This window comes from Tessaracoccus terricola, assembly GCF_054776555.1.
This window is the reverse complement of sequence record NZ_BAAHBS010000007.1, coordinates 1-57,538: the sequence shown is the minus strand read 5'-3', so window position 1 is coordinate 57,538 and position 57,538 is coordinate 1. Positions and strand designations below refer to the sequence as shown.

Annotated in this window: 48 protein-coding genes and 1 tRNA gene; 19 read left to right on the top strand and 30 right to left on the bottom strand. The window is 70.4% G+C overall.

The features are described 5' to 3' along the window. Window positions 1–15: 15 nt before the first annotated feature. A complete protein-coding gene (locus tag ACYU7G_RS16175) occupies window positions 16–765 on the top strand; it encodes a class F sortase (RefSeq protein ID WP_461109735.1) in 750 nt (249 codons plus the stop codon). A 13-nt stretch (window positions 766–778) separates the two neighbouring features. Here the strand turns inward: ACYU7G_RS16175 and polA are convergent, their stop codons facing one another. Next, complete coding sequence (gene polA, locus ACYU7G_RS16170; RefSeq protein ID WP_461109733.1) at window positions 779–3,454, bottom strand: DNA polymerase I; 2,676 nt, start codon at window positions 3,452–3,454, stop codon at window positions 779–781. 23 nt (window positions 3,455–3,477) lie between these two features. On the opposite strand from polA, the gene ACYU7G_RS16165 reads away from it, so the two are divergent. Then, the gene (locus ACYU7G_RS16165) at window positions 3,478–3,882 is read left to right on the top strand and encodes a PaaI family thioesterase (protein WP_461109731.1); all 405 of its coding nucleotides are present in this window, start codon (window positions 3,478–3,480) and stop codon (window positions 3,880–3,882) included. Here ACYU7G_RS16165 and ACYU7G_RS16160 read toward each other — a convergent pair whose 3' ends face one another. The 3 genes from ACYU7G_RS16160 to ACYU7G_RS16150 all read right to left on the bottom strand — a co-directional run bounded on the left by ACYU7G_RS16160 (window position 3,883) and on the right by ACYU7G_RS16150 (window position 6,226). After that, window positions 3,883–4,305 (bottom strand): hypothetical protein, encoded by a 423-nt coding sequence (locus ACYU7G_RS16160; RefSeq protein ID WP_461109729.1) that lies wholly within the window; start codon window positions 4,303–4,305, stop codon window positions 3,883–3,885. It lies immediately after the preceding gene. Window positions 4,306–4,307: 2 nt separating this feature from the next. Further along, window positions 4,308–5,492 carry a C39 family peptidase gene (locus tag ACYU7G_RS16155; protein WP_461109727.1) on the bottom strand — a complete coding sequence of 395 codons (1,185 nt, stop codon included), beginning with the start codon at window positions 5,490–5,492 and terminating at the stop codon, window positions 4,308–4,310. Window positions 5,493–5,638: 146 nt separating this feature from the next. After that, window positions 5,639–6,226, bottom strand: a complete 588-nt coding sequence (locus tag ACYU7G_RS16150; RefSeq protein WP_461109725.1) for an ANTAR domain-containing response regulator — start codon at window positions 6,224–6,226, stop codon at window positions 5,639–5,641. Between the two features lie 125 nt (window positions 6,227–6,351). Between ACYU7G_RS16150 and ACYU7G_RS16145 the strand changes: the two genes are divergently transcribed. Next, a tRNA-Leu gene (locus tag ACYU7G_RS16145) sits at window positions 6,352–6,434 on the top strand. A 74-nt stretch (window positions 6,435–6,508) separates the two neighbouring features. Here ACYU7G_RS16145 and pyk read toward each other — a convergent pair. The 19 genes from pyk to mraZ all read right to left on the bottom strand — a co-directional run bounded on the left by pyk (window position 6,509) and on the right by mraZ (window position 27,093). Further along, window positions 6,509–7,942 (bottom strand): pyruvate kinase, encoded by a 1,434-nt coding sequence (pyk, locus tag ACYU7G_RS16140; protein WP_461109723.1) that lies wholly within the window; start codon window positions 7,940–7,942, stop codon window positions 6,509–6,511. A gap of 54 nt (window positions 7,943–7,996) precedes the next feature. Continuing rightward, window positions 7,997–8,920 (bottom strand): RluA family pseudouridine synthase, encoded by a 924-nt coding sequence (locus ACYU7G_RS16135; RefSeq protein WP_461109721.1) that lies wholly within the window; start codon window positions 8,918–8,920, stop codon window positions 7,997–7,999. Next, window positions 8,917–9,480 (bottom strand): signal peptidase II, encoded by a 564-nt coding sequence (gene lspA / locus ACYU7G_RS16130; RefSeq protein ID WP_461109719.1) that lies wholly within the window; start codon window positions 9,478–9,480, stop codon window positions 8,917–8,919. Before lspA ends, ACYU7G_RS16135 begins: the two co-directional genes overlap by 4 nt. After that, window positions 9,453–9,872, bottom strand: coding sequence for a TraR/DksA family transcriptional regulator (locus ACYU7G_RS16125; protein ID WP_461109717.1), 420 nt, complete (start codon window positions 9,870–9,872; stop codon window positions 9,453–9,455). Before ACYU7G_RS16125 ends, lspA begins: the two co-directional genes overlap by 28 nt. 116 nt (window positions 9,873–9,988) lie before the next feature. Beyond that, on the bottom strand, window positions 9,989–10,909 hold the full coding sequence (locus ACYU7G_RS16120; protein ID WP_461109715.1) for a DivIVA domain-containing protein: 921 nt from the start codon (window positions 10,907–10,909) through the stop codon (window positions 9,989–9,991). A 121-nt stretch (window positions 10,910–11,030) separates the two neighbouring features. Next, the gene (locus ACYU7G_RS16115) at window positions 11,031–11,489 is read right to left on the bottom strand and encodes a cell division protein SepF (RefSeq protein ID WP_461110043.1); all 459 of its coding nucleotides are present in this window, start codon (window positions 11,487–11,489) and stop codon (window positions 11,031–11,033) included. 147 nt (window positions 11,490–11,636) lie between these two features. Next, window positions 11,637–12,797: a cell division protein FtsZ gene (gene ftsZ, locus ACYU7G_RS16110; RefSeq protein WP_461109713.1), complete on the bottom strand. Its 1,161-nt coding sequence runs from the start codon at window positions 12,795–12,797 to the stop codon at window positions 11,637–11,639. A 154-nt stretch (window positions 12,798–12,951) separates the two neighbouring features. Continuing rightward, window positions 12,952–13,677: a cell division protein FtsQ/DivIB gene (locus ACYU7G_RS16105; RefSeq protein ID WP_461109711.1), complete on the bottom strand. Its 726-nt coding sequence runs from the start codon at window positions 13,675–13,677 to the stop codon at window positions 12,952–12,954. Beyond that, a complete protein-coding gene (gene murC / locus ACYU7G_RS16100; RefSeq protein ID WP_461109709.1) occupies window positions 13,674–15,125 on the bottom strand; it encodes a UDP-N-acetylmuramate--L-alanine ligase in 1,452 nt (483 codons plus the stop codon). The genes ACYU7G_RS16105 and murC overlap by 4 nt, the downstream gene beginning before the upstream one ends. After that, window positions 15,122–16,219, bottom strand: a complete 1,098-nt coding sequence (gene murG / locus ACYU7G_RS16095; RefSeq protein WP_461109707.1) for an undecaprenyldiphospho-muramoylpentapeptide beta-N-acetylglucosaminyltransferase — start codon at window positions 16,217–16,219, stop codon at window positions 15,122–15,124. The genes murC and murG overlap by 4 nt, the downstream gene beginning before the upstream one ends. Continuing rightward, window positions 16,216–17,463 (bottom strand): putative lipid II flippase FtsW, encoded by a 1,248-nt coding sequence (gene ftsW / locus ACYU7G_RS16090; RefSeq protein WP_461109705.1) that lies wholly within the window; start codon window positions 17,461–17,463, stop codon window positions 16,216–16,218. Before ftsW ends, murG begins: the two co-directional genes overlap by 4 nt. Window positions 17,464–17,466: 3 nt before the next feature. Then, window positions 17,467–18,948 carry a UDP-N-acetylmuramoyl-L-alanine--D-glutamate ligase gene (murD, locus tag ACYU7G_RS16085; RefSeq protein ID WP_461109703.1) on the bottom strand — a complete coding sequence of 494 codons (1,482 nt, stop codon included), beginning with the start codon at window positions 18,946–18,948 and terminating at the stop codon, window positions 17,467–17,469. Further along, window positions 18,930–20,000, bottom strand: a complete 1,071-nt coding sequence (mraY, locus tag ACYU7G_RS16080; protein ID WP_461109701.1) for a phospho-N-acetylmuramoyl-pentapeptide-transferase — start codon at window positions 19,998–20,000, stop codon at window positions 18,930–18,932. The genes murD and mraY overlap by 19 nt, the downstream gene beginning before the upstream one ends. Further along, a complete protein-coding gene (locus ACYU7G_RS16075; RefSeq protein ID WP_461109699.1) occupies window positions 19,997–21,427 on the bottom strand; it encodes a UDP-N-acetylmuramoyl-tripeptide--D-alanyl-D-alanine ligase in 1,431 nt (476 codons plus the stop codon). The genes mraY and ACYU7G_RS16075 overlap by 4 nt, the downstream gene beginning before the upstream one ends. Further along, window positions 21,424–22,962: a UDP-N-acetylmuramoyl-L-alanyl-D-glutamate--2,6-diaminopimelate ligase gene (locus ACYU7G_RS16070; protein ID WP_461109697.1), complete on the bottom strand. Its 1,539-nt coding sequence runs from the start codon at window positions 22,960–22,962 to the stop codon at window positions 21,424–21,426. Before ACYU7G_RS16070 ends, ACYU7G_RS16075 begins: the two co-directional genes overlap by 4 nt. After that, window positions 22,955–24,718 carry a peptidoglycan D,D-transpeptidase FtsI family protein gene (locus tag ACYU7G_RS16065; protein WP_461110042.1) on the bottom strand — a complete coding sequence of 588 codons (1,764 nt, stop codon included), beginning with the start codon at window positions 24,716–24,718 and terminating at the stop codon, window positions 22,955–22,957. The genes ACYU7G_RS16070 and ACYU7G_RS16065 overlap by 8 nt, the downstream gene beginning before the upstream one ends. Before the next feature lie 329 nt (window positions 24,719–25,047). Beyond that, window positions 25,048–25,563 carry a hypothetical protein gene (locus ACYU7G_RS16060; protein WP_461109695.1) on the bottom strand — a complete coding sequence of 172 codons (516 nt, stop codon included), beginning with the start codon at window positions 25,561–25,563 and terminating at the stop codon, window positions 25,048–25,050. Further along, window positions 25,560–26,522: a 16S rRNA (cytosine(1402)-N(4))-methyltransferase RsmH gene (gene rsmH, locus ACYU7G_RS16055; RefSeq protein WP_461109693.1), complete on the bottom strand. Its 963-nt coding sequence runs from the start codon at window positions 26,520–26,522 to the stop codon at window positions 25,560–25,562. The genes ACYU7G_RS16060 and rsmH overlap by 4 nt, the downstream gene beginning before the upstream one ends. Window positions 26,523–26,658: 136 nt before the next feature. After that, window positions 26,659–27,093, bottom strand: a complete 435-nt coding sequence (mraZ, locus tag ACYU7G_RS16050; RefSeq protein WP_461110041.1) for a division/cell wall cluster transcriptional repressor MraZ — start codon at window positions 27,091–27,093, stop codon at window positions 26,659–26,661. A gap of 204 nt (window positions 27,094–27,297) precedes the next feature. On the opposite strand from mraZ, the gene ACYU7G_RS16045 reads away from it, so the two are divergent. The 4 genes from ACYU7G_RS16045 to ACYU7G_RS16030 all read left to right on the top strand — a co-directional run bounded on the left by ACYU7G_RS16045 (window position 27,298) and on the right by ACYU7G_RS16030 (window position 32,160). Beyond that, window positions 27,298–28,266, top strand: a complete 969-nt coding sequence (locus ACYU7G_RS16045) for an AAA family ATPase (protein WP_461109691.1) — start codon at window positions 27,298–27,300, stop codon at window positions 28,264–28,266. 2 nt (window positions 28,267–28,268) lie between these two features. Further along, window positions 28,269–29,519 carry a DUF58 domain-containing protein gene (locus ACYU7G_RS16040; protein ID WP_461109690.1) on the top strand — a complete coding sequence of 417 codons (1,251 nt, stop codon included), beginning with the start codon at window positions 28,269–28,271 and terminating at the stop codon, window positions 29,517–29,519. After that, a complete protein-coding gene (locus ACYU7G_RS16035) occupies window positions 29,516–31,693 on the top strand; it encodes a transglutaminase family protein (protein WP_461109688.1) in 2,178 nt (725 codons plus the stop codon). The genes ACYU7G_RS16040 and ACYU7G_RS16035 overlap by 4 nt, the downstream gene beginning before the upstream one ends. Before the next feature lie 77 nt (window positions 31,694–31,770). Continuing rightward, window positions 31,771–32,160 carry a DUF3040 domain-containing protein gene (locus tag ACYU7G_RS16030; RefSeq protein WP_461109686.1) on the top strand — a complete coding sequence of 130 codons (390 nt, stop codon included), beginning with the start codon at window positions 31,771–31,773 and terminating at the stop codon, window positions 32,158–32,160. Window positions 32,161–32,164: 4 nt separating this feature from the next. Here the strand turns inward: ACYU7G_RS16030 and dinB are convergent, their stop codons facing one another. Genes dinB through ACYU7G_RS16010 form a run of 4 tightly spaced genes read right to left on the bottom strand, consistent with a single transcriptional unit; the run spans window position 32,165 to window position 37,720 of the window. Further along, window positions 32,165–33,340, bottom strand: a complete 1,176-nt coding sequence (gene dinB / locus ACYU7G_RS16025) for a DNA polymerase IV (RefSeq protein WP_461109684.1) — start codon at window positions 33,338–33,340, stop codon at window positions 32,165–32,167. Continuing rightward, window positions 33,337–37,125: a DNA polymerase III subunit alpha gene (locus ACYU7G_RS16020; RefSeq protein WP_461109682.1), complete on the bottom strand. Its 3,789-nt coding sequence runs from the start codon at window positions 37,123–37,125 to the stop codon at window positions 33,337–33,339. Before ACYU7G_RS16020 ends, dinB begins: the two co-directional genes overlap by 4 nt. After that, window positions 37,122–37,448 (bottom strand): SAV_6107 family HEPN domain-containing protein, encoded by a 327-nt coding sequence (locus ACYU7G_RS16015; protein ID WP_461109680.1) that lies wholly within the window; start codon window positions 37,446–37,448, stop codon window positions 37,122–37,124. Before ACYU7G_RS16015 ends, ACYU7G_RS16020 begins: the two co-directional genes overlap by 4 nt. Next, window positions 37,448–37,720, bottom strand: a complete 273-nt coding sequence (locus ACYU7G_RS16010) for a DUF6504 family protein (RefSeq protein ID WP_461109678.1) — start codon at window positions 37,718–37,720, stop codon at window positions 37,448–37,450. The genes ACYU7G_RS16015 and ACYU7G_RS16010 overlap by 1 nt, the downstream gene beginning before the upstream one ends. Before the next feature lie 250 nt (window positions 37,721–37,970). Here ACYU7G_RS16010 and ACYU7G_RS16005 point away from each other — a divergent pair, with 250 nt between their 5' ends. The 4 genes from ACYU7G_RS16005 to ACYU7G_RS15990 all read left to right on the top strand — a co-directional run bounded on the left by ACYU7G_RS16005 (window position 37,971) and on the right by ACYU7G_RS15990 (window position 42,392). Further along, window positions 37,971–38,240: an acylphosphatase gene (locus ACYU7G_RS16005; RefSeq protein ID WP_461109676.1), complete on the top strand. Its 270-nt coding sequence runs from the start codon at window positions 37,971–37,973 to the stop codon at window positions 38,238–38,240. A 38-nt stretch (window positions 38,241–38,278) separates the two neighbouring features. Then, the gene (locus ACYU7G_RS16000; protein ID WP_461109674.1) at window positions 38,279–39,460 is read left to right on the top strand and encodes a hypothetical protein; all 1,182 of its coding nucleotides are present in this window, start codon (window positions 38,279–38,281) and stop codon (window positions 39,458–39,460) included. Continuing rightward, the gene (locus ACYU7G_RS15995; protein WP_461109672.1) at window positions 39,457–40,005 is read left to right on the top strand and encodes a DUF1707 SHOCT-like domain-containing protein; all 549 of its coding nucleotides are present in this window, start codon (window positions 39,457–39,459) and stop codon (window positions 40,003–40,005) included. The genes ACYU7G_RS16000 and ACYU7G_RS15995 overlap by 4 nt, the downstream gene beginning before the upstream one ends. Window positions 40,006–40,175: 170 nt before the next feature. Further along, the gene (locus ACYU7G_RS15990; RefSeq protein ID WP_461109670.1) at window positions 40,176–42,392 is read left to right on the top strand and encodes a HelD family protein; all 2,217 of its coding nucleotides are present in this window, start codon (window positions 40,176–40,178) and stop codon (window positions 42,390–42,392) included. On the opposite strand, the gene ACYU7G_RS15985 is transcribed toward ACYU7G_RS15990, so the two are convergent. After that, window positions 42,346–43,245: a methylenetetrahydrofolate reductase gene (locus tag ACYU7G_RS15985; RefSeq protein ID WP_461109668.1), complete on the bottom strand. Its 900-nt coding sequence runs from the start codon at window positions 43,243–43,245 to the stop codon at window positions 42,346–42,348. The two genes, ACYU7G_RS15990 and ACYU7G_RS15985, sit on opposite strands and share 47 nt — an antisense overlap. Window positions 43,246–43,319: 74 nt before the next feature. Between ACYU7G_RS15985 and ACYU7G_RS15980 the strand changes: the two genes are divergently transcribed. Further along, window positions 43,320–44,489: a pyridoxal phosphate-dependent aminotransferase gene (locus ACYU7G_RS15980; RefSeq protein WP_461109666.1), complete on the top strand. Its 1,170-nt coding sequence runs from the start codon at window positions 43,320–43,322 to the stop codon at window positions 44,487–44,489. Here ACYU7G_RS15980 and ACYU7G_RS15975 read toward each other — a convergent pair. Beyond that, window positions 44,476–45,267 (bottom strand): nitrilase-related carbon-nitrogen hydrolase, encoded by a 792-nt coding sequence (locus ACYU7G_RS15975; protein WP_461109664.1) that lies wholly within the window; start codon window positions 45,265–45,267, stop codon window positions 44,476–44,478. The genes ACYU7G_RS15980 and ACYU7G_RS15975 overlap by 14 nt on opposite strands. A 29-nt stretch (window positions 45,268–45,296) precedes the next feature. Between ACYU7G_RS15975 and ACYU7G_RS15970 the strand changes: the two genes are divergently transcribed. Next, on the top strand, window positions 45,297–46,424 hold the full coding sequence (locus ACYU7G_RS15970; RefSeq protein ID WP_461109662.1) for a polyprenyl synthetase family protein: 1,128 nt from the start codon (window positions 45,297–45,299) through the stop codon (window positions 46,422–46,424). After that, a complete protein-coding gene (locus tag ACYU7G_RS15965) occupies window positions 46,414–48,792 on the top strand; it encodes an HAD-IC family P-type ATPase (RefSeq protein WP_461109661.1) in 2,379 nt (792 codons plus the stop codon). The genes ACYU7G_RS15970 and ACYU7G_RS15965 overlap by 11 nt, the downstream gene beginning before the upstream one ends. Here ACYU7G_RS15965 and ACYU7G_RS15960 read toward each other — a convergent pair. Then, complete coding sequence (locus ACYU7G_RS15960) at window positions 48,765–49,442, bottom strand: beta/alpha barrel domain-containing protein (RefSeq protein WP_461109659.1); 678 nt, start codon at window positions 49,440–49,442, stop codon at window positions 48,765–48,767. The genes ACYU7G_RS15965 and ACYU7G_RS15960 overlap by 28 nt on opposite strands. Window positions 49,443–49,625: 183 nt before the next feature. Between ACYU7G_RS15960 and ACYU7G_RS15955 the strand changes: the two genes are divergently transcribed. From ACYU7G_RS15955 to ACYU7G_RS15935, 5 genes are all read left to right on the top strand, one after another. Further along, window positions 49,626–51,764 carry a protein kinase domain-containing protein gene (locus ACYU7G_RS15955; RefSeq protein WP_461109657.1) on the top strand — a complete coding sequence of 713 codons (2,139 nt, stop codon included), beginning with the start codon at window positions 49,626–49,628 and terminating at the stop codon, window positions 51,762–51,764. Between the two features lie 88 nt (window positions 51,765–51,852). Continuing rightward, entirely contained in the window at window positions 51,853–53,061 is a 1,209-nt protein-coding gene (locus ACYU7G_RS15950) for a hypothetical protein (RefSeq protein ID WP_461109655.1), read from the top strand. 114 nt (window positions 53,062–53,175) lie between these two features. Continuing rightward, window positions 53,176–55,092 (top strand): fibronectin type III domain-containing protein, encoded by a 1,917-nt coding sequence (locus ACYU7G_RS15945; protein ID WP_461109653.1) that lies wholly within the window; start codon window positions 53,176–53,178, stop codon window positions 55,090–55,092. An 88-nt stretch (window positions 55,093–55,180) separates the two neighbouring features. Then, window positions 55,181–56,665, top strand: coding sequence for a PQQ-dependent sugar dehydrogenase (locus ACYU7G_RS15940; protein ID WP_461109651.1), 1,485 nt, complete (start codon window positions 55,181–55,183; stop codon window positions 56,663–56,665). A 22-nt stretch (window positions 56,666–56,687) separates the two neighbouring features. Continuing rightward, window positions 56,688–57,538, top strand: an 851-nt coding sequence (locus tag ACYU7G_RS15935; RefSeq protein WP_461109649.1) for a hypothetical protein, incomplete at its 3' end; no start/stop codon positions are given.

Genomic DNA, 57,538 nt, shown 5'->3' with positions numbered 1-57,538 from the left:
GGTACCCTTGGGCGTGTGACTGATTCCATTGTGGCAGAGGATTCCGGAACCTCCCCCCGTCGGCGGTGGATTGCGATCGCACTGGTGGTGGCGCTCGTCGTCGCGGTGACCGCTTGGCTGGTGACCCGCCCCTCGGAACCGACCGTGGGTCCACCGCCCTCCCCCACTCCCGTCAGCCAGTCGCCCTCGGAACCCGTCGACGCCTCGCCGAGCGGCAGCCCCTCGGCGACCCCGGCGCCGTCGACCACCCCGGCGGCCGATGCGTACGCGACCTGCGACCCGATCGACTCCGAGGGCTTCGTGCCCGACACCTTCCAGATGGAGAACCCGGAGGCCGACGAGCAGATCCTGAGTCTCGGGCTCGACGCCCAGGGCAACATCGCTGCCCCTCCGAAGGACCTGCCGCGCACCGCATCGTGGTGGAACCAGGGTCCCCGCCCGGGATCGGACGTCGGCAAGGTGGTCATGTCCATCCACACCTATCGCAGCGGTGGCGCACTCGGCAACGAGATGTACAGCGACGCCGGGCCCAACCTGGTGCCGGGCGACCTGATCAAACTGCAGGGCGCCGACGGCCGCACCGCCTGCTACGAGTTCGTCGAGGCCACCAAGATCTGGGTGGACGAGTACGACGTGAACTCGGACGTGATGGTGGACTTCACGGGTGACCCGCTGCTCACGATCGTCATCTGCTGGGACTTCAACCGGGACACCGAGGACTGGGACTCCCGCGTCCTGTTCTACGCGGCGCCGGTCAACCTCTGAGCCGGCACCGGCGTCAGTGAGCCGCCTCGAACCAGGACTGGCCCACCCCGACCGAGACCTCCAGCGGGACGCTGAGGTCCATGGCCCCGGCCATGTTGGCGCTCACCAGTTCCGCGACGGTCTCCTGCTCGCCCGGCGCCACCTCCAGCACCAGTTCGTCGTGCACCTGGAGCAGCATCCGGCTGTTCAGCCGGGCCTCGTCGAGGGCGCGGCCGACGTTGATCATGGCCACCTTGATGATGTCCGCCGCGGTGCCCTGGATGGGTGAGTTGAGGGCCGCACGCTCCGCCATCTCGCGGCGCTGCCGGTTGCTGGAGGTCAGGTCCGGCAGGTAGCGGCGACGCCCCAGCATCGTCGCGGTGTAGCCCCGGGTGCGGGCCTCGGAAACCACGTCGGCGAGGTAGTCCTGGACGCCGCCGACACGGGCGAAGTAGTCATCCATCAGCTCCTTCGCCTCACCCACAGAGATCTTGAGCTGCTTCGACAGCCCGAACGCGCTCAGCCCGTAGGCGAGGCCGTAGTTCATGGCCTTGATCTTCGCGCGCATCTCCACGTCCACCTCGTCACCGGCGACGTTGAAGACCTTGGCCGCCATCTCGTTGTGGAAGTCCCGACCGGAGCGGAAGGCGTCCCCGAGCCCCTCGTCCTCGCTGAGGTGGGCCATGATCCGCATCTCGATCTGGGAGTAGTCGGCCGTCATGAGGGACTCGTAACCGCTGCCGGGGACGAAGGCGCTGCGGATCTTGCGTCCGAGCGCGGTGCGGATGGGGATGTTCTGCAGGTTGGGGTCCGTCGAGGACAGGCGTCCGGTGGCGGCGATGGTCTGAACGTAGTTGGTGTGGATCCGGCCGTCGGGCTGCACCGCGGCCAGGAGTCCGTCCACGGTCTGGCGCAGCCGGATGCGGTCCCGGTGCTCCAGCAGGTGCCCCAGGAACGGGTGCTCGGTCTTCGCGAACAGCCCTTCCAACGCGTCGGCGTCGGTGGTGTAGCCGGACTTGGTCTTGCGGGTCTTCGGCATCCCGAGCTCTTCGAACAGCACGGTCTGGAGTTGCTTCGGGGAGCCGAGGTTCACCTCGTGGCCCAGGACGTCGAAGGCCGCGGCCTGCGCCTGGGCCACGGCGGAGTCGAACTCCGCGCGCAGGCTCTCCAGCCGCTCCACGTCCACCGCCACGCCGGTGCGTTCCGCGACGGCCAGGGTGCGCTGCAGGGGCAGTTCCACGTCGGTGAGCAGGTCCTCGGCATCCCGCTCGGCCAGTTGCGCCTGCAGCGCGTCGGCCAGGTCCAGCACGACTCGGGCCCGCAGCATGGCATCCCCTGCGGCCTCGTCCGCGTCGTCCTCGAATTCGAAGCTCAACTGCGCGTCGTCGGAGCCGGACTTCTCGGCGGCCAGCTCGCGCTTTAGGTGGCGCAGGACCAGGTCCGCCAGGTCGAAGGTGCGCTGGTCGGGGCGCAGCAGGTAGGCGGCGAGCAGGGTGTCGAACCCGACCCCGCGGAGGTCCCAGCCCCGGGCCCACACCGCCAGGGTCGGCCCCTTGGCCTCGTGGATGACCTTCCGGGGCGTCTCGTCGGCCAGCCACTGCGCGAGGGCGTCGTCGTCCTCGGGGGTCAGGGCCGCGACGTCGAGGTACGCGCCGGCGCCATCGGCACCCGCGAGCGCGATGCCGCCCAGGTCACCGGTGCCGGCCCCCCAGTGCCCGACGAAGTGGACGCCGGTGCGCTCCTGTGCGTGCGCGGCGAGCCAGGCCGAGACCTCCCCGGCGGCGAGGACCTCGCCCTCGACCTCGAAGCCCTCTTCCGAGACGGGCTCGCTCGGCGCGAGTTCGAGCAGCCGCTCGCGCAGCACCCGGAACTCGAGTGCGTCGAAGAGCTCGTGGACGCGTTCGCGGTCCCAGTCGACGCGCTCGGTGTCCTTGGGAGCCAGGGGCAGTTCCAGGTCCCGCACCAGCGCGTTGAGGCGACGGTTGCGGCGGACGTCCTCGATGTGGGCGCGGAAGGACTCCCCGGCCTTGCCCTTGATCTGTTCGGCGCGCACGAAGATGTTCTCGAGCCCGTCGAACTCGCGGATCCACTTGGCGGCGGTCTTGGGCCCCACCCCGGGCACCCCCGGCAGGTTGTCGCTGGTCTCCCCCACCAGGGCCGCGAGCTCGGGGTAGCTGGCCGGCGGTACGAGGTACTTCTCCTCCACGGCCTCGGGCGTCATCCGGGCGAGGTCCGAGACTCCCTTGCGGGGGTACAGGACGGTGACGTTCTCGTTGACGAGCTGCATCGCGTCCCGGTCCCCGGTGCAGATGAACACGTCGAAGCCATCGGCAGCGGCCCGGGTGGACAGCGTGGCGATGATGTCGTCGGCCTCGAACCCCTCCTTCTCCAGGAAGGGGATGTTGAGGGCCCCCAGCACGTCCTTGATCAGGTTGACCTGGCCCTTGAACTCGTCGGGTGAGGCCGAGCGGTTCGCCTTGTACTCCGGGTAGCTCTCGGTGCGGAACGAGTGCCGGGAGACGTCGAAGGCCACGACGAGGTGGGTGGGCTGCTCGTCGCGCAGCACATTGATCAACATCGAGGTGAAGCCGAACACCGCATTGGTGTGCTGCCCCGTCTGGGTGGCGAAGTTGTCCACCGGGAGGGCGAAGAAGGCGCGGTAGGCCACGGAGTGGCCGTCGATCAGGAGCAGGCGGGGCTTGTCAGTCACGGCGTCGACTCTACAGTTGGCCCATGACAACTGCTGCCATCCCCGACTGGGCCCGTGCCCTCTCCTCGGAACTGCACGACGCCATGGGCATCGAGATCACGCACCTGGCCGCGGACCGGGTGGTGGGCACGATGCCCGTGGAGGGCAACCGCCAGCCGATGGGGCTCCTGCACGGCGGCGCCTCCGCGGTGCTGGTGGAGGGGCTCGCCTCGATGGGTGCGGTGGCGCACGCCCGCGAGTCCGGCAAGGGCGCCGTCGGGGTGGACCTGAACATCACCCACATCCGCTCGGCGCGCAGCGGGAGGGTCACGGGGGTGGCCACGCCGGTGCACCTCGGCTCCCGGATCGCGGTCTACGAGGTCGAGATCACCGACGACGAGGGCCGCCGCACCGCGCTGGGCAGGATCACCTGCCAGCTCGTCGACTGATCACCCCAGCCCCGTGCCGGCCGGCCCGGACCACGTGGCATCGCCCGCGACCCAGACGATCCTGGGACCGGTCGGCCCACCGACCGGGACCGCCCACGCGAGGCGCTCCGGGCTGCCGTCGAACGACAGGTAGGGCTCCCCCAACACCTCCGCGGGCCCGGTCTCCCGCATGGCACGATTGGCGACCACGCCGGGGTCCAGCCAGGCGGCGGCGCAGGTGGGCGTCCCGAACCCGGCGGTCCTGCGGTGTGCGAGGTCGGGCAGCAGTTCCACGAACCCGGTGATGCGGGCCCCGTCCACCAAGGGCACGAACCAACCCGTCTGCTCCCCCGCGGCGTCCCTGATCGGCAGCGGCTCGCCCAGCAGGGCCGGGGTGTCGGTGAACTCCCCGGCCCTGGCACGGGCCTCGGCTGCGGTGGCCATGACTAGATTGTGGCAACCCGGGCCGTGTAGGCGTACTGGTAGACCTGCGTTGCGAAGTTCTCCCAGCGGGTGATAACCCCGGCGTTCGGGGGCCAGGGGTCGTAGACCAGCAGCCCCTGGAACCGGCGGCGCGAGAGGATCGGGATCAGGTTCTCGGTGTAGCCCGCCACCGTGCGGGAGTGTCCGGGAACGAAGCTGATCAGCGGCCGGTTGGCGCGGATCTCGTTGCGGAAGGTCGCGAAGCCCGGGTTCACCACCATCGTGGTGTCCAGCGCGTCGCCGGTCAGCGCCTCGATCGCGGTCACGACGTCGCCCACCCTGGAGTAGGGCAACCCGTTCGGGTGCGCGTGCGTGCCGAGTCCCAGCTCCTCGGCGAGGCGGGCCTGGGTGTACTCGTAGCGGTAGAAGTCCAGCAGCATCTGGCTGCTGGCGGCCACGCACCAGACGTTGGTCTCCTGGCCGCGCAACTCGTAGCAGGGCGTGTGGTGGCTGGAGCGCAGTGAGTAGCGGAGCTCGCGGGTGTCCACGAGCCGGATGACGATGATCTCCCACCAACGCTCCGGTTCGATCCGCCACGGGATCAGCCCGAACTCGTGCATGTGGTCCCGGAGCTCCTTGATGGCGGCGAGACGCTCGTTGAACCGCTCGGAGCGGTTGCGCCGCTGCTCGTCGCCGAGCTCCCGGCGCAGGCTCCAGCGCTCGAAGTCCCCTGGTTCCAGGGGCTTGTGCTCGCCCTTGTCCGCAGGCGGCACGGGCTCCCACGTGAAGAGCTCCAGCATCGCCACCTCCTCCCCCTTGCGGAGGAACTGGACCGCGAGCTTCGGGTAGCTGTATGCGACGAAGCGGAGTTCGTCGAAGTCGTCGCAGCCGATGCCGCGCTCGATGCCGTGCTGCCGGGCCTCGCCCAGCAGGGCCTTCGGCTGCCACGTCTGGCCGTCCCCGTAGGCCAGTAGCAGGTCTCCGAGCACTTCGTCGGCGGCGATGTCCACGGCACCCACGTCGACGCGTCCGCGCACCATCGCGAACCGGTAGAACAGCACCTCGCCGTCGATGTCATGGATGGCCGTGGCCTCCTCGACGACTTCCGCCTCGGCCAGCTGCTCCTTCGGGAACACGCCGGTCAGCGCCAACGCATTCATCTCCACGCCCGCGACCATGCGGGCGGTCTTCGGATCGATCGGGGCCATGATGGCCACCTCCTGGATTTCGTGGGCGGGTCCCCCACCCGCCCCTCACCGGTGAAGAGGGCCCCGGCGGCACCCCGATACACCGGGAACGCGAACACCCCGCCGCAGCGGCTGCTGCGACGGGGTGTTTCCGGAAACTCTCCGGGCTACTTCTTGCGGTGGCTGATGACGCCCTCGGCGACCTCACGCATGGACTTGCGCAGGTCCATGGCCGTCTTCTGGATCCAGCGGAACGCCTCCGGCTCCGTCAGGTCCAGGCTCTCCTGGAGGATGCCCTTGGCCTGGTCGATGATCTTGCGGGACTCGAACCGGTCCTCGAGCGAGGCGAGCTCGTCCTCGATGGCCTTGATCTCGGCGAAGCGGCCCATGGCGATCTCGATGGCGGGCACGACGTCGGAGGCGTCGAACGGCTTCACCACGTAGGCCATGGCCCCGGCGTCGCGGGCGCGCTCCACGAGGTCACGCTGGCTGAACGCCGTGAGCATGACGATGGGGGCGATGCGCTCCTCCGCGATGATCTCGGCCGCGGTGATGCCGTCCATCTTGGGCATCTTCACGTCCATGATCACAAGGTCTGGTTCCAGTTCTCGGGCCAGCTTGACGGCCTCCTCGCCGTCGGCCGCCTGGCCGATGACCTCGAAACCCTCGTCGGTCAGCAGTTCCACGAGGTCCAGGCGGATCAGCGCCTCGTCCTCAGCAACGAGAACCTTCCTCGGGCTCTTCTCGTCCGGCATGAATCGCCTCATCCTTCAATTCGTTCAAGTGGGGGACGTGCACGTGAGTGCAACTTCACAATACTAGCGCGTCAGGCCCCGTGGGAGCACTCCGCTGCAGTTGTGGCACAATGTTCAGCGCACCGGCCCGGGTGGCGGAATGGTATACGCGGACGGCTCAAACCCGTCTGGCCGCAAGGCCTTGGGGGTTCGAATCCCCTCCTGGGTACGTGTTTCACGAGAAAAGGCTGGGGCTGCCCGAACGGGCGGCCCCAGCCTTCTCCGTGCTGGTCGCGGGTTGCGTCAGGAGTCGACGCCGGCGCCGGCTTCCTTGACCTTGTGGACACGCAGGTTGTTCGTCTTGCCCGGAACCCCCATCGGGGACCCGGAAAGGATCACGATGCGCTCACCGATCTCGATGAGGCCCTCCTCGCGCAGGTAGCGGTCGACGCGGGCCACCATGTCCTCCTGGTTGTCGAAGTCCTCGGTCACCAGGGTGTTGACGCCCCAGGAGAGGGTCATCTGCTGACGGGTGGTGGTCTCCGGGGAGAACACCAGCAGCGGGATGGACGGGCGCAGCCGCGAGAGCCGTCGAGCGGTGTCACCGGACTTGGTGAAGGCCACCAGGTAGCGGGCATCGACGCGCTCGGCCACCTCGACGGCCGCCTTGGCGAGGACGCCACCGGTGGTGTGCGGGTCCCACTCGATCTCGTGGATCTCCTCGTGGCCCTCGCTCTCGGCGTACTCGACGATCTTGGCCATGGTGGCCACGGTCTCGATCGGGTAGTCGCCGACGGAGGTCTCGCCCGAGAGCATGACCGCATCGGTGCCGTCGAGGATGGCGTTGGCGACGTCGGAGGCCTCGGCGCGCGTGGGGCGCGGCGAGGAGATCATCGACTCGAGCATCTGGGTGGCGACGATCACGGGCTTGGCCCACTTGCGGGCTGCGCGGATGATGCGCTTCTGCGCCAGCGGCACGTCCTCGAGGGGCAGTTCCACACCGAGGTCACCACGGGCGACCATGAACGCGTCGAAGGCGTCGATGATGGCCTGCAGGTTGGTGATGGCCTGTGGCTTCTCCAGCTTGGCGATCACCGGCAGGCGGCGACCCTCCTCGTCCATGATCTCGTGGACGCGCTTGATGTCCTCACCGGTGCGGACGAACGACAGGGCGATCATGTCGATGTCCTGGGCCAGCGCCCAGCGCAGGTCCGCCTCGTCCTTCTCGCTCAGCGCGGGGACGGAGACGGCGACTCCGGGCAGGTTGATGCCCTTGTTGTTGGAGACGGGACCGGGGACGGTGACCTCGCACACGACGTCGGTGGCAGTGACCTCGACGGCCTTCAGGCCGACCTTGCCGTCGTCGATGAGGATGTCGTCGCCCACCTGGACGTCGCCGGGCAGTCCCTTGTAGGTGGTGGAGCAGCGCTCCGCGTCACCGTCGATGTCATCGATGGTGATCGTGAAGCGGGAGCCACGCTCGAGGAAGTGCTTCTGGTCTCCGGCGAACCGGCCGAGGCGAATCTTGGGTCCCTGCAGGTCAGCGAGGACACCGACGGTCTTACCGGTGATCTGCGCCGCCTCGCGGACGGCCTTCAGCCGGGTGCCGTGTTCGTTGTAGTCGCCGTGGCTCATGTTCAGACGTGCCACGTTCATACCGGCGTTGACCAGGTCGACCAGACGCTCAGTAGTTTCGGATGAGGGGCCTAGGGTACATACGATCTTTGCTCTGCGCACGACCTCACACTACCGGAACCGAGCCACAACGAAAGTGCGGGGTCCCCTGGGTGATCAGCCCCGCCGGACTTGCGACAGCGCGTCGGCCAGGTCCCGCGGGTACTCGGAGCGGAACGTGACCCGTTCGCCGTTGCGCGGATGGTCGAATGACAGTTCCACCGCATGGAGCCATTGCCGCACCAGGCCGAGCCGTTGCGACAGGGCCGGGTCCGCGCCGTAGAGGGGGTCGCCGCAGCACGGGTGCCCGATGGCGGACATGTGGACGCGGATCTGGTGGGTCCGCCCGGTCTCGAGACCGATCTCCAGGAGGGTCGCCGCCCGGTGCGCCTCAATCGTGTCGTAGTGGGTGGTACTGGCCCGCCCGCCGTCCATCACGGCCATCTTCCACTCGTGGTTCGGGTGCCTCCCGATGGGGGCCTCGATGGTCCCCGTGAAGGGGTCGGGATGGCCCTGGACGAGGGCGTGGTAGGTCTTTTCCACCGTCTTGTCCCGGAACGCCTGCTTCAGCACCGTGTACGCGATCTCGGACTTGGCCAGCACCATCAGGCCACTGGTCCCGACGTCGAGCCGCTGCACCACGCCCTGCCTCTCCGAGGCCCCGGAGGTGGAGATCCGGATGCCGGAGGCCGCCAGGTGCTCCGTCACCGAGGGGCCCTCCCAGCCGAGGCTGGGGTGGGCGGCCACACCCGCGGGCTTGTCCACCACGACGACGTCCGCGTCCTCGTGCACCACGGCCATCCCCTGCGCCACCCTCGGACGCACGACCGGCTGGTCCGGCTTCAGGTCCTCCTCCACGAGCTCGAGGAGTTGGCCCGCCGCCACGCGGACCGAGGGTTTGGAGACGACCCGCCCGTCGAGGCTGACGCCGCCGTCGGCGATCAGGGCCTCGACGCGGCTGCGGCTGTACCCGGAGACCCGAGCGGCGACGGAGTCGATCCGCTCCCCAGCTAGGCCGTCGGGCACCAGGAACACGCTCACGCCGCGCTCTCCCCCGCCTCCGACGCACCGTCGGCATCGGCTTCGTACGGCTCCTCCCGGTGCCGGAAGCTGAGGACGATGATCAGCACGGCCGCGGCGGTGATGCAGATGTCGGCGATGTTGAAGATGGCGAAGTAGGGCAACTGGATGAAGTCGATCACGTGCCCGTACAGCGGCGAAGGCTCCCGCAGCAGCCTGTCGTGGAGGTTCCCGGTGATGCCGGCCAGGAGCAGTCCCAGCGCCACCGCGTGGGACATCCGGCCGATGCGCGGCAGCGCCACCACCAGCGCCGCGACGAACGCCAGGATCGCGAAGATCGAGAGCGCCAGCGTGGACCCGCTGCCCAGCCCGAAGGCGGCTCCGGGGTTGCTGATCAGCGTGAACCGGAGGACGGGTCCGAGGACCTCCACGGGCCGGCCCCACTCGAGGTTGGCCAGCGCTGCGTGCTTGGTCAGTTGGTCCAGGCCCAGACCGAGCAGCCCGATCCCGAGCGCGGTCAGGCGGATGCCGACCCGCGAGGGACCGCTGCGGCTCAGCGCCGCTCCTCGCGCTGCTTGCACGTGACGCAGAGCGTCGCGCGCGGGAACACCTGGAGGCGGCCCTTGCCGATGGGCTCGCCGCAGACCTCACAGAGACCGTACTGGCCCTCGTCGAAGAGGTTCAGCGCGAGCCTGGCCTGGTCCGCCATCTCGCGAGCGTTCTGGGCCAGCGAGAGCTCCTGGTCACGCTCGAAGTTGCTGGAGCCGACGTCACCCGGGTCGCGCCCGGCGCCGTCGGTGCCGCCGCGCAGCAGGTCCGCCAACTCCTCCTCGGTGGCCGCCACCTTGCGGTCCAGGCGGTCGACCTCGTCGACGAGCATCTGGCGCTGCTCGGCAACCTCCTCCTCGGTCCAGGGGTCCTCTCCGGGACGGACGGGGAGCTCTGCGGCAGGGCCTGCATTCTTCGTGGACATGTCTGCTTTCCTAGGTCTGATTGTCCGGTGATGCTACACCCCCGGACCACATTTTCAACCCGGACGCGAACGGGCCGACACCGAATTGGTGCCGGCCCCTTCGCGGTCCTTGTCAGTTACTGGTCGGACCCGTGCGCGAGGGCGTCCAGGCGCGGGGTCTCGGAGTCCTGGCGCTGTGCCAGCTCGGGGATGTCCGCGGGCTCCGGACGCTCCTGGTCCAGGGCACCCAGGTTGCGGGTCAGGAGGCTGCGCAGGTTCTCGCGGTAGCTGCCCTCGAACTCACGCAGGGACGCCACCTTGCCGGTGAGCTCGCCCTGCTCGCGCTCGAGGTCCGCGAAGAGCTCGACGCGACGGGCGTCGGCCTCGGTGTTGACCCGCGCGGCGTTCTCCTCGGCCTCCCGACGCAGCTGCTCCGCGTTGACGCGGGCCTCGGACTCGATGCGCTCCGCCTTGGTGCGGGCGTCGGTGGTGATCTCGTGGGCCTGCTGCTTGGCGTCGGCCAGCTTGCGCTGGGTCTCCTGCTCGGCCTCTTCCACCAGCTGCTCGGCCTGCTCGGTGGCGAGCTGCACCAGGCGGATGACGGCGGGGCTGGCCTCCTCGCGGGTGCCGACGGTGATGTGCTCGGCCTGCCCGGAGATCTCGCTGACACGCTGGGTGCGCAGGTCGTCCAGCTCGGCACGGACGCGGGCGAGCTCGGCGCGGAGCTGCTCGTTCTGGCCGTTGAGCTGCTCCACCTGGGCGTTGTCGGCGGGCTGCTGCAGCGTGGCTGCGTTCAGGCGCTCCACCTCGGCGCGGAGGTTGGCGATCTCACTGTCCTTTGCCGCCAGTTCCTGCGGATCGGCTGAGGGGGCGGCGTCGCCCTGGCCGCCCGCGGACTGGGCCTCACGACGCAGGAGGTCACGCTCGTTCTCGAACTGGCCGAAGGACTCCTCCACCTTGTCGATGAAGTTGTCGACATCAGCGACGTCGTATCCGGTGACGCCGCGACGAGCCATGCGGAACCTGACTCGACGGACCTCTTCCAGGGTGAGACTCATTCTTTTCTCCAACTGTCTGGTAGTGCGGGACCGGGCAGCGAACCGCCCGGCGTCGACGTTCAGGCTACTCCAAGTGCGTGTCGCGACCAACGATGGTTCAAGTGCAGGTTTCGGTTCGGCTTCAGCTCTGGTTGAAGAAACCACCGGAGACAAGGCGTTCCTTGTCCTCCGGCCCCACCACGAGGTTGGCCGGGCAGAGCAGGAACACCTGGCTCGAGACCCGCTCGATGTTGCCCTTCAGCCCGAAGATGAGGCCGGCTGCGAAGTCGACGAGACGCTTGTCCTCACCGGACTCCATGTCCGAGAGGTTCATGATGACGGGGATGCCGTCACGGAAGTTCTCGCCGATGGCGCGGGCCTCGTTGTAGGAGCGTGGACGCACGCTGACGATGCGGCTGATGTCGGCCACCTCGGGCTCCGGGGCCACGGCCACCGGGCGGCGGCGCTCGGGACGCTCTGGAAGTCGGGACACCCGACTCACCTCCTCCACGGGCTCCTCGTCGACGTACACATCTTGCGAGAACTCCTCAGACACCTCGTCGGTCTGGTCCCGGTAGCGGTCGTCCTCGACGATACCCATCCACTCGGCAAGCTTGCGTACGCCCACTGTCGCCTCCTAAAAACACTTGCCGACGAGACTACCGCCTGCAGAGCCGCCCGAGGCGCTCAAATGCCCCGACACGCCGGGGCATGTCGGGGCATTCTCGAGGGCAGGTGTGGTTCCGACTCACTTCATGAAGTCGGGCACGTCCAGTTCGTCGTCCTCCGGCGGGCGCGGCGCGGCCGGGCGCTGCTGCTGTTGCGGCTGCTGCGGCTGGGCCGAGGGGAGCGGACGCGCCTGCGGCGGCTGCCCGCCACCGACCTGTTGGTTGGTGGGCTGCTGCGCCGGGCGCGCCTGGCGGGCGACGTCGGGACGGGAGTTCTGGCGCTTCTGCGGGCTGCCGCCGTCGAAGCCGGCGGCGATGACGGTGACGCGCACCTCGTCGCCCAGGGCGTCGTCGATGACGGTGCCGAAGATGATGTTGGCCTCGTCGTGCGCGGCCTCCTCGATCAGCTGCGCGGCGGCAGACACCTCGAACAGTCCGAGGTCACTGCCACCGGCGATGGACAGCAGCACGCCGTGGGCGCCGTCGATGCTGGCCTCCAGCAGCGGCGAGGAGATCGCCATCTCGGCGGCGGCGCGGGCGCGGTCCTCCCCGCGGGCCGAACCGATGCCCATCAGCGCGGAGCCCGCCTGGCTCATGATCGACTTCACGTCGGCGAAGTCCAGGTTGATCAGACCCGGGGTGGTGATCAGGTCCGTGATGCCGGAGACGCCCTGCATCAGCACCTGGTCCGCCTGCTTGAAGGCGTCCAGTATCGCCACCTGGTGGTCGGTCATCTGCAGCAACTTGTCGTTGGGGATGACGATCAGGGTGTCGACCTCCTCGCGGAGGGACTCGATGCCGGACTCGGCCTGCGTGGATCGGCGTCGACCCTCGAACGAGAACGGGCGGGTGACCACACCGATGGTCAGGGCACCCAGCGAGCGGGCGATCTTGGCGACGACGGGAGCGCCGCCCGTACCGGTGCCGCCACCCTCACCGGCGGTGACGAAGACCATGTCGGCGCCCTTGAGCGCCTCCTCGATCTCGTCGGAGTGGTCCTCGGCCGCCTGGCGACCCTTCGACGGGTCCGCCCCGGCCCCGAGGCCCCGGGTGAGGTCACGACCGATGTCCAGCTTCACGTCCGCGTCACTCATGAGGAGCGCCTGGGCGTCGGTGTTGACCGCGATGAACTCGACTCCGCGGAGCCCCGCTTCGATCATCCGGTTGACCGCGTTGACGCCACCGCCGCCGACGCCCACAACCTTGATGACCGCGAGGTAGTTCTGTGATGCGCTTGCCATTACCTGCCCTACTGTTCGTTGTCGCAACCCGTGCTGCTTTGCGTATGAGGCTATGGGTCACGACGCTGGATCGTCCAACATCCCGGCCGATCCACCCCAAACCACCTCAAGTGCTACTTCAGGGTTTGGTGGCGGTGCGGCCGATTCGTCGATCCTACTTGGTGGTGGGGTGACCCGGCGCAGACACGTCGTACACCTCGGCGTCCACCGTCAGCAGCGCCGTGAGCACCTCCGCCTTCAACTCGGACTGCTCCGCGCTGCCCCAGACGACGACGTCGCCGTCGGTGAGCCTGATCTCGATCTGGTCCACGGCCTCGGCGCTGATCACCTCGACGCGCGGCAGGAGTTCGCCCGGGAGGTGGGTGGCCACGGTGGCGACGTCGGCCAGCAGCCGGGCATCGTCGGTGGCGGTCTCGGCGACGAGCGCCCCGGCCTGCGGGGTGGCGGCGGTGTGGAAGACCACGCCGTGTCCGTCCACCCACTGGTACTGGGAGCCGTCGAGCCGTTGGTAGACCAACTCGCGCTCGGTCACCTCGATCGAGATCGTCGACGGGAAGCTGCGTTCCACCGTGACCCGCTCCACCGGGATCAGCCCCGCCACCCGGCTGCCGATCGCGTCGATGTCCGTGGTGACCAGGGGCCGGTCGAGCTCCACCGCCGCGGCCGCGAGGACCTCGTCGGTGGTGAGGAGCTGGGTCCCGCCCACGCGGACGTCGGTGACGGCGAACACGGCGGAGAAGAACAGCAACCAGACCGCGAAGCCCCCGAAGACGAGGACGCCCGCGCCGGAGATGATCCCGAACAGCTTGCGCCGGTTCTGCCTGCGACGTCGCTCCTGCAGCGCCTTCGCGAAGGCGCCCGGCGACGTGGTGTTGCTCAACTCGCCCCAGCCTCCGGGCGCTGCTCCAGCAGGTCCGCCAGCAGGGGGCCGACGATGGTCACGTCACCGCAGCCGAGGGTGATGATGAGGTCACCGGGTCGGGCCAGTTCGTCGAGGGCCTCCGGCAGGTCGTACTTGTCCACCACATAGTGCACGTCGCGGGCGCCGTGGGCGAGCGCCGCGTCGACGACCAGCTGTCCCGTGACCCCGGGGATGGGGTCCTCGCGGGCGCCGCAGACGTCGTTGATGACCGCGACGTCGGCCAGGGTCATCACCTCGCCGAACTCGTCGGAGAAGTCCACGGTCCGGCTGTACAGGTGGGGCTGGAAGCAGGCGATCAGGCGGCCGGGCAGGCCCGTGGCCTCGTTGCCGGCCTCGGTGGCGCGGCGGGCGGCGGTGAGCGCGGCCCGGATCTCCGTCGGGTGGTGGGCGTAGTCGTCGAAGACGCGGATGCCGGCGGTGTCCGTGATCAGCTGGAACCGACGCAGCGTGCCCTCGAACCGGCCCAGCGCCTCGATGGCGGCGTCGTGGCCGAGCCCGAGGAGCCGTCCGACCCCGTAGGCGGCCGACGCGTTGGCCAGGTTGTGGTTGCCCGGGACCTGGAGGCGGATGGTGCCGCTGTCCTGCCCGAAGGTGATGGTGGCGCGCACCCCGTTGCCGTCGGGGGTGACGTCGGTGATGCGGATGTCGGCGTCGGCGGACTCGCCGTAGCGGATGACCTGCGGCCCCTCCCCGTCGAGGTCCTCGGCCAGGCTGCGCGAGCCCTCGTCGTCGACGTTGATCACGACGTGACCCACCGCCGGCCGGGTGGCGAAGGCCCGGAAGCCGTCGGCGTAGGCCTCGGGACTCCCCCAGTTGACCAGGTGGTCCGCCTCCACGTTGGTGATGACCGCGATCTCCGTGGGGTACTGCAGGAAGGAGCCGTCGGACTCGTCGGCCTCGACGACGAACGCGTCCCCGGAACCGACGGCGGAGCTGGACCCGGTGGTGGACAGGGGGCCGCCGATGACGTAGCTGGGCTCGGCCCCCGCCTCCGCGAGCATGACCGCGGTCATGGCGGTGGTGGTGGTCTTGCCGTGGGTGCCGGCCACGGAGACGGCCCGCTTGTCCACCATCAGCGCCGCGAGCGCGGCCGAGCGGTGCCAGATCCGCAGTCCCCGGCGGCGCGCCTCCACGAGCTCGACGTTGTCCGCGCGGATGGCAGACGAGATCACGACGGTGGCGGCGTCGCCGAGCTGGGACGGATCATGGCCGACGTGGGTGCGGATGCCGCTGCGCCGCAGCGACTGCAGGGTGGAGGAGTCGCTCTGGTCGGACCCGGAGGTCTCGATCCCCAGGTCCGCGTACATCCTGGCGATGCCGCTCATCCCGGAGCCGCCGATCGCGATGAAGTGGACCGGACCGACCTCGTCGGCCGGGACGACTTCGATGGGGTTCAGGAGGGTCACTTTGCTTCTTTCGTGCTTGCCGCGTCGAGCACGGCGCGCGCCAGGACCTCGGCGGCGTCGGCGGGGTACTGCCTGCGCGCGTCGTCGGACATCCTGGAGAGCCGTGCGGGGTCTGTGATCAGGGGGACCACCGACGCTGCCAGCGTACCCGCAGTGAGCTCGGACTCCGGCAACAGCACTCCCGCGTCGGCGGCCACGAGCTCGGCGGCGTTGCGGGCCTGCTCGCCATTGCCCCAGGGCAGCGGCACGAACACCACCGGCAGCCCTGAGACCGCGGTCTCCATGACCGTGGCGGCGCCGGCACGGGCCAGCATCAGGTCCGCGGCAGCGTAGGCGATGGCCATGTCCTCCACGAAGGCAACGGGCACGTACCTGGCCCCGGACGGATGCTCCACCACGGCGGAGTCCTCGCCGAAGTTCTTCGGCCCCAGGACGTGCAGCACCTGCACGCCCGCGGCCAGGATCTCGTCCAGGGCGCCGAGGACGGCCTCGTTGATGCGGACCGCTCCCTGCGATCCCCCGCTGACCAGCAGCGTCGGGCGGTCCGGGTCCAGCCCGAACCCGCGGCGGGCGTCCTCGGTGGAGACGCTGGGGTGCGTGATGGTGGCCGACATCGGCATGCCCACCAGGGTGGAGCCGGGCAGTTCGGTCTCGGCGAAGGTGATGGCGGTGAACTTCGCGAACCTGGCGCCGATCTTGTTGGAGATGCCCGCCAGCTTGTTGGCCTCGTGCACCACCACCGGCACACGCATGGTCCAGGCGGCCAGGTAGGCCGGGATGGACACGTAGCCGCCGAAGCCGACCAGCGCCTGCGCCCGCGCGTCCCGCAGGACGCGCCGCGCCTCACGCACCGAACGCGTCAGCCGCCAGGGCAGCTTCACCAGTTCCATGCCGGGCCTGCGCGGCAACGGCACGGGGGTGATGAGCTCGAGGTCCAGACCGGCGGCCGGGATCACCCGAGTCTCCAGGCCCTTGGCGGTTCCGATGCTCACGAGTTCCACGTCGGGCTCCAGTTGTTGGAGCGCCTTGGCGGTGGCGATCAGGGGCGACGTGTGGCCGGCGGTCCCCCCACCGGCCAGGACAACACTGGTCATGCCTTGCGACTCCCTGCGGCCAGCACGCTGGTCATCCGCGGACGTGACTTCTTGCGTCGGGCAGCGATGTGCTTGCGCGCCTGCGGGGTGTCCCGTGCCAGCGCGAGCAGCACCCCGATGGCCAAGAGGCTCGCCAGCAAGGACGAGCCGCCGTAGGACACGAACGGCAGCGGCACTCCAAGGACGGGGAGCAGGTGCAGCACCACACAGATGTTGATGAGACCCTGGACCAGGAACCAGGCCGTGATGCCGGCCGCGACGATGCGGTTGAAGATCTTGTCCGACTTCAGCGCGATGGAGAACCCGGCCCGTGCGAGCAGCGCCACCATGGCGATCACCACCAGGACGCCGAAGAGGCCGAGCTCCTCGCCGATCACGGCGAAGATGTAGTCGGTGTGGGCACCGTCCTTCAGACCGCCCCACTTCTGCTTGCTGGCTCCCAGCCCTAGCCCCCACCAGCCGCCGGAGGCCAGCGCGTACAGGGCGGCCATGGGCTGCGACGAGAGGTCCGTGTTGGACTGCGGGTCCAGGAAGACCATGATCCGGCTCATGCGGTTCGCGGAGCCGAACAGCAGCACACCGACGAGCGCGCCGGCCCCCAGCACGAGCGGCACCAGCACCCGGAAGGGGGTGCCGACGAAGAACAGGAGCGCCAACACCACGAGGCCGATCACCATGCCGGTGCCGAGGTCCCGTCCCGCCAGGACGAGCGCGAGCAGCACGCCGGCACCGGGGATGAACGGCACCAGCAGCTGGAAGGGTTCGTGGAGGCGGCCGCGTCGGGCGTGGTAGACCGAGCCCGCCCAGATCACCAGGCCCAGCTTGGCGAACTCCGAGGGCTGGAACGTGAACCCCCCGATGTTGACCCAGTTGGTGTTGCCGTTGACGTTGTGGCCCAGGGGGCTGAGCACCAGCAGCAGCACGGCGACGGACAGGGACCAACCCACCCAGCCGAGCCCGCGCAGGGTCTTGGTGGGGAGGCGGCTCAGCACCACCGCGGCCACCACGCCCACGACGAGGAACACGAGTTGCCGGATGGAGTAGTAGTAGGGGGACACGCCCTGGGCCTGCGCCAGGACCGAGGAGGCCGAGAGCACCATCAGCGAGCCGATGGCGCACAGGATGGTGACGGTGAAGATGATCAGGTAGTAGTCGGTCAGCGGCGAGGAGGCGACGCGGCTGCGTGCGCTCGTGACCGTCTCGATCGGCCGGGCCGGGGAAGCTGCGTCGGTCGCGATGGCCATTTCCTACTCCTCGTCGGTCCTTCTCGTGAACTCCTTGACGGCGGCCGCGAACCGCTCGCCGCGGTCCGCGTAGCCGGTGAACATGTCCAGGCTGGCGCAGCCGGGCGACAGCAGCACGACGTCGCCGCCCCTGGCCATGGCCCCTGCGAGCCGAACCGCTTCCTCCATCGCCCCAGTCTCGGGGTTGTCGAGCACTTGCACCGGGACCTCGGGCGCGTGTCGGGCAAGCGCGCCCGCGATCTCGGCGCGGTCCACACCGAGCAGCACGGCGCCGCGCATCCGCTGGGCGTGCCGCGCCACCAGGTCGTCGAAGCTGACCCCCTTGGCCTGGCCGCCCGCGATCCACACGAACGAGTCGTAGGCGCGCATCGCGGCGTCGGCCGCGTGGGGGTTGGTGGCCTTCGAGTCGTCCACCCAGGTGACGTCGTCGGAGGTGGCCACGGTCTGGATCCGGTGCAGGGGAACCTGCAGGTCCCTCAGGCCCTGCGCCACGGCCTTGGCCGGCACCCCGAAGCTGCGCGCCAGTGCCGCGGCGGCGAGCGCGTTCTCCACGTTGTGCGGTGCGAACGGAACCACGTCGGAGACCTTGGCCAGTTCCAGCGCCGAGTCCTTGCGCTGGCTGACGAAGGCCCGGTCCACGATGAGGTCGTCGACCACCCCGAGCATGCTCATGCCCGGCGTGCCCAGCGTGAAGCCGATGGCGCGGGCGCCCTCGGTGACGTCGGCCTCCTCCACCAGCTGCTCGGTGGCGGGCTCGGCCACGTTGTAGATGGCCGAGTGGGTCAGGCCGTCGTAGATCCGCGACTTGTCGGCGACGTAGCGCTCGTAGGCGTCCGGGGCGCCCTCGTACCACTCGAGGTGGTCCGGGTGCAGGTTGAGCACGGCGGCCGAATGCATCCGGACCGAGTTCATCCAGTGCAGCTGGAAGCTGGACAGCTCCACCGCCAGCACGTCGTAGGGCTCGTCGTCGAGGACGGCCTCGATGATCGGGCGTCCGATGTTCCCGACGGCCGCGGTGCGCAGCCCGGCGGCGTTCAGCATGGACGCCAGCATCGTGGTGGTGGTGGTCTTGCCGTTCGTGCCGGTCACGGCCAGCCACGGGACGGCGCGGTCCGGCTGCACCATCCGCCAGGCCAGTTCCGTCTCGCCCCAGACCGGGATGGCCCGCTGCGCCGCCTGTGCCAGCAGCGGCGCCGACGGTCGCCAGCCCGGCGAGGTGACCACCAGGTCCACGTCGTCGGGCAGCGTGGCGGTGGTCCCCTCGCCCAGCCGGACGGTGACGTCCAGCCGCTCCAGCAGGTCCGCCTTGTCGGCGTGGGCCTCGGACTCGTCGAGCACCGTCACCTGCGCACCGAGGGACATCAGCCCGTCGGCGGCGGCGAATCCGGAGACACCGAGCCCGGCGACGACGACCTTGGCCGACGGCCAGTCAGAGAGCCGGTCAGCGGTCCGCAGCCAGTCCTTGCTCATTGGGCGACCACCCATTCCGCGTAGAAGATTCCGATTCCGAGCGCCACGCACAACCCGCAGATGATCCAGAACCGGATCACCACCGTGACCTCCTGCCACCCGAGCAACTCGAAATGGTGGTGGATGGGCGACATCTTGAAGATCCGTTTGCCGCCGGTCGCCTTGAAGTAGGCCACCTGCAGCGTCACCGAGCCGACCTCCATGACGAACAGGAAGCCGAGCACCACGAGCAGGAGCTCAGTGCGGGTCATCACCGACAGGCCCGCGAGGGCGCCGCCGAGGGCCATGGAGCCGGTGTCACCCATGAAGATCTTGGCGGGCTTGGCGTTCCACCACAGGAAACCGAAGCACGCCCCGGCCAGCGCGAGCGCGACCACGGTGAGGTCGTGCGGGTCACGGACCTCGTAGCAGCGTGGTCCGGCGGTGGAGGTGCGGGAGCACCACTGCTGGTACTGCCAGAAGTTGATGAGCGCGTAGGCCGAGAACACGAGGGTGCAACTGCCGGCGGCCAGGCCGTCGAGGCCGTCGGTGAGGTTCACCGCGTTGGACCATGACATCACCAGAAACATGATCCACAGCACGGCGAGGAAGAACGGAAGGAACAGCCAGGGCACGTCGCGCAGGAAGGAGATGAACTGGGAGGCCGGGCGGATGCCGCGCTCGTCGGGGAAGCTCAGGGCGAGCACGCCGAAGGTGCCGCCGATCAGGATCTGGCCGATCAGCTTGCCGCGCGCCGTGAGGCCGAGGGAACGCTCCTTGGAGATCTTGGCCCAGTCGTCGAGGAACCCGAGGAACCCGAGGGCCACCGTGAGCCCCAGGAGCAGCATCGCAGAGATGGTGACGGGTTTCCACAGGATCAGGTGGGACAGGAAGTACGCGAGCACCACGGCCAGCACGATCACCAGACCGCCCATCGTGGGGGTGCCGCGCTTGGTGAGGTGCTCCTTGGGGCCGTCCTCACGCACGAACTGTCCGTACTGGCGGGCCGTGAGGAACCGGATGTAGCGGGGCATCGCCACCAGCACGAAGAGCAGGGACAGACCCCCTGCCAGCAGGATGTTGATCATCGCGATCCTCCTCCGCCGATGAGTTCCTCGGCCACCTTCTCCAGCCCGATGCCGCGCGAGCCCTTGACGAGGACCACGTCTCCGGGCGAGAGCTGCAGGGACGCAGCCACCTCGTCGCGGGTCATGGCCCGGGCGTTCAGCCCGTCGGCCCCCGCCGCCGCCACCAGGAGCTCCGCGTACTCCCCGACGGCGATGAGCTCGTCCACCTCGAGGTCCACCGCGAGGCGTCCGATGGTGGTGTGGAGTTCCTCCGCCAGCGGCCCCAGCTCCAGCATGTCCCCCAGCACCGCGACCACCCGGGCGCCGGGGTTCTCGGCGCGCTGGTACTGGCCCAGCTCCACGGCCGTGCGCAGCGCGGCCGCCACCGAGTCCGGGTTGGCGTTGTAGGAGTCGTTCAGCACCAGGACGCCGTCGGCCCGGCGCTGGAGCTCCATCCGCCAGTTCGAGCGCGGCTCGGCCTGGGACAGCACGGAGGCGATGGACTCGAGGTCCAGGCCCACGGCGAGCGCTGCGGCGGCCGCGGCCAGCGCGTTGTGCACCTGGTGGCGGCCCACCACGACGAGGGTGACGGGCGCGGTCTCGGTCCGCCCCTGCCGGGTCACCTGCAGGTCGAAGGAGGGCTGGCTCATCAGGTTGGTGGTCACGTTGACGGCCCGCACGAGCAGGTCCCCTGCCGGGAGCTCGCCCTCACCGAACCACGCCACCCGCGCCTCGGTGCGGTGGCGCATCCCGACGACGTGCTCGTCGTCGCCGTTCAGCACCGCCCAGCCGTCGGGGGCGAGGTCTGCGATCAGCTCGCCCTTGGCGAGCGCCGTCTGTTCGATGCCGCCGAACTCGCCGACGTGGGCGGTCCCGACGTTGAGGACCACGCCGACGTCGAGGCCGACCAGCGAGGTGAGCCATGAGATGTGCCCGACGCCGCGCGCCCCCATCTCACTGATCAGGAACTCGGTGTCGTCGCCCACCCGGCAGGCGGTCAGCGGCACGCCGACCTCGTTGTTCTGGTTGCCCTCGGGGGCCACGGTGTCCCCGGCCTCCTCCAGGAGTTGGGCCAGGAGGTCCTTGGTGCTGGTCTTGCCGGAGCTGCCGGTCACGCCGATGCTGACCAGGCCGCGCGCCCGGGCCTCGCGGACGATGCCGCGCGCCAGCCACGACAGTCCCAGGACGGAGTCCTCGGCGAGCAGGTGCGGGACCTCGGCCCTGCTGACGTGCATGCCGAGCACGCCCGCCGCCCCAGCCTCCACCGCGGAGGCGGCGAAGTCATGGCCGTCGACCCGCTGCCCGGGGATCGCCACGAACAGTGACCCGGGGGTGGCGGCACGGTTGTCGATGACGACGTCCGGGCCGACGACCGAGTCGTCGCCGAACGCCTCGACCGGTGCCGGCTGCATCAGCTCCACCAGTTCCGAGATCCTGCGTGGCCTCATGACCTTCCTTCCCTGATCCTGTCCCAGGCGCCCAGAGCCTCGACGGCATCATCGAAGGGGAGAACCTGTCCCCCAACATGCTGCCCCTGCTCGTGCCCCTTCCCGAGGACCGCCACAACAGTATCCGGATCAGCGAGCTCCAGCGCCCTCCGGATGGCCGCGCGCCGCCCGTCGACCTCTTCCACGACCACGTCTCCCCCGACCTCCAGCGCCCCCGCCAGCGTGGCGGCGCGGATGGCGGCCGGGTCCTCCGTGCGGGGGTTGTCGTCGGTGATCACCACGACGTCCGAGCGTTCGGCCGCTGCACGTCCCATGCCGGGCCGCTTGCCCGCGTCCCGGTCCCCGCCGCAGCCGACCACGGTGACCACGCGCGCGAAGGATCCCCTGAGCGCGTCGAGCGCCGCGGCCACCGCCTGCGGGGTGTGGGCGAAGTCCACCACCACCGTCGGCGCGTCCGGGCCCAGTTCCAGCGCCTGCATCCGGCCGGGCACCTGGGCCGAGGCCAGCCCCGTGAGGATGTCATCGGGGTCGAGGCCGACGGCTGCGAGCATCGCGAACGCCACCGCCGCGTCGATCATGTTGTAGTAGCCGGGCATCCCGATCCGGATCTCCACCCGGTCGGTTCCCTGCGTCAGGGTGGCCCGGCCGCCCAGCGGCGCGACGGGCTCGTAGCCCTCCAGGCGGTACCGAGTGTCCTCGCCCGTGCCCACCGTGATCACCTCGAGCCCGGCGGCCGTGGCGCGCCGCGCGACCTCCACCCCGCGTTCGTCGTCTGTCCAGACCACGGCGCGGTTGGTGTACTCGGGGGTGAACAGGGAGGCCTTGGCCTCGAAGTAGTCGTCCAGGTCCACGTGGAAGTCCATGTGGTCCTCCCCGAGGTTCAGGAACGCCGCCACGGAGAACCGCAGCCCCACCACCCGGTCCAGTTTCAGGGCGTGGCTGGAGACCTCGAGCGCTACGGTGTCCGCCCCGCGCTCGCGCATCACCGCCAGCAGCGCGTTGAGGTCCGGGGAGTCGGGGGTGGTCACCGTGCTGCGTCCCGACGGCACCGCCAGCCCGTCCAGCCGGAAACCGAGGGTGCCGACAGTGCCTGCCCGGCGGCCGGCCGCGGCCAGTCCGGACTCGAGCAGGGCGACGGTGGTGGTCTTTCCGTTGGTGCCCGTGACCCCGAGGAGTTCGAGTTGTGAGCCCGGGTCCCCGAAGACCCGGCTGCTGAGCAGGGCCATCTGGCGGCGGAGGTCGTCGGAGACGACGGTGGGCACGCCCGTGGCGCGGGCGGCCTGCTCGCCCTGTGCGTCCGTGGCCACGGCCACCGCTCCCGCCGCGACGGCAGCCGCGGCGAAGTCAGCGCCGTGCGCCCGCCTGCCGGGCAGGGCCACGTAGAGACAGCCGGGGACGATGTCGCGGGAGTCGAGGCTGATGCCGGAGACCGGCACCCGTGAGTCGACGTCGCCGCGCACGTCGATTCCCCCCACCAACGTGGCGAGGGGAATCGCGGTCACGCCCGAGGGGCGGATGGCGGCCGTGTCACTCATAGGTCAGGGGCTCCTCGGGCGCCGGAGAGGTGGATGGCAGCACGTTGTAGCGCGGCAGCGCCATCTGGAGGATGTTGTTCACCACCGGCAGGGCGAGGCTGCTGCCGGAGTTGCCGTTCCTGGGCTGGTCGAGCACCACGTAGACCACCAACTGCGGGTCCTCGGCGGGGGCGACGCCCACGAAGGAGGCGGTGTAGCCGTTGTAACACATGCAGTCCGGGTCGAAGCGCTGGGCGGTGCCAGACTTGCCGGCCGTGCGGTAGCCGGGGATCTCGCGATCCTTGCCCACCTGGGTGATCACGGCCTCCATCATGTTCACCACCATGTCCGAGGCCTCCTCGGAGATGACCCGGCGAGAGTTCGGGGCCGGGAGTTCCACGCTGGTGCCGTCGGCCGCGGTCGCCGACTTCAGGATGCTCGGCTCGTGGTAGGTGCCCCCGTTGACCACCGCTGCCACGGCCGCGGTCATCTGGACGGCGGAGACCGACAGGCCCTGGCCGAACGAGATCTGGTCTCGGGTGTAGTCGGCCATGTCTGCCCCGGGCAGTGAGCCGGCGGTCTCTGCGGGCAGGCCGGAGCCCGGCTTGGCGCCCAGGCCGAAGTCGGCCAGGTAGGCACTCAGGTCGGCCTTGTCCATGAGGCGCGCGAGTTCGATGGTGCCGATGTTGGACGACTGCGCGATGATGCCGCGGGCCGTCATCTGCAGGGTGCCGTGGCTGAAGGAGTCCCGGACGTAGCCGCCTCCGGAGGCGATCCGTCCCTCCACCCGGACCTTGGTGTCCGGGGTGACCAAACCGGCGTCGGTGAGTGCGGCCATCGTGAGGACCTTCTGCACCGAGCCGGGCTCGTAGGCGTCGCTTACGGCGCGGTTGCTCAGGTCCCCCGCGTCCTTGACCGCCCCGGGGTTGGCCGGGTTGTAGGAGGGGCTGTTGGCCAGGGCCAGCAGTTCACCGGTCTTCGCGTTCATGACGATCGCCATGCCGGTGGCCGCGGCGGACTTCTTCACGCCGTCGGCCAGCGCCTGCTCGGCGAACCACTGCAGGTCGCTGTCGAGGGTGAGCTCGTAGTTGACGCCGTCGACGGCAGGGGTGAGCACGTTCTCCCCCAGCGGGATGCGGCCGTAGGTGGAGGAGTCGTAGACCTCCTGGCCCGGTTCACCGTCGAGCTGGTCGTCGAGCACCGCCTCGAGGCCGGCGGAGCCGACACCCTCGCCGTTGACGAAGCCGACGACGTTGCCCGCCAGTGCCCGCTGCGGGTAGGTGCGGATGGGGTCGGAGGTGGCGAACAGGCCGTACCAGGGCCGCCTGCCCTCGCCGTCGAAGCCGGCCTTCATGTCCTTCTGGATGGCGATCCAGGTGGCGGCCGGGACCTTCTTGGCGATGATCTCGTAGCGGGAGTCCTCCTCGGTGAGGGTCTCGATGTAGGTGGAGGCCCTACCGCCGAGGTGCTTGGCGAGGATCTCGGCCACGGCCTGGGGCGCGGCTGCAGCCTCCTCACGCTTCCGCTCGCTCATCGGGTAACGCTTGTCGGCGCCGTTGGTCATGACCATGTCCGGGTCCACGCTGATCAGCATCGCAGGCTCCGTGGCCGCCAGCACGACGCCGTTGCGGTCCATGATGGACCCGCGCGTGGCCGGCAGTTCCCGGGTGGACTGCATCTTCTCCGCCGCCTGCGCCGCCATCGCCTCGGAGTCGAAGGCCTGGAGTTGGAACGCCCGGCCGATGCAGACGGCCACCACCAGCGCCATAACCACCATGAACGCACGGATGCGGGTGGACGACCGGCCCACGGGGAGCCGCCACGACTTGCGGTAGCTGCGCGCCTTCGGCTTGGCAACGGGGCGCCGCTTGGTGGCAGCTTGGGCACTCGTGCGCTTCGTGGCGGGCCGCTTGCCGGCGGTCTGCCCGACGGCGGCCTTCCTGGCCCCGGCCTGCTTGGTGGCCGGTCTCTTCGCGGTCGACTTGCCCGTCGCCGCGGTGGGGCGCTTGCCGGAGGAACCCGTGCTGGAGGTGCGCTTGGAGGGGGTCGACTTCCTGGAGGCCGCGGAGTTCGAGCCGCTGGAGCTGCTGCGACGGCGTTCGGTGCTCACTGGTTGCCTCCCTGCGGGGCGAGGGGCAGGTCCACTTCCTCCTCGGCGCCGGCGACCACCTCGGGCTCCGGCTGCTGGAGCGCGGGTGCCGGGGGCAGCTGGCGCAGGTAGGTGGCCTCGTTGCCGCGCACGGGGGTGGGCTCGCCGAGGATGCTGCCGTCGGCGAGGTCGATGAACGCCGGGTAGGGGTTGGGGACCATCCCGAGGTCGGCTGCGCGCAGCGCCAGGGACGAAGTGCTGGAGGTGGCCTGGAGCTCCGTGGTCAGGGCGGCGGCCGTGTAGCCGAGCTCGGTGGCCTCCTTGCGGAGGGCCGCGAGGTCCCGGGACTGGGCCGCCACGGAGGTGGTGACCACCATCACCAGGGCCAGTCCGACGGCCACGAGCACGGCGATGAAGACGCCGAAGCCGACGTTGGACATCATCGGACGCTGCGAACTGAGCAGCGTCAACCGGGGCCGGCCGGGAGAACCGGCGGTCTCGTCTGAATCGAGGTGGATCGGCTGTGCGCTCATGCTGCCTTCCTGATTCGTTCGGCTACTCGCAACCTGGCGGATGCGGCCCTCGGGTTGGTGGCGACCTCCTGCTCGTCGGGGCGCTCGGCGCCCTTGGTGACGAGCCGGAGCTCAGGCTGGAGGTGGTCGGGGACGACGGGGAGGTTCCTGGGGGCGCGATCCGCGGCCCCCTCCGCGAACGCCCGCTTCACCAGTCGGTCCTCGAGCGAGTGGTAGCTCAGGACGGCGACGCGGCCCCCGACGTCGAGGGCCGCGATCGCTGCGGGGACGACTCCTTCGAGTGCCCGCAGCTCGTCGTTGACCTCGATCCGCAGCGCCTGGAACGTGCGCTTGGCCGGGTGTCCCCCCGTGTGCCGTGCCGCCGCGGGGATCGCGTCGGCGATCACCTCCACGAGCCGACCCGAGCGGGTGAAGGGCTCATCCTGCCGGGCTGCGACCACCGCGCGTGCGATCCGGTCCGCGAACCGCTCCTCCCCGTAGCGCTTGAGGATGCGCACCAGGTCCGCGGCGGCGTAGGTGTTGACCACGTCGGCAGCGGTGGGTCCGGTGGTGGCGTTCATGCGCATGTCCAGAGGCGAGTCCACGGAGTAGGCGAACCCCCGCTCGGTGCGGTCGATCTGCAGCGAGCTCAGGCCGAGGTCCAGCAGGATCGCGTCGACCGCGGGGATGCCCAGGCCCTCAAGGACTTCGGGGAGTTCGTCGTAGACGGCATGGACGAGCGTGGCACGCTCCGCGAGCCCACCGAGCCGCTGCTTGGCCACCTCGTGCGCGTCGAGGTCCCGGTCGATGCCGACGAGCCGCGCCCCGGGAAAGGCCTCGAGCACCGCGCGGGCGTGCCCGGCGAGTCCGAGGGTGCCGTCGACGTAGACGGCGCCGGGGCGCGAGAGGGCAGGACGCAGCAACTCCACGATCCGGTCCCGCAGGACCGGGTCATGGACGTCGGCGAACCGTTCCTGCATCTCGACCCTTTCGTACAGCTTGTTCTCAACTCGTGTGCACCTGCGGTGCTGGTTCCCTTCCGGCCACCGGACCTGACATCGGGGAAGTGAAGTCAGGGCGGGAGTCCCGGCCGGGAGCCACCACCTCAGCTGCCGCTCATGTGCCCAACCCCGACATGAACTCGCCGTCCAGGTCCGCGAAGTCCGACTCCTGGCTGGCCGAGTACTCCTCCCAGACCTTCAGGTCCCAGATCTCGGCGCGGTTCATCGCACCGATCACCACGACGTCGCGGTCCAGCCCCGCGTAGGTGCGCAGGATGGGCGGGATGGTGACCCGCCCCTGCTTGTCCGGCACCTCGTGACTGGCGCCGGCACTGAGCATGCGCTGGTAGTCCCGCACCTTCTTGACGGTGGAGGGCGCGTTGCTGATGTCCTCCATCAGCTTGGTGAAGGTGTCCATCGGGTAGACGGCGAGCGCCCGGTCTTGGGCACGGGTGACGACGAGGCCCTCGGACAACTGGTCGCGGAACTTCGCGGGCAGGATCAGCCGGCCCTTGTCGTCCAGCTTGGGCTGGTACGTCCCGAGGAACACCGATGTCACCCCCTTCCGCTCCAATAGTCATCCAAACCCCTCCACTTGCCACCACATTACCCCACTTCCCTCCACTTTCCGCTCCCTTCGGGCGTGTTCCGCTCCTCATCCGCGAACACCGCCCTCACGCGGCGGTTGGGAGAGCAACTACGCTGAAGCCCGGAGTGTCGTCGGGTCGGCACCGAAGAAGGAGAAGGAGAACCGGTGCAGCAAGCAGCCGCAACCCCGTCCCTGGCCGAGGTGGCCGACGTCGTGAACCGCGTGGCCGAGGAGATCGCCAAGGTGATCGAGGGCAAGCCCGCGCAGATCCACACCGCGATCCTCGTGCTGCTCGCAGAGGGCCACCTCCTCATCGAGGACGTCCCGGGAGTGGGCAAGACCGCCCTGGCGAAGGCACTGGCCCGGTCCATCGACGGGGACGTCAAGCGGATCCAGTTCACCCCGGACCTGCTGCCCAGCGACGTCACCGGAGTGTCGGTGTTCAACCAGAGCAGCCGGGAGTTCGAGTTCAAGCCGGGCGGCGTGTTCGCCAACATCGTCGTAGGGGACGAGATCAACCGCGCCTCGCCCAAGACCCAGTCGGCCCTGCTCGAGGCGATGGCCGAGGGCCAGGTCTCGGCCGACGGCAAGACCTACCAGTTGCGGCGCCCGTTCATGGTGGTGGCCACCCAGAACCCGATCGAGATGGAGGGCACCTATCCCCTCCCCGAGGCCCAGCGCGACCGCTTCATGGCCAGGATCGAGATGGGCTACCCGGCGCGCCGGGCCGAGGTGGCGATGCTCACCTCGCAGGCCGGCGGCGAGCGGCTCGGCAGCATCCGCCCCGTGACCGACGTGAACTTCATCGCCCGGGCCACCGAGGCCATCCGGCAGGTCTACGTCGCCCCCGTCATCAACGACTACATCGTCACCCTCGTGGACAACACCCGCACCTCCCCGGACCTGCGCCTGGGCGCCAGCCCGCGCGCCTCCCTCCACCTGATGCGCGCGGCCCGTGTGGAGGCGGCCCTCGCGGGGCGCGACTACGTGATCCCCGAGGACGTCCAGCGCCTCGCCCCCATGGTGCTGTCGCACCGGGTCCTGCTGACCGTGGACGCGCAGGTGGCCCGCCTGACCAACGAGCAGGTGGTCTCCGGCATCGTCGCCAACACGGCACGACCGAGCCGGGGCTGAGCTTGAGCGCACCACTGCTGCGGCTCACCGGACGGGGACTGGCTCTGCTGGTCCTCGGCATCGCCATCGCGATCGCGGCGGCGACCATCGGTGAGCCCGACGTCGTGTGGATCGGGATCCTGCTGGTGACGCTGCCCGTCCTGGGCCTCACCCTGGTCGGCCTCACCCACCCGAGGCTCAGGATGCAGCGACGGGTGGAGCCCGAGGAGGTGCCCCTCGGCAGCCGCCCCCGGGTGGTCATCGACCTGGAGAACCGCCTCCCGGCCGCAGTGTCCGCCCTCGACTTCCGTGATCGCGCACCCTCGGAGTTCGGCTCCGACGCGAAGTTCTCCCTGGTCCGCGGGCTGGGCGCCTGGCAGCAACCCGTCGGCTACGACCTGCAGGCCAACCACCGCGGACACTTCCGCCTGGGGCCGCTGCGCGCCACCGCGACCGACCCGCTCGGGATGGCCAAGTACTCGTGGTCCGTGCCCGGCGACGACGCCACCCTGAGCGTCACCCCACGGGTCCACGAGCTGGCGCGCCTGCGCGACAGCATGGGCGCCGGTTCCTCCGGCGACGCCACGCCGCAACGCATCGGTCAGGCCGGGCAGGACGACGTGCTGGTGCGCGAGCACCGCCACGGCGACGACCTCCGGCGCGTCCACTGGCGCATGAGCGCCAAGCAGGGCGAGCTGATGGTGCGGCTGGAGGAACACCCCTGGGACCCTTCGGCGACGCTGGTGATCGACACCCGCAGCCGGGCGCACTTCGGCGAGGGTCCCGACGGCACCCTGGAGTGGTGCATTTCGCTCGGCGCCTCCGTCGCCGCCGAACTGCTCTCCGGGCGCTACCGGATCACCATCCTGTCCGCCGACGCCGAGGTACTCTCCCCCGGCCACGTCGACAGCCTGAGCGGGCGGCAGCGGATGCTGCGCCGGCTGACCGACATCACACCGTCGGGGGCGACCACGCTGATGGAGGGGCTCGAGGACTCGAGCGGGACGAGCAACGCGCAGTCCATCATCGGGGCCCTCGGCCTGCTCCGCGCGGGCGACGCCGCGGCACTGACCGCTGTCGGATCCAGGATGCTGCAGTGCGCCGCCCTGGTCCCCGACGCCGCCGCCTTCGGCGCCGGTCCGGCCGACGTCGCCGTCCATGACGATGCCTGCCGGCTGCTGGAGGCCGAGGGCTGGACCGTCCAGCGCTACCTGCCGGGCCAGTCCGTGCCGGACGCGTGGCTCGCGATGCTGGCCAGGAGGCAGGCGAGATGAGGTTCACCCACTCCCCGGCCAACTCCGTCGTCATCGCCGTGACGGCGTTCCTCGCCGCGCTCACGCTGCAGCCGATGCTGGCCGACGGCGCCTACCTGGCCTGGGTGGGGCTCGTCGTGGCCACCTCCGGGATCGTGGGGGCCCTCGGCGCACTCGCGCGTGCCCCGCGGATGGTGACGATCCTGCTGCAACTGCTGGCCATGGTCGCCCTGCTGGTCTGGAACGGCCTGGAACGGGCCGCCACTTTGCCCGGCACCGAAGGGACCGGACCCATCGGGTCCCTGGTGGCGCTGGCCCGCTCCGGCAGCACCACGGTGCGCGAGGGTGCCCTCCCCCTGCCCAGTGAGACGGGCCTGCTGTGGCTGATCGCCGCGATCCTCGCACTGGTCGCCATCACCCTGGAGCTCCTCGTCAACGGCCTGGAGCAGCCCGCCTGGGCGATGGCGCCGTTGAGCGTCCTCTACGGCATCGGTGCGCTGGCCCTGCCCGGGGAGATGAGTTGGAAGCACTTCGCCCTGGTGGCGCTCGGCTACGTCGCCATCCTCCTGGTGACCACCGGCTTCGGCAGTGGACGCCGCGCCGGCAGCCGGACCCAGGTGGGCCAGTTCCAGGCCTCGCGCGTCGCGGTGGGCGTCGCACTCGCGCTGGTGGCGGCGCTGCTGGCGCTGTTGGTGACCCCGACGCTGCCGCTCGGCCCGAAGCAGCCCTGGCTCGAGGCCGGGCAGGACGCCCCGATCCAGCTCTCGGACCCCACCATCAAGCTGAACGAGAACCTCAACCGGCCGCAGGAGACCGACGTCCTGACCTACCGCACCGCTGACGGCCGCCCCACGTACCTGCGCACCGTCGCCCTCACCCGGCTGACCACCGGCGGGGCGCAGCTGGTGCCGATGCAGCTGGAGACCAGCGGCCTGCCGGACCTGGGCAACGGGCCGGGAGAACGCGTGGAGGTGGAGGTGGAGATGGACTTCGCCTCCGAGTACCTGCCGGTGCCGTTCGCCGTGGAGTCCTTCAGCGCGGACGGCCGCTGGGCACACGACCCGAACACCCTGGCCGTGGTGTCCACCGGCGACGACCGCCTCAACCAGACCGTCGGGCTGCGCTACACCGCCCGCGCCAACGCGCCCACGCCCTCCATCGAGGAGGTCTCGGTGGCCTCGGCGGGGGCGGACCCCGCGGGCGGCGAGACGCTTCGGGTGCCGGAGGGCCTCGACGCGGCGGTCACCACGCTGACGCAGGAGGTGACCGCCGAGGCGGCTGACGACGGCGCCAAGGCGCTCGCCATCCAGTCGTTCCTGCGCTCGGAGCCCTTCCAGTACTCGTTGGAGGCACCCCAGTCCACGGACCTGGACACCATCAGCAACTTCCTGCTGACCGACCGGTTCGGTTACTGCATCCACTTCGCCGCCGGGATGGTCACGATGTCCCGGATCGCCGGCATCCCGGCCCGCATGGCGGTGGGGTTCACCCCGGGTGAGCAGGCCGAGGACGGCAGCTTCACGGTCACCACGCACAACATGCACACCTGGCCGGAGCTGTACTTCGAGGGACTCGGCTGGGTCCCGTTCGAGCCCACCAAGTCCGTGGCCTCGCCCCCGGAGTACACCAACCCCGACGTGGCCCCCACCGCCGAGCCGTCGGTGGAGCCCAGCCCATCGCCGACGCCCACCTCGCAGGAGACCGACTTCCCCGAGGTCACCCCCACCCCCACGGGCCCGGACGGCCAGGGCGAGGTGGATGAGCCGGTGTCCCTGGCGGGGCTGTGGATCGCCCTCGCCGTGGTGCTCGTGGCGGCGGCGCCGTTCCTGGTGCGGACCGGGCTGCGGTGGTGGCGCCTGCGTGACGGGCAGGACCCGTCGGAGGCGGCGGCCGCCGCGTGGGACGAGGTCAGGGCGACGTTCATCGACCTCGGGATCGACTGGGACGACCACACCCCCACGATCGCGGCCGAGGCGATGACCAAGGACATGCCCTTGTCCAGCGCCCCGGTGCTGGCGGCCATCGCCGCCACGGTGGAACGGGCCCGGTTCTCCCGGGGCGGCGCGGACGTCTCCGGGCTGGCCGAGCAGGTGCGCACGCTGCGCAAGGACCTGGTGGCCGTGCAGCCCAGCGGCTCCCACGCCCGGGCTGTTTTCCTGCCCGCTTCGCTACTGCCGAACCGCTCGGGGACGTAGGCTTGGGGCAGCCCCTCTTTAACCCAGTCCGGGGCAGACATACAATGGGGCATCGGCCCATACGCAAGGAGTTCGGGATGGCTTTGTCAGAGCAGGAGCGCAAGCTGCTGGAGCAGCTTGAGGCGTCGCTCATGGCCGACGACCCGAAGTTGGCCGAGACGCTGAAGGGCACGGGCACCGTGAAGGTGCACAGACGCCGCGCAACCATCGCCGGCCTGGGCTTCATCGCGGGCATCGTCGTGCTGATCGCGGGCGTGCAGGTGCACCCGATCGTGAGCATCCTGGGCTTCGTGCTCATGCTCGTGGCCGCCATCGTCGGCGTGAACTCGTGGCAGCGCGTGGCCGGCGAGGACGACAAGGGCGAGTCCCAACCCGCCCCCACCGACGGCAACCCGAAGCCACCCAGCCAGGACTTCATGGAGAAGCTCGAGGAGCGCTGGCGCCGCCAGCACGGCGGGGACAACTGATCCCTCAGGACGCCTTGCGTGTCAACCTCGCCCGGCGCACCGCCGCGGGACCGAACCTGAGCACCACCCGATCGATCGCGGCCTCCGCCTGCGCCCACCCCACCTCCGGCTCGTCGAGCGCGGGCTGCAGGTAGGTCTCCTCCTTCGCCACCAGCTTCTCCACCCGCACCCCCACCCGCCGGATCCGCGCGCGCTGCAGGTTGAGGCGCCGGAACAGCCGCATCGCCTCGGCGTGGATGTCCCCGGTCAGGTCCGTGGGCGCCTTCAGGGTCCCGGTGCGGGTGATGGTGGTGAAGTCCGCGAACCGCACCGACAGCGTCACCACCCTGCCCACCATCTTCTGCGCCCGCATCCGCGACGCAGTCCGCTCCGCCATCCGCAGGATCTCGGTGGTGACCACCTCCACGTCGTCGGTGTCACGGGAGAACGTCTCCTGCGAGCCGACGCTGTGCTCGGCCGGCTCGCGTGCGATCACGGAGCGCTCGTCGCGCCCCCACGCGAGGTCGAACAGCATAGCGCCCATGCCGTCGCCGAGTGCCCGCTGCAGAGTCTGTTTGGGGGTGTTGGCGACGTCGCGCACCGACTTCAGGCCGATCTCGTTGAGTTTGCCCGCGGTCACCCCCCCCACGCCCCAGATGGCCTCGACGGGCAGTGGGTGCAGGAACTCGATCACGTCCTCCGGCCGCACCAGCCGCAGCCCGTCGGGCTTGGCGGCCTTGGAGGCGAGCTTGGCGATGAACTTGCTGGGCCCGATCCCGACGGAGCACGCCACCCCCTGCTCGTCCATCACCTGGGCGCGCAGCTCCTCGGCGATCAAGGCCGGGTCCCCACCGAGCCTGCGCAGGGCGCTGGTGACGTCGATGAAGGCCTCGTCGATGGAGACCATCTCCACCTGGTTGGTGACTGCGCAGAAGATCTCCTCGATGGCGTCGGAGACGGCGGAGTAGCGGTCGAAGTCCGGGTGGACCACGGCCACCTGCGGGCACAGCCGCCGCGCCCTGACCGACGGCATGCCGGAGGTGATGCCCCAGGCCCGGGCCGGGTAGTTGGCCGAGAGCACCACCCCGCGGCTGGAGCCGCCGACGAACATCGGGACGGTCCGCAGTTCGGGGTGGCGGGCCATCTCCACGGAGGCGTAGAACGCGTCCATGTCCACGTGCAGGATCACTGGCGCGTTCATCGGCCGGCGCTCCCCGGGCTGGAGTGCCACAGCTTGCGCGGCGCCTCCGCCGCGCCGGTGCCGGACGGCTTGACGTCGGCATACGGCGACTGCTTGAAACCGCTGGCGTGCACCAGCACCCGGCGCCGCCCCATGCCCCCGCCGCGGGTGTGGTCCTGCGGGTCCGGCGGCGGCTCCTCGCCCGCCGCCAGGGTCTTGGTGCGCACGGCTCGGCGTTCGGCATCCTCTCCCCACTCGTCGGGGATCCACTCGCCGACGCCGCCCCAGCCCTCGGGCACCTCGTCGATGACGTCGGTGACCGCGGCCATGGCCTCGGTCGGGGTGGCGCCGCCCTCGATGGCGTGCGCCCACGCCTCGTGGACGTGGCCGAGGTCCCACGCGCCGGTGGCGCGGATGGAGATCCCGCGGGGACCGGTGCGGCGGATCACGCCCCGCACCAGCAGCATCCAACTGTTGAACACCGTCGCCGCGTACGGGCCCTGGACGTTCTCGAAGAAGGTGGCATCCACGGGGCCGGTGGAGTCGTCGAGGGTGAGGAAGACCACGCGCCTGCCGGAGCGCACCGGTGGCGTCTGTGTGGCCACCTTCACCCCGGCCACCAGCACCTCGGAGCGGTTGCGCCGCTCCAGCAGGGCGCGGGAGCTGGTGGCCCCGATGGCGGACAGGAACGGCAGGTAGCGCTCCATGATGTGGCGGCTGGCGTCCAGGCCGAGGATCTCCAGTTCCGCCTTGAGGCGTTCGTCGTCGTCCATCTCGGGAAGGCCGGTGGCGACGACGTCGCACTCGGCCTCGCCGTCGTCGAAGTCCAGGGCGCCCTGCACGAACTGCTCGGCCACCTCGGCGGCCCGGCTCTGGGCGCGGGCCAGCGAGCCCGGGTCGTCGGCCACCACCTGCGTGCGGCGCCTGCCCCGCGCCTTGGAGGCGTTGCGATCGTCGGCGCGGCGCAGGCGCTGCAGGTCCGCGAGCGCCAGCAGCAGGTCACGTCTGGTGATCCGGGTGCGGGACTGCACCCCGGCGCGGGCCCCGATGCCGTAGCAGGAGTCGAACGCCCCCGCCAGGATCAGGTTCCGTGCCACCGGCTCGTCCACCTTGGCACGGTTCCAGAAGTCGCTGAGGGAGGCGTACGGCTGCCCCGCGACGATGCGCTCCACCTCCGTGCCGCTGATCCCCTTCACGTCCGCGAGGGCGAGCCGGATGCCCCAGTGGCGCCTCCCACCGGCCCCTTCGAGGCTCGCTGCCGCTCGCGCCTCAGGGAGACTGGGATCGGGGTCCGGGATGTGTTCGGCGCGGTAGGTGCCGTGGCTGCGGTTGATGTCCAGACCGAGCACCGCCACCCCCATCCGGCGGGCTTCCTCCAGCAGGAGCCGCTTGGGGTACATGCCCGGGTCGTGGGTGAGGACGCCGGCGAGGAACTGGGCGGGGTGGTGCCGCTTCAGCCAGGCCGACTGGTAGGTGGGCAGCGCGAACGCGGCCGCGTGGGCCTTGCAGAACCCGAAGGAGGCGAACTGGACGAGGATGAACCACAACTCGTCGATGGTGGCCTCCTCGTAGCCGCGTTCCCGGGCCTTCGGGTAGAGCCACTCGCGGACCTGCTCCTGGCCCTCCTTGTCCCCCAGCGCGCGGCGCACCTCGTCGCCCTGCGCCAGGGAGCAGCCGGTGGCGATGCTGATCAGCATGATGATCTGTTCGTGGAACACCACCACGCCGCCGGTCTGCTCCAGTGCCGGGATGAAGCTGGGGTGCAGGTAGTCGGGTTCCCGCCAGCCCTGCCGAGCCTCCAGGAAGGGGGTGACCATGTCCGACTTCACCGGGCCGGGGCGGAACAGGGAGATGTCGATGATGATGTCGGCGAAGGTCTCCGGCCCGAACTTGCCCACCAGTTCCCGCTGCCCGGGGGACTCGATCTGGAAGCAGCCGAGGGTCTGCCGGTTGCGGATCATCTCGTAGGTGTCGTCGTCGTCGAACGGTGCGAGGGCGTCGATGTCCGGCACGGGGCCGGCTTCGGGGACGCGCTCGATCTCGGCCAGCGCGTGGGACATGGCCGACTGCATCCGGATGCCCAGCACGTCCAGCTTCAGCAGCCCCAGGTCCTCGACGTCGTCCTTGTCGAACTGGCTCATGGGGAAGCCGCCGTAGCTGGCCTCCATGGGAGTGCGCTGCCCCAGCGAGGAGTCGCTGAGCAGCACCCCGCACGGGTGGAGGGCGATGTGGCGGGGCAGCCCGTCGAGGGACTCCACCAGTTCGAACAGCACCTCCAGTCGCTTCTCCCCCAGCCCGGCCGCGCGCAGTTCGGGCAGGTCCCGCAGCGCTGCCCGGGCGTCGCGGGCCCGGATGTGGGGGAACGCCTTGGCCATGGCGTCCACCTCCACCGGCGGCAGGCTCAGGGCGGCACCGACGTCGCGGACGGCGTGGCGCACCCGGTAGGTCTCCAGCATCGCCACGCAGGAGACCCGCTGCCCGCCGAAGACCTCGAGGATCCGCTCGTAGATCTCCGTGCGGCGGTGGGACTCGACGTCGAGGTCGATGTCCGGCAGCGCCACCCGCAGCGGGGAGAGAAACCGCTCCATGACCAGGCCGTACCGGATGGGGTCCACACCGGAGACGCCGAGCGCGTAGTTGACGAGGCTGCCGGCGCCGGAGCCGCGGGCGGCGCAGCGGATGCCGAGGTCTCCGATCAGGCCGACGACGTCGGCGACGGTGAGGAAGTAGGACTCGAACCCGAGCTTGCCGATGACGGCGAGTTCGTCGTCGAGCCGGTCCAGCACCTCTCGCGCCGGGGTGCCGTAGCGCTCCACCAGCCCGGACTCGCAGCGGGCGCGCAGCACCGCGGGAGCCTCCTGCGGGGTGGTCCCGAGGGTCTCGAACTCGGGCAGGCGGATCTCGCCCAGGCCGATGTCCTCGACCGGGTGCAGGCGGCACTCCTCCCCCAGCTCCCGGGTGCGGCCGAGCAGCCCGTCCACGTCGGTCCCGGACAGGTGGGCCACCTCCCGGGCGGCCGCCAGCATCGCCCCGGTGGACTTCAGGTGGCCCTCGGCGTTGCGGCGGTCCACGTTGCGCAGGTCCAGCGGCACCAGCCGTCGGGCGGCGTCGAGGACGTCGGCGGTGGCGGCCTGCCCGCGGTGGGCCATCCGCACCATGTTGGTGAGCACGGAGCGCAGCCCCAACTCCTCGGCGAGGTGCACCATGCCGGCCGCCTGGTGGGCCGAGGCGGGCCCGCGGCCACCGGTGTGGTGGTTGGTGGCGGCCAGCACGAGGCCGTCCCCCACCAGTTCGCGCCAGCGGGCGACCTCGTCCCGGGCGGCGTCGAGCTCCCCGGCGGCGACGAGTTCCCCTAGCCGGGAGTCCGCGCCGAGCATGACGACGGCGTCCCGGCCTGCGCAGTGGTTGCCGATCAGTTCGGCCGTGGCCACTGGTTCTGAGCGTTCCCCGGAGAGGTGCACGCGGGAGATGAGCTGGCACAGGGTCCCCCAGCCCCGCCGGGAACTGGCGAGCACGACGGCGCGCGGCAGCCGCTCGTCGCGCAGTTGCCCGCCCCGGGCGGCGGCGGGGCGGCGCACGGGTGGGCCCCCGTCACCGACGGCCAGGTCCACCCCCACCACGGGCATCACACCGGCCTTGAGGCAGGCCTTCGCGAACCGCACGGCCCCGTAGAGGCCGTTCCGGTCGGTGAGGGCGAGGGTGTCCATGCCGTGCTCGGCGGCGGCCGCCACCAGGGCGCTGGGGTGGGAGGTGCCGTACTGGAAGGAGTAGCCGGAGGCCACCCTCAGGTGCGTGAACGGGGTCATGAGACACCCCTGGCCCGTCTGACGCGGCGGGCGGCGTCGGCGGTGAAGCGTTCGAGGTCGCGGGCGAGGTCATCGGCCTCGCGCTCACTGATGATGGCGTGCTCCCCCGCTGCCGCCACCTCCACCCGCATGGCCAGGTAACCGAAGAACGAAGCCCACTCGCCCAGTTCGGGGGCCGCCAGCCCCAGCAGTTCCCAGACGTCGTGGCGCCCCGGGAAGCGGCGCGGCGAGGCCGAGATCACCTTGAGGGCAACCTGCTCGGCCTCCCGGTGGGCGTGGACGTAGCGGTCCGCGGGCCGCAGCAACGGATCGGGTGCGCGCATCAGTCGCTCACCGCCTGCAGCACCCAGTCCTCGTCGCCGACGGAGTGGGCGAGTTCGTAGACGCCGCGGTGCGAGCCGTTGCCGGCCTCGACGCGCCAGACCTCGCGCTCCCGGGTGAGGTCACCCACCCCGGGTTCCGGGTGTTGCCACCACGCCGTCGAGCGGCTCCACCTGCCCTGGACCTCCTTGACCAGGAGCAGCCGCCCCCGCCAGATGAACTGCCTGGGTTGGTCGCTGAACAGCACGTGGATGGGTTCTTCGTAGCTGCGCATGAGGGCCTCCCGCGGGATCGTCCGCCCGGCTCCCCGGGCGATGTGTGTTCTGAGATTCGACCCTCGTCGGGAAGCTTCGGGTCCGGCGCAGGGGTCGAGTCCACGCCGGACCCGAAGCGGCCCAGATGTGTCGAACGGTTCGAACGGAGCCCTTCCCCAAGACCCTCCTGATTCGAACGACTGTTCGATACGTTGACCACTATAACCCCACCCTCCGACAACAGGTCAAGGGCGGGGCAGGATGGTCCCCATGAGACGAGTGCATGTCATCGTGACCGGAACCGTGCAGGGGGTCGGCTTCCGCTGGAGCACCCAGCTGCGGGCCGAGGAACTCGGACTCTCCGGCTGGGTCCGCAACCGCCCCGACGGCACCGTGGAGGCCGAGCTGGAGGGCCCGGAGGACACCGTGGAACAGCTGCTCTCCTGGATGGCTGACGGTCCGCCCAGCGCCCGGGTGCGGGACCTCCGGACCCGCGACGTCGGGGTCACGGGCGCCTCGGGCTTCGAGGTCCGGGCCTGACCCATTCGGTGTCTCCTGCTGGCGCTAAGGTCTGGCACATGACCCTGACTGTGCGCGGCGCCTCCATCGCCGGGATGGCCGCCGCTGCCCGGTTGGCACGGCTCGGACACGGGGTCACCCTCATCACCGACGGCGAACCCCTCGGCACCCGCTGGGCCGCCGTCCCCGGACCGGGCGGGCACCTCGTCGACGCGATGCCGCAGGTGGTCCAGCTGCCCGCCACCTGGCGGGACCTGTTCAAGAAGTCCGGCGGGCACCTGCAGGCCGAGTTCAACCGGGGCGGCCTGGAATGGGCCGAGGCACCGGCTGCCGAGCACCGCTTCGCCGACGGCACCGTCGTCGCCCTCCCCACCGAACGGGGAGCGCGGCACCGAGCCGTGACAGCCGCCTTCGGAGCCGGTGCCGCGGCCCGCTGGCGCAAGCTGGTGGACGGTCTCGACGAGCTCTGGCGGGCCTATCGCCACCACGCGCTCGAGGGCGTGGCCCCCGTGACCACCCGTGAGCAGCGGCGCAGCCTGTGGCTGGACCGCAGCCTCGGGGACCTGGCCGCGGACCTGGCCTCGCCCCTGGGGCGGCTGGTCACGGACCTCGGGGACTCGTCCCGGTCCCCCGCCCTGCTGGCGGTCCGCCTCCACGTGGAGCAGCTCTTCGGGCGTTGGCAGGTCATCGATTCCGACGGCGTCGCACAACGCCCCTCGGTGCTGGTGGACCTGCTCGCCGCCCGCCTGGCGGAGCGTGGCGTCGAGGTCTTGGGGCAGGGCACGGGCACACCGGACGTGGACTGCCGCCCCGGCGCCGCCCGACCCGCCGTCGCCTTCGCCCGGGGCCCGGGACCCGCACGGGCCCCACGCGTGCACCACGAGTTGCGGGAGGGCAGCGTCGACGGCATCACGGAGACGGTGGACCACACCGGCCCACGGCCCGTGGTGACATGGCTGCGCCCCATCACCGAGGGCGTGCTCTCCACCGTCCACGACCACACCTCCCCCACCCCGGACCCGCGCTGGGGGCTCGAGACCCGCCGCGCCCGCCACTGGCTGCGGCGCCCACCGGTGGTCTCGGACGTCCTGCGGGCCTCGGCGTCGTCCCCGGCGGGTTCGGAGCCGTGGGCCGAACTGGGCAGTGCCGCACTGGCGGTCTACGAGTTGCACGAGCGCCTGACCGGCGAGGACTCCCGCCCGACGAACAAGGACTTCCGCCCCGGTAGGCTGGATCGATGAGCACGCAAAGCCCCTGGGCCGGTTTCAGCACCGACCCGCGCGGTCGGTCCGGCCGTCGACTGCGTGCCTCCGACCGCGACCGTGACCACGCCGCGTCCATCCTCGCGAACGCCTACGCCGAGGGACGGCTGCGCACCGAGGAGCACTCGCAGCGCCTCGACGCGGCCCTGGCCGCCGAGCACCTCGGAGACCTGGTCCCCATCATCACGGACCTCGTGGTCCCGGCCCCCGCCGCTCCACGAGCAACCCCCAGCCGATTCCGGCGGAAGGGGGAACTCGCCCCCGACGCCTCGGGGTGGCGCCGCAAGAGCTTGGCCGCCCGCACCGCTTCCCAGAACCCCGGCCCCCGGATGGTTGCGGTGGCCCTTCCCCTGCTGGTCGCCGCGGCATCGGTCGCCTTCCTGGTGTTCGGCCACTTCCCCTTCTGGCTGCTACTCATCCTGCCGGTGCTGTTCGCGGCCTCCGCCGTTCGACGCGCCAAGGACCGCTCCCCCGGTCCCGGTGGCACCAACCAGTTGCCGAACCCCAACCGGGACGATCTCTGACGCAGCCTCGGGCCGGCGAACCTGGCACGGCGGGCGCCCAGTGTGGCGATCATGCTGGTGAGGCATCAGGATCACCACGCTGAGCCGGCCCGGCCCTCGGGTAGTGGACAGCACCGGCGGGACCCAAGGGGTAAGCTTGTACGTCAGTCTCTAGTTGAGGATGCAATCTTTTGACCACTTCACGCCATGACCTGGAACGAGAAATCGCTCTGGAACAGGCCCACGTCGACAAGGTCTACGCAAACCTCGCCAACGCGACGGCGAGCGCGAAGCAGGTGGCCCGGCAGGGACGCGAGATCTTCATGACCGACCGCACCAACTGGATGCGGGAGGAGGACGGCACCGCACTGTTCGAACGCGACGCCTTCGCCTACCAGGCGGCCAAGCGGCTGGCGGTGCTCGACGCCGAACACGAGGGACTGGTCTTCGGCCGGCTGGACATGTCCGAACCCGAGGACGAGGTCCGCCACATCGGCCGCCTCGGGGTGCGCGACGACGAGTACGAGCCCCTCGTGATCGACTGGCGGGCACCTGCCGCCGAGCCCTTCTACCGCGCCACCCAGACCGAGCCCATGGGAGTGATCCGGCGCCGGGTCCTGCGCTGCCGCGACGACAAGGTGGTTGGGCTCGAGGACGACCTGCTGGACTCCGAGGCCGAGACGGACCTGCCGATCCTCGGGGAGGGCGCGCTGATGGCGTCGCTGACCCGTGCGCGCGGCCGCACGATGAAGGACATCGTCGCCACCATCCAGGCGGAACAGGACGAGGCCATCCGCGCCCCCTACCAGGGCGTCACCGTGATCGCGGGTGGCCCCGGCACCGGCAAGACGGTGGTGGCGCTGCACCGCGCCGCCTACCTCCTCTACTCCAACCGCGCCCGCCTCGAGAAGGGCGGCGTGCTGGTGGTGGGGCCGTCGAACGTGTTCATGAACTACATCGAGCGAGTGCTGCCCAGCCTCGGCGAGGACTCGGTCACCCTGAAGGCCATCGGCTCGGTGGCCGGCGACGTCCTCGGGATGTCCAGCGAGCGGATCGACAGGGCCGCGGCCGCCACCCTGAAGGGCAGCCTGCGGATGCTCGACGTGCTGCGCCGGCTGGTGCGGCTGCCCATGATCTCCGGCCCCGAGACCCTGCGCGTGCGCGTCACGGTCAAGGGCGAGGTGCTCGTCCTCCAGGAGGCCGAGCTGAACCGGATCCGGGACAACGTGCTCTCCCACACCAAGCTGAACCGCGGCCGGGGCCAGGCCCTGGACCAGGTGGTGGCGGCGCTCGCGCGCAAGCTGCCCGACGACGTGGACCTGGGCGAGGACGAGGTGCACGGCCTGATCCGCGAGCAGGCGAGCCTGCAGATGTTCATGAACGCCTGGTGGCCCGCCCTCAGCACCCCCCGGGTGCTCGCCCGCCTGGCCGACCCGCGTGTGGTGGAGCAGGTGGCCCCCAAGCTGACCGAGCGCGAGCGCGCGGACCTGGTGGAGAGCTACACCTGGCTGCAGGCCGACGGGGACCACTCCGAGGTCACGGGCTGGTCCGTGGCGGACATGGCGCTGCTCGACGAGTTGCTGGACATCCTGGGGCCGCCGCCGGTGGACCCCGACGAGTCCGACGAGCCCCTGTTCGTGGGCCTGGACGAGGTCAACGAGCTCGTCACGACCGCCGACGTGCTGCGCACGGAACGGGTCGAGGACCCCGACGCCGACCCGCAGCAGACCTTCGCCCACATCCTCGTGGACGAGGGCCAGGACATCACCCCCATGCAGTGGCGGCTGCTCCGCCGTCGCGGGCCCCAGTCGTCGTGGACGATCGTCGGCGACCCGGCGCAGAGTTCCTACCCCCACCAGGACGAGACCGCGAAGGCACTGGACGAGATCGTCGGGCGCGGGCCGCGTCGCACGTTCACCCTGAGCACCAACTACCGCTCCCCGCAGGAGGTCTTCGACCTCGCCGCGAAGGTGATCGTGAAGGTGTTCCCCGAGGCCGACCTGCCGAAGGCCGTGCGTTCCACGGGTGTGGAGCCTCAGCTGGCCACGACCACCCCCACGGACCTGCCGAGGGACCTGGTGCGCCACGTCCGCGAGCTGGCGGGACAGGTGGGCGGCACCGTCGGCGTCGTGGTCCCGGCATCCCGCCTCGTCGAGGTCACGAAGCTCACCATGTCCGACGAGCAGCTCGCCGGGATCGAGGAGCGCCTGGTGGTGGTCACGGCGCTGCAGGCCAAGGGCCTCGAGTACGACGGGGTCCTGGTGGTGGCACCGGACGAGATCGTCGCCCAAGCGCCGGGAGCGGAGCGGGTGCTCTACGTGGCCCTCACGCGAGCCACCCAGCGGATGACGACGCTGGACGTCACCGAGCCCGGAACCCCGGCAGCGTGGAGATCACTTCTGAAGTAGCCATCCAGCGGTTCTGGGTGAAGAACTGCAGCCCGGGCGCCCCCGCCTCGAGCACCTCGAGGCAGACGTCGACGGCGCGCTGGATGCCGATGCGTCGGACCTCCGCCGGGTCGGCGGCGGCGTTCAGCTGGGCCACGAAGTCGGCGGGCAGTTCGCAGTCGGCCAGCTGTGCGAACCGCTCCACCTGGGTGATGACCGTCAGCGGGGCGATGCCCGGGATGATGGGGATGTCGCAGCCGCGGGAGCGGACCCGGTCCACCAGCTCGGTGTAGCGGTGCCCCTCGAAGAACAGCTGGGTGATGGCGTAGTCGGCACCCGCCGCCGCCTTCTCCACCACGATGCGGGCGTCCAGTTCCGGGTCGTTGTCCGGCTGGTGGACGTTGGGGAAGGCGGCCACACCGACGCAGAACTCGCCGCGGGACTTGATGAACTCCACCATCTCGGTGGCCGTGGCGATGCCCTCGGGGTGCTGCTCCCACGGCACGTGCGGCCCGCCCGGCATGTCCCCGCGGATCGCGAGGATGTTGTGGACGCCGGCCTCGTCGAAGGCCGCGAGCGTGCGGGCCGTGTCCTGCCGGGACTGGGAGACACAGGTGAGATGGCCGACGGTGAGGGTGCCGCGCGCCGCCAGCTTGCGAGTGGCCTCGATGGTGCGCTCCCGCGTGGAGCCGCTGGCGCCGTAGGTCACCGACATGAAGTCCGGGTCGAACGCCTCGAGCTTCTCGACGGTGGTCCAGAACCGCTGCTCCTCCTCCGCCTTGCGGGGCGGGAAGAACTCGTAGCTCAGCAGCGGACCATCGGCCGCCTCGAGCAGTTGGGCGACGGTCCTCGGGTCGTGGAGGGCGGTGGGCATGCGGCCAAGGATAGGAGAGCCGCCGCCGCCCGGCCTCCTGCGGGCCCACCGGTGAGATGCGTAGGATCGCAGGCATGCCTGCAGCCATTCCCCCACGGACCGTCTCCCGCCTCGCGGACTTCCAGGGCACGATCTTCGCCGAGATGTCGGAGCTGGCCAGGCAGCACGACGCCGTCAACCTGGGACAGGGCTTCCCGGACTGGGACGGTCCGGCGCGGATGCTGGAGATCGCGCAGGAGCAGATCGCCGGCGGCAACAACCAGTACCCACCGGGGCGGGGAATCGCGGAGCTGCGGCAGGCCGTCGCCGACGACCGCACCGCCCGCGGTGCGGGCACCTTCGACCCGGACGAGGAGGTGCTGGTCACCGTCGGCGCCACCGAGGCAATCACCGCCGCGGTGCTTGGGCTGGTGGAGCCGGGCAGCGAGGTGATCCTCCTCGATCCCTTCTACGACTCGTACGCCGCTGCGGTGGCCATGGCCGGCGCGAGGCGCGTCAGCGTCCCACTGGTGCGCGACGGCCACCGGTTCGCCGTCGACCTGGACGCCGTGCGCGCCGCCATCACGCCGGCCACGGCGATGATCGTGGTGAACTCGCCCCACAACCCCACCGGAACCGTGTTCACCGAGGCGGAACTGCGGGGCATCGCGGCGCTGGCCGTCGAGCACGACCTGCTCGTGCTGGCAGACGAGGTCTATGAGCACCTCACCTTCGGGCCGGCACACGTCCCGATCGGTACGCTGCCGGGGATGCGGGAGCGCACCGTCAGCGTCTCCAGCGCCGCCAAGACGTTCAACGTCACCGGCTGGAAGACGGGCTGGGCGCTCGCCCCGGAACCACTGCTGGACGCCGTGCTGACCGCCAAGCAGTTCATCACCTACGTCGGCGCGGGTCCGTTCCAGCCGGCCGTGGCCCACGCGCTGCGCCACGAGCAGGACTGGGTCCGAGGGCTGCGGGAGTCGCTCCGGGGCAAGCGCGACCGGCTGAGCGCCGCGCTCGCCGGCACCGGACTGGTGCCCGCCGCCAGCGACGGCACCTACTTCGTGTGCGCGGACATCAGCGGCATCGGCGCCGACGACGCGGTGACGTTCTGCCGGGCGCTGCCCACGCAGCGCGGCGTCGCGGCCATCCCCGTCCCCGTGTTCAGCGACCATCCCGGGCAGTGGCGCACCACGGTGCGGTTCGCGTTCAGCAAGACCGACGCGGTGCTGGACGAGGGCGTCCGGCGGCTCAGCCGACGCTGAGCCGGGACGCGTTGCGCAGCACCGGCAACTGCTCGCGGACCTCGGCGACGCCAGCCGGGTCGACGTCCACCACCACCAGTTCGGGACCCACCCCCAGTTCGTGGAGCACGGTGCCGTCGGCTGCCACCACCCGGGAGGCACCGACCCCCGTCGGCGGGCCTGTGACCTCCACGTCGCCCACACCGGCCTGGTCGACGGCCACCACCACACAGGTGCTGTCGAGGGCCCGGGCGGTGGTGAGGGTTCGCCACTGGTGGGACTTGCCCGGCCCCGGCGCCCAGGCCGCCGGGACGAGGACGACCTCGGCCCCCAGCTCGGCGAGCCTGGTGAACAGGGCGGGGAAGCGGACGTCGTAGCAGGTGGCCAACCCCACCCCCACGCCGCCGATCTCCACCACCACGGGCACTGCACCGGGCGCGACGTGTTCCGACTCGAGGTGGCCGAGTGCGTCGTAGAGGTGGATCTTGTCGTAGCGCGCCTCGGTGGCCCCGGCCACGAGCAGGGTGTTGTGGACGCGTCCGTCGTCGGCGGTGGTGAACATGCCGGCCACGATGGTGACCCCGAGCCTTCCGGCGAGTTCCCGAACCGCGGTGGCCCACGGCCCGTCGAGCTGCTCGGCGACCTCGGACGGCGCCCGGGTGAAGGCGCACATCGTCGCCTCCGGGAAGACGACGAGTTCGGCCCCGGCCGCGGCGGCGCGTCTGCACCGATCGCCGACGAGTTCCAGGTTCGTCTGCGGATCCGTGGTTGCCGTGACCTGGGCGAGTGCGATGCGCATGGGCCCACTCAACCACCAGCCGGTGGGTGATGTCCCCGATTGCCCCTACGAATAGACTCGTTGACGTGCAGCCAGATCCTTCGAATCCCCTCGGCCCCGAGTTCCTGGACGGAATCAGCGGCGCCACCTCCGACTTCCTGGACAGCCAGGCCGACGTCGTCGCAGAGATCGGTGGCACCCCGATGCTCGATCTCGCCAAGACGTTCACCGCAGGCGGCAAGCGCCTGCGGCCGGCGTTCTGCTACTGGTCCTACGTGGCCGCCGCCGGCCACCCGGACGACCCGCGGGCACTGCTGCGGGCCTCCGCCTCCCTGGACCTGCTGCACGTCTCCGCGCTCGTCCACGACGACCTGATCGACGCCTCCGACACCCGCCGCGGGGTGCCCTCGGCGCACCGCCAGTTCGGCGCCCGCCACCTCGAGGCCGGTGGGCGTGGCGACGCCGAGCAGTACGGCACCGCTGCCGCCATCCTGCTCGGCGACCTCCTGCTGGTGTGGAGCCTCGAGTTGTTCGAGAACTCCGGGCTGCCCACCGACGCCCTCGCCCGGGCGCGCACCAAGCTCTCGGCCATGCGCACCGAGGTCACCGCGGGCCAGTTCCTGGACGTCAGCGCCGCCTTCGGCGTCACCGGCGCCCGCAGCACTGCGGACGAACTCGCCGATGCCCGCAAGATCCTCGAGTACAAGACCGCCAGCTACTCCGTGCGCCGCCCCGCGCAGGCGGGCGCGGCGCTGGGCGCCGATGACCAGCACCTGCAGGACGCCCTCGGCGAGTTCGGCTCCGCGCTGGGCGCGGCGTTCCAGCTGCGTGACGACGTGCTGGGCGTCTACGGCGACGAGGCGGCCACCGGCAAGCCCACGGGCGGGGACCTGCGGGAGGGCAAGCGCACCATCCTCGTGCTGACCGCCCTGGACCGGGGCGACGCCACCCAACGCGGCCGGCTCGAGGACCTGCTCGGCCACGAGGACCTGACCGACGAACAGGTCTCCGTCGCGCGGGAGATCATCGAGGACACCGGCGCCCTCACCCACGTGGAGGAACTCATCGACAGGGGCACCTCCGAGGCGCTCACCGCCCTCGGGAGCGTCCTGATGAGCGACGAGGGACGCACGGCCCTCACCCGCCTCGCCGAGCTGAGCGTCAAGCGTGACCGATGACCCGCACGGCGGCCTGACCAGCGACGAGGTTGCGCAGCGGGTCGCCGAGGGCAAGGTCAACACCCTCCCGGACCGGTCCGGGCGCACCACCGGCCAGATCGTCCGGGCCAACGTGTTCACCCGCGTGAACGTGATGCTGTTCATCCTGTTCGTGCTCGTCATGTCCACCGGGCACGTCACCCAGGGGTTGTTCGGGACCCTGATCATCGCCAACTCCATCATCGGCATCATCCAGGAGGTCCGGGCGAAGCGGACCCTGGACAGGCTGGCGGTGGTGGGCGAGGCGCACCCGACTGTGATCCGCGACGGCCTGCGCCACACCATCAGCCGCGACGAGGTGGTCATCGACGACCTGATCGTCGTCGGCCCCGGTGACCAGGTGGTGGTGGACGGCGAGGTGGTGTGGGCCGACTACCTCGAGCTCGACGAGTCGATGCTCACCGGCGAGGCGGACCCGGAGCCCAAGCTGGAGGGCGACGAGGTCCTCAGCGGCGCGTTCGTCGTCTCCGGCACGGGGTACTACCGGGCCCGCAAGGTGGGCGCGGACGCCTACGCCGCCCAGATCACCGCGCAGGCGGCGAAGTTCACGCTGGTGCGCTCCGAGCTGCGCCAGGGCATCGACTCCATCCTGAAGTTCATCAGCTTCATCCTCGTCCCGGTGGGCCTGCTGACCGTCTGGGTGCAGTTCAACCAGGACGGCGCCACGTGGCGCGAGATGGTGCTGCGCATGACCGGCGCCCTGGTTCCCATGGTTCCCGAGGGGCTCGTGCTGCTGACCTCCATGGCCTTCGCCCTCGGCGTGATCCGGCTGGGCCGGCGCAACGCCCTGGTGCAGGAGTTGCCGGCCATCGAGGGGCTCGCCCGGGTCAGCGTCGTGTGCGCGGACAAGACCGGCACCCTCACCCAGAACGCGATGACCCTCGGCGAGGTGATCCGGGTGGACGGAGCCGACGAGACCCGGATCCGCGAGGTGCTGTCCCAGATGGTGGCCGCGGACCCCACCCCCAACGCTTCGATGCAGGCGATCGCGGAGGACGTGGCGGCGGCTCGGGAGCGTTGGCGGGTCATCGGCCGTGCCCCGTTCACCTCCGCGAAGAAGTGGTCCGGGGTCTCCTTCGCCGGACACGGCAACTGGGTGCTCGGCGCCCCCGACGTCCTCGCCGGCGGCGCCGTGGCACGACAGGCGGACGAGATCGGCTCGACGGGCCGCCGGGTGCTGCTGCTGGCGGAGGCCACCAGCGTGGTCGACGCGCCGGACGCGCCCGGGGACCTGGAGCCGATGGCGCTGCTCGTCCTGGACCAGCTGCTGCGCCCCGACGCCGGTGAGACCCTAGAGTACTTCCGCGGCCAGGACGTGTCGGTCAAGGTGATCTCCGGGGACAACGCCGCCTCCGTCGGGGCGGTGACGCGCAAGCTCGGGGTCTCCGTCGACGACGCCGTCGACGCCCGCACCCTGTCAGACGACGAGACCGAGTTCCGCTCCGCCGTGAACAGTGGCAGCGTGTTCGGGCGGGTCACCCCGCAGCAGAAGCGCCGGATGGTGGATGCCCTGCAGTCCGAGGGCCACGCCGTCGCGATGACCGGCGACGGCGTCAACGACGTCCTCGCCCTGAAGGACGCCGACCTCGGCGTGGCCATGGGCTCGGGCTCCCCCGCGACCCGCTCCGTGGCCCAGATCGTGCTGCTCGACGACAGGTTCGCGACCCTGCCCCACGTGGTGGCCGAGGGGCGCCGGGTGATCGGGAACATCGAGCGCGTCGCGAAACTGTTCCTGACCAAGACCGTCTACGCGGCGACGCTGGCCCTGCTGGTGGGCGTGGTGGGGCTGCCGAGCCCGTTCCTGCCGCTGCACATGACCATCGTCGGCTGGTTCACGATCGGGATCCCCGCCTTCCTGCTGAGCCTGGCCCCGAACCGGGAGCGCGCTCGGCCGGGATTCGTGCGCCGCACGCTGGGTGCGGGCATCCCGTTCGGCCTGATCATCGCCACCGTGTCCTACGTCACCTACCTGCTGACCCGCGGACTGGGCGAGGTCCCGGACCACGTCCAGGTGCAGGCGTCCACCGCCACCCTCGCCGCCCTGATCATGACTGCCTCGTGGGTGCTGGCGGTGGTTTCGCGGCCGTGGTTCCTGTGGCGGGTGGCGCTGGTGGGGTTCGGGTACGCCTTCTACGTGGCGGTGTTCCTGTGGGAGCCGGCAGCCACGTTCTTCCACCTGGACATCTCCAACTCCGCGTTCATGTCCACGGGGATCGTCGCGGGCGTCATCGGGATGGTGGCCGTGGAGCTCACCTGGTGGATCACGGCCGCGATCCGGGGCTACCGGCCGCGGATCGTGCCTCAGAAGGCCGTCGCGGCCAACCGGTAGGCCTTCGCGTCGCCGTCGCCCTCCCAGGCGCGCTCCACCGCCGCCCTGACCGCGGCCACCCGAGCCACGGGGTCTGGGTCGTCCAGCACTGTGTCGGTGAGTGCCACCCTGCGCGCACCGGCCGCCAGGAAGGGGGCGATCGTCTCCGCGCCGAAGTCACCCAGGACGAACCAGGGCAGCGCGTCACGGGTGAACGGGCGCTGGGTGGCGACGGCTTCCGCCAACGGTGGGGAGTCGACGTCGTCGGCGCCGAGGGGCCCGACGAACAGATACTGCCACTCGCCACCGGGGCGGCGCACGGTGCGGGCGTCGCAGGCGTTGCGGCCCAGCAGACTCCACTGGTGCCCCTTCGGGTAGGAGCCCCACAGCTTCCAGCCGGGCTTCTCCAGGTGCACCACGTCGGCGGAGGCGTCCTTCGCGCAGTCCCCGTTGGCCGTGGCGAGCAGCAACGGCACGTGCGCGTAGACCTCCCGGAAAGCACCGAGGACGTCCGCGTCCCGCGCGTCGTCACCCGCCGAGCCCAGCACCAGCAGGTCCACTCCGGCCCGGATGACGGGTGCGAGGCGTTCGACGTCGGCCTGGTCGGCGCGGGCGTGCAGCGCGATCCTGGCGAGCGCCAGGCGCGTTCCAAGACTCATCAGTGCAGTCACGTTCACAGCGTAACCGCCGCCGAGCCGCTCAGGGCGCTGAAGGGGATTTCGGAGTTGTCAGTGGTCCATGTCATACTTCCGCCCGGCGCGCCTAACGTGTGCGTGTTGTTGCCGGTGCCTACAATCGGCCCCACGGGCTGACACGGCCTACTTCCCCGACCGTGTTTGGAGCAGGTGTTCTTGATGAGCAGCACTTACGACCCGTTGGTTGGCCACGTGTTGGACGGTCGCTACGAGATTCTGGCGAAGCTGGCGCGGGGCGGAATGGCAACGGTGTATCGCGCACGCGACCAGCGACTGACTCGCACGGTCGCCGTGAAGGTCATGCGCACCGACCTCGGCGAGGACGACGAGTTCGCGGCCAAGTTCGATCGCGAGGCCCGTGCCGCCGCCACCCTGAACCACCCCGCCGTCGTCGGCGTCTTCGACCAGGGCACCGCCCAGGGCCGCCCCTACATCGTGATGGAGTTCGTGGAGGGTGAGACGCTGCGTCGCGTCATCAGCCGCGAGGCCCCCCTGTCCCCCGCCGACGCGCTGGACCTGCTGGAACCCATCGTCTCCGCCCTCGCGTGCGCCCACGAGGCGGGTCTCGTGCACCGCGACATCAAGCCCGAGAACGTGTTGATCTCCACGCGCGGGCAGGTCAAGGTGGCCGACTTCGGCCTGGCCCGGCTCATGACCTCACCGCAGATGACCGCCACCGGGGTGCTCGTCGGCACCGCCAGCTACCTGCCCCCGGAACTGGTCACGCACTCGCGCCCCGATGCCCGCAGCGACATCTACTCGGCGGGGATCGTCGCCTTCGAGATGCTCACCGGCACCAAGCCGCACACGGGCGAGAACAACTACCAGATCGCCTACCGGCACGTGAACGTGGACGTGACCGCCCCGTCGGAGAGGTTCGCGGAGCAGGGCCACCGCGGCTGGCGGATCCCGGACCACGTCGACGCGTTCGTCGCCGCCTGCACGGCGCGTGACCCGGAGAACCGGCTCGCCGACGGCCGCGTGATGCTGAAGCGCCTCAGGGAGGTCCGCGCAGCACTGCTGAAGGACCCACAGGCGGACAACCCGGAGTTGGCGCGCAGCCTGCGGCCGGTGGTGGTCCGCGACGGCGACCTCACCCAACCGATCGCGCCGCGCCCGACCCCTCGTCCGCGCCCCATTGCCGCCGCCGTCGGGGCCACGGCCGGCAGCCACCCGCGCAGCCACGTGTCCGCGCCGCTGCCCAACCATTCCTCGACCGCCGCCACCGGCGTCCTGACCCGGCCGGCCTCGCCCGCCTGGGAGCCGGTGCGTCCCCGCCCCAGCACCAGTGCGGACTCCCCCACGCAACGTCGTTCGCCCATCTCGCCGAGGAGCGAGGACTCCGGCAGGCAGCCGCGGCTGAGCCGCACCCCGGTGTTCCCGAACGTGCACCTGTCCCACTCGCCGGTCCACCGTCGCCGCCGGGGCGTCGTCGCGCTGGTGCTGGTGCTGCTGCTCACGGCCGGAGCCGGTTTCGGCTCCTGGTGGTGGATGTCCGGGCGGTTCACCGTCGTGCCGACAATGGTGGCCGGAACCGAGGCCGAGGCCCTGGCCGCGGTGGCCGCCAACGACCTGCGCTCCGAGACCGTCACCGACTACTCCGAGGACGTCGCCGCCGGGCTGGTGATCACCACCGATCCCGAGGCCGGCTCCAGACTCCTGCGCGGGGAGACGGTAACCATCACGGTCTCCAAGGGACCCGAGCGCTACGGCATGCCCGAGGTGGTGGGCAAGGGCATCGACGAGGCCCGCTCACTGCTGGCCGCCCAGAACCTGCTGGTCGGGACGGTCACCGAGGCGTGGTCCGAGTCCGTCGCCCCGGGAGTGGTCACCGCCGCCTCGCAGGAAGCGGGCACCGCACTCAAGCGGGACACCGTCGTCGACCTGACCGTGTCCAAGGGTCCCCAACCGATCGCCATCGCGGACTACACCGGGCGCGACGCCGCCGCCGCCAGGAAGGAACTCGAGGCCGCAGGGTTCAAGGTCTCCGTGACCGAGGAGCACAGCGGCTCCGTCAAGGCAGGGCTCGTGATCTCCCAGACCCCGAACTCGGGCACGGGCTTCAAGGGCGACAGCATCGCGCTGGTGAAGTCACTCGGGCCCGTCATGGTGGAGATCCCCGACGTGCGCTACAAGAGCACCGACGAGGCCACCGCCATCCTCGAGGACCTCGGCCTGAAGGTGGAGAAGCGCTACGCCACCGACTTCCCCCTGGCCCTGGAGATCGCCTCCGGAACCGATCCCGGCCGCGGTTCGTCGGTTCCGGAGGGCAGCACCGTGGTCCTGCTCGTGTCCTAGTGACGCTCCAGATGCCTACACTCGAGGCACTGTCATCGACAAGGGGGAGGTAGCCGTGGAGCCGTGGCTCTCGGTCGTACTCGCAATCGTGGCCGTCGGGATTGGGTTCGCGGTCTTCTTCATCGTGCGCAAGCACCGCTACGTCAAGGCGATCCGCGCCCGGGGCTGGACCTGGGTGGAGCGCCCCGACATCCGGATCGCCGTGGGCCTGAACTGCCCGCCGTTCGGTCTCGGGTTTTCCCGCAGCGTCGACGACCAGGTGGTGGGCGCCTCCCAGTCAGGCACCGGGTTCCAGGCGTTCCGGTACCGCAGCCAGTTCTTCCGCAGCGACGGGTACGTACTGACGATGCGCCTGCCCCGCTCGCTGCCCGAGTTCTACCTGTTCGAGCAGTCCGCGCCGCGTGAGGCCGTCAGCGGCCAGGTGGTGAACCCCGGCGCGCTGCAGGGCGTGGCCACCGACGTGGCGTTCGGGCAGGCGGCCTTCACTGCCGTGGCGGGCGCCACTGCGCGGCCTCCCGTGGACACCGACGGCAAGCCGATCCGCGTGGACGTCGGCGTGGACCACGACCAGCTGGTGATGCTCCATGTCCCCCGCGACGTGGAGGAGTTGGCCACCGCCGTCGAGTGGTTGGCCGGGGTCCACGCGGCCCTCGTCGCCTCTCCTGCGATGCAGTTCACCGGCGAACCCGCTCCCCAGCACCTCTCGTTCCACGGCCGTTCGCACTGGGTCTACGTGCCCCGCGACGACAGCTTCCTGGGGCTGGTCAACCACACCCGGGGTGGCCACAACCACCGCGCCGAGGACATCGTGCAGTCCAGCAACTTCGGGCTGCCGTTCATCCGGCTCACCCACCGCTGGGAGACCACCCACACCACCACGGACTCGAAGGGCAACACCACCACCCGCACCGAGCACCACTCCGAGGTGATCTGCGAGTTCCAGACCACGTTCCCGTTCCACGAACTGTCCTTCAACTGGGGGATGTTCGGCAAGAAGCTCAGCTTCGAGTCCACCGCCTTCAACGACGCGTTCAAGGTCCGCAGCCCCTCGGCGCGGTTCGCCCACGACGTCGTCCACCCCCGCCAGATGGAGTACTTCCTGCGCTCGCGGCCCGTGCCCTTCAGCATCGAACGCGACGGCCGGATCCTCGTGGAGCGCCGGAACTGGGACGCCCAGGAACTGGCGTGGTTCTCCGACTTCCTGCGCGGCTTCTTCGGGCGCGTCCCGGACTTCACGTGGAAGGAGATGGGGGCCTGGCCGCGTCCCATCCCCGAGGTGACCGACTACGCGAGCTGACCGCCTGAAAGTTCTCAACGGCTCCCGGACACGTCTGCTTTCAGACTGCTAGGCTCTCGAGCGTGCACCCGACGCCGGATGCACAAGAACTGTTGACGAGGGTCGGGGGACATCGTGAAACTGTTTCGTGTGCTGTGCGTGGTGGCGCTCTCGGTGGTGCTGGCGCCACTGGCCGTGCCACCCGAGGGCGCCACCGCACTGGACGTCTACACCGACGAGGGCACCCACCTGGTCAACGGCCGCCAGTGGCGGACCACCTGTGAGCCCTATTCCGTGACCGAGCGGTGCACCACCGAGATCATCGCCACCCAGGTCCAGGAGGTCGACGGCCGCTTCGTGCAGAAGACGGGCTGGGTCTTCAACAACCTCACCTACAAGGCATCCCCACGGTCGGTCTGGCACGCCAACCCCCTGGGCGGCTACGGGACGCCGGGGGCGAAGCTCAACTGGACCGCGGACGACGGGCGGCAGTGGCGGGTGGAGTGCGACACCCCCGCCACCGGCAACGGCGCCTGCCGCGCCTACATCCGTGCCAGTGTGATCGAGTCCTTCCTGGAGCCTACGGGTGAGCGGGCGTTCCGCTGGAGCACCAACTGGATCTTCAACAACATCGTCCGGTTCACGCCGGCCGCAGCGAGCCCGAACCGGACACCTCGGCCGACGCCCACCCTGACCACCCGGCCCGCCACCCCGCCACCGGCCACGGCGACCCCCACGGCGGCTGCGTCGGCGTCCCCCACTGCCACGCAGTCGGCGACACCGTCGGCCAGCCCCTCCGCGACTGCGACTGCAACCGCGAGCAACAGTCCCACGCCCGGCTCCCTGGCCGCGCCCGAGATCGTCGGGGTCTCGAACCGGGGCGAGGACTCGATCAGCATCCGATTCACCCGGTCCACCGATGCTCCCGAGTGCTCGCCTGAGACCACCTACCAGGTCCGCGTCGACGCCGGCGCGTGGAGCGACGTGGGCAACTTCAACGGTGCCTGCACCCAGACGACGGTCGGCTACAAGTTCGACGGCCTCGCCCCGGGAACCGAGTACGTGCTGGAGATCAGGGCCGTGCGGGACGTCGGCGGGACGAAGACCTACTCGCGGCCCGCGGGCATCACCGCAGCCACCAGCGGCACCGCGCCCTCCCCCAGCGCCACGCCGACCATGACCGCCTCGGCCACGCCGAGCGCGACGCCGACGGACCCCCAGAGCCCGACGCCGACCACCGATCCCAGCGCACCTCCGACGTCCGACGAGATGGCCCCGCGGAGCATCGGGATCACCAACCAGTCCACCAACACGATCAGCATCGGCTTCCTGCGGCCACTGGTGTCCTCGGGAGTGTGCTCCCCCCAGATCACCTACCAAGTGCGCGTGGACGTCGGGCCCTGGATCGAGGCCGGCGGGTTCGAGGGAGCCTGCGATCGTGACCGGGTGGGCTACAAGTTCGACAACCTCATCGCCGGGACCTCCTACGAGCTGGCGGTGCGGGCCGTGCACCTGGACGAGGGCCTCAAGACGTTCTCGGCCGCCATCAGCATCACGGGCACCACCACCGGGGAGCGCCCCACCGCGACCCCGACGCCGGAGCCCACGCCGACACCGGAGCCGAGCCCGTCCGCCGAACCCACCACCTCGGAGCCGACCCCGACCGTCGACCCGAGTCCCACCCCGGACCCGACCCCTACACCGGAACCCACCTACGATCCGCGGGTGCTGTCGGCGCCCCCGCTGCGGGGTCCGGTCAACCGGACCGACACGGCGATCAGCATCGTGATCAACCGGGTTCCCGAGTCGAACGGGGTCTGCCAGCCCGACATCTTCTACGAGATGCGCGGTGGCGAATTCACGGACTGGCACCTGCACGGCACGTTTCCGACGGCACCCTGTGACGATCCGGACCCGGGCTACAAGTTCTCCAACCTGGCTCCGGACACGGAGTACACCTTCGAGGTGCGCGCCTACCGTCTGATCGGGGACGAGAAGCACTATTCGCCCGTCTCGACGATCACGGGAAGGACCTTGCCAACCCAACCCTGAGAAAACCATCGACTTTTCATCGACTCTCACATAACCTTGGGAACGGCCCGGGCGCGGAAGCCCGGGGACACAATCACATGGGGGAAATGTGAAGTCCGTTCGTGCCCTGTTGTTCGCCGTCCTCGCGGTGGCGATGCTCCCATTCACACAGGCCCTGCCTGCCCGTGCCGAGGTGGACGTCTACACCACACCCGGGACCCACAACGTAAACGGCAGGCAGTGGCAGACCAGCTGCGAACCCTACTCGCAGACGCAGCGCTGCAGGACCTACATCTGGGCCACCACGGTGGTGGCCAGCGGCTCGGGCTTCACCCAGCAGCAAGCATGGGTGTTCAACAACCTCACCTACAAGTCGTCGCCCCGCAGCCTCTGGGCCGCCAACCCGCTCGGCCGTCCGGGCGAATGGACGGCGGACGACGGGCGCAGGTGGCGCACCGAGTGCGACAACGCCAACACCGGCCGCAACGGCTGCCGCAGCTACACCCGCTCCAGGGTGGTCGAGTCCTACATCGCCTCTTCTGGCAACCGCGCCTACCGCTGGACCACGAAGTGGGTCTTCAACAACATCGTTCGGTTCGGGCCGCTGGAGGCCGGCACGCCGGGCACGCCGGGCACGCCCGGCAAGCTTCGACTGCCGACAGGTGGGGACCTGATCGCAGACCGGCTGGACAACCCCTGGTCACTGGTGTTCGTGGGCAACCAACCGCTGTTCACCCAGCGCGACCGCAAGACCATCAGCACCATCGTCGGGGGTCAGGTGTCGACGGTGCTCACGATCAGCGCGGTGCATGCCGAGGCCGAAGGCGGACTGCTGGGTCTGGCCCACACTCCTTCCCGACCGAACGAGCTGTTCGTCTACTACACCACCGGCAGCGACAACCGCGTGGTCAGCTACCGGATCTCCGGCTCCGGAACCAATCTCCGGCTCGCCAGCCCCAAGGTGCTGGTGAGCGGGATCCCGAAGGCGCGCGCCCACAACGGCGGCCGCATCGCATTCGGGCCCGACGGCAAGCTCTACGTCGCCACCGGCGACGCCGGGCAGCGCGAACGCTCGCAGGACCGCAGCTCGCTCGCCGGCAAGATCCTGCGCATCAACCCGGAAGACGGCTCGGTCCCGTCCGACAACCCGTTCGGCACCAGGGTCTGGAGCTACGGCCACCGCAACGTCCAAGGGCTGGCCTGGGCGGCGGACGGCACGATGTGGGCCTCCGAACTCGGGCAGAACAGCTACGACGAGCTGAACAAGATCACCAAGGGCGGCAACTACGGCTGGCCCGTCGTGGAGGGCACAAGCAACCGGTCCGGCTACATCAACCCAGTGGTGACCTGGACTCCAGACGAGGCGAGCCCCAGCGGCCTGCTGTGGAAGGACAAGAACCTCTACATGGCGGCGCTGAAGGGCGAGCGGATGTGGGTGATGCTGGACCACGACCCGGTCGGAACCCAGACGGAAGCCCTCAAGGGGTCACCGGGCCGACTGCGCGACGTCGTCGCCGCCCCGGACGGCTCCATCTGGGTGCTCACGTCGAACAACAGCAACGACAAGATCATTCGGTACACGCTCACCGGGTGACATTCACGATTCGGGGGAAACAGTGAAGTACGCACGTCTTGCGATGGCGGTCCTACTACTGGCCGCACTGCTACCGCTGGTGCAGACCGTGCCGGCCCGGGCAGAGGTCGATCTCTACACGACCGAGGGCAACCACGAGGTCAACGGGAGGCAGTGGCGGACCAGCTGCGAGCCCTACTCCCGGACCGAGCGGTGCACCACCCTGATCTGGGCGACCACGGTGTCCTTCACCGACGGCACCTATGTCCGTCGCAACGGCTGGGTGTTCAACTCGCTCACATACAAGTCCTCATCGCGTGACCTGTGGGAGGAGAACCCGCTGGCCAAGGATGGCACGTGGACCGCTGCGGACGGCCGCCACTGGCGCAACGTCTGCGACACGCCGAAGACCGGCCGCAACGGTTGCCGGACCTACGTCCTCGCCGATGTCATCCGCGCCTTCACTGGTGAAGACGGAAGGCTCAACCACCGTTGGGTCCGTGCCTGGGTACTCAACAACCTCGTCAGGTTCCATGTGCCATCCGAGCCGGAGAAGCCGTCACCCACGCCGACGGCGACACCGAATCCCTCACCCGTCCCCAGCCCGGACCCAACACCCACACCGACCCCAACCCTGACACCAGAGCCAACGCCCACTCCCACACCGACGCCCACTCTCACACCGACCCCAACACCCACGCCCACGCCGACCCCAACACCCACGCCGACCCCAACACCCACGCCCACGCCCACACCGACCCCAACACCCACGCCCACACCGACCCCAACACCCACGCCCACGCCCACGCCCACACCGACCCCAACACCCACGCCCACGCCCACACCGACCCCAACACCCACGCCCACGCCGACCCCAACACCCACGCCCACGCC

Bases quoted from the DNA above. Each gene is read 5' to 3' on its own strand.
- ACYU7G_RS16165 (WP_461109731.1), top strand. From the start codon at position 3,478: ATGACAACTGCTGCCATCCCCGACTGGGCCCGTGCCCTCTCCTCGGAA.
- ACYU7G_RS16160 (WP_461109729.1), bottom strand. From the start codon at position 4,305: ATGGCCACCGCAGCCGAGGCCCGTGCCAGGGCCGGGGAGTTCACCGAC.
- ACYU7G_RS16155 (WP_461109727.1), bottom strand. From the start codon at position 5,492: ATGGCCCCGATCGATCCGAAGACCGCCCGCATGGTCGCGGGCGTGGAG.
- ACYU7G_RS16150 (WP_461109725.1), bottom strand. From the start codon at position 6,226: ATGCCGGACGAGAAGAGCCCGAGGAAGGTTCTCGTTGCTGAGGACGAG.
- ACYU7G_RS16125 (WP_461109717.1), bottom strand. From the start codon at position 9,872: ATGTCCACGAAGAATGCAGGCCCTGCCGCAGAGCTCCCCGTCCGTCCC.
- ACYU7G_RS16120 (WP_461109715.1), bottom strand. From the start codon at position 10,909: ATGAGTCTCACCCTGGAAGAGGTCCGTCGAGTCAGGTTCCGCATGGCT.
- ACYU7G_RS16115 (WP_461110043.1), bottom strand. From the start codon at position 11,489: ATGGGTATCGTCGAGGACGACCGCTACCGGGACCAGACCGACGAGGTG.
- ftsZ (WP_461109713.1), bottom strand. From the start codon at position 12,797: ATGGCAAGCGCATCACAGAACTACCTCGCGGTCATCAAGGTTGTGGGC.
- murG (WP_461109707.1), bottom strand. From the start codon at position 16,219: ATGACCAGTGTTGTCCTGGCCGGTGGGGGGACCGCCGGCCACACGTCG.
- ftsW (WP_461109705.1), bottom strand. From the start codon at position 17,463: ATGGCCATCGCGACCGACGCAGCTTCCCCGGCCCGGCCGATCGAGACG.
- murD (WP_461109703.1), bottom strand. From the start codon at position 18,948: ATGGGTGGTCGCCCAATGAGCAAGGACTGGCTGCGGACCGCTGACCGG.
- mraY (WP_461109701.1), bottom strand. From the start codon at position 20,000: ATGATCAACATCCTGCTGGCAGGGGGTCTGTCCCTGCTCTTCGTGCTG.
- ACYU7G_RS16075 (WP_461109699.1), bottom strand. From the start codon at position 21,427: ATGAGGCCACGCAGGATCTCGGAACTGGTGGAGCTGATGCAGCCGGCA.
- ACYU7G_RS16070 (WP_461109697.1), bottom strand. From the start codon at position 22,962: ATGAGTGACACGGCCGCCATCCGCCCCTCGGGCGTGACCGCGATTCCC.
- ACYU7G_RS16065 (WP_461110042.1), bottom strand. From the start codon at position 24,718: ATGGTGGTTATGGCGCTGGTGGTGGCCGTCTGCATCGGCCGGGCGTTC.
- ACYU7G_RS16060 (WP_461109695.1), bottom strand. From the start codon at position 25,563: ATGAGCGCACAGCCGATCCACCTCGATTCAGACGAGACCGCCGGTTCT.
- rsmH (WP_461109693.1), bottom strand. From the start codon at position 26,522: ATGCAGGAACGGTTCGCCGACGTCCATGACCCGGTCCTGCGGGACCGG.
- ACYU7G_RS16035 (WP_461109688.1), top strand. From the start codon at position 29,516: ATGAGGTTCACCCACTCCCCGGCCAACTCCGTCGTCATCGCCGTGACG.
- ACYU7G_RS16030 (WP_461109686.1), top strand. From the start codon at position 31,771: ATGGCTTTGTCAGAGCAGGAGCGCAAGCTGCTGGAGCAGCTTGAGGCG.
- dinB (WP_461109684.1), bottom strand. From the start codon at position 33,340: ATGAACGCGCCAGTGATCCTGCACGTGGACATGGACGCGTTCTACGCC.
- ACYU7G_RS16020 (WP_461109682.1), bottom strand. From the start codon at position 37,125: ATGACCCCGTTCACGCACCTGAGGGTGGCCTCCGGCTACTCCTTCCAG.
- ACYU7G_RS16015 (WP_461109680.1), bottom strand. From the start codon at position 37,448: ATGCGCGCACCCGATCCGTTGCTGCGGCCCGCGGACCGCTACGTCCAC.
- ACYU7G_RS16010 (WP_461109678.1), bottom strand. From the start codon at position 37,720: ATGCGCAGCTACGAAGAACCCATCCACGTGCTGTTCAGCGACCAACCC.
- ACYU7G_RS16005 (WP_461109676.1), top strand. From the start codon at position 37,971: ATGAGACGAGTGCATGTCATCGTGACCGGAACCGTGCAGGGGGTCGGC.
- ACYU7G_RS16000 (WP_461109674.1), top strand. From the start codon at position 38,279: ATGACCCTGACTGTGCGCGGCGCCTCCATCGCCGGGATGGCCGCCGCT.
- ACYU7G_RS15995 (WP_461109672.1), top strand. From the start codon at position 39,457: ATGAGCACGCAAAGCCCCTGGGCCGGTTTCAGCACCGACCCGCGCGGT.
- ACYU7G_RS15985 (WP_461109668.1), bottom strand. From the start codon at position 43,245: ATGCCCACCGCCCTCCACGACCCGAGGACCGTCGCCCAACTGCTCGAG.
- ACYU7G_RS15980 (WP_461109666.1), top strand. From the start codon at position 43,320: ATGCCTGCAGCCATTCCCCCACGGACCGTCTCCCGCCTCGCGGACTTC.
- ACYU7G_RS15975 (WP_461109664.1), bottom strand. From the start codon at position 45,267: ATGCGCATCGCACTCGCCCAGGTCACGGCAACCACGGATCCGCAGACG.
- ACYU7G_RS15970 (WP_461109662.1), top strand. From the start codon at position 45,297: ATGTCCCCGATTGCCCCTACGAATAGACTCGTTGACGTGCAGCCAGAT.
- ACYU7G_RS15955 (WP_461109657.1), top strand. From the start codon at position 49,626: ATGAGCAGCACTTACGACCCGTTGGTTGGCCACGTGTTGGACGGTCGC.